General features: G+C 61.5%; 46 protein-coding genes and 1 pseudogene (2 of these 47 only partly in view). 18 read left to right on the forward strand and 29 right to left on the reverse strand.

Annotation, left to right across the window (positions count from 1 at the left end):
- Positions 1–402: the start of a glycogen/starch/alpha-glucan phosphorylase gene (locus tag LVS58_RS01515; RefSeq protein ID WP_233689604.1), read on the reverse strand. It extends 2,049 nt beyond the left edge of the window; only the first 402 of its 2,451 coding nucleotides appear in the window; it begins with the start codon at positions 400–402; its stop codon lies off the left edge, out of view.
- A 184-nt stretch (positions 403–586) separates the two neighbouring features.
- Here LVS58_RS01515 and LVS58_RS01520 point away from each other — a divergent pair, with 184 nt between their 5' ends.
- The gene (locus LVS58_RS01520; RefSeq protein ID WP_003249225.1) at positions 587–991 is read left to right on the forward strand and encodes a YkgJ family cysteine cluster protein; all 405 of its coding nucleotides are present in this window, start codon (positions 587–589) and stop codon (positions 989–991) included.
- A 122-nt stretch (positions 992–1,113) separates the two neighbouring features.
- Here LVS58_RS01520 and typA read toward each other — a convergent pair whose 3' ends face one another.
- Positions 1,114–2,937, reverse strand: a complete 1,824-nt coding sequence (gene typA / locus LVS58_RS01525; protein WP_016502013.1) for a translational GTPase TypA — start codon at positions 2,935–2,937, stop codon at positions 1,114–1,116.
- A gap of 128 nt (positions 2,938–3,065) precedes the next feature.
- Positions 3,066–4,520: a tRNA uracil 4-sulfurtransferase ThiI gene (gene thiI, locus LVS58_RS01530; RefSeq protein WP_233689605.1), complete on the reverse strand. Its 1,455-nt coding sequence runs from the start codon at positions 4,518–4,520 to the stop codon at positions 3,066–3,068.
- Between the two features lie 614 nt (positions 4,521–5,134).
- Here thiI and glnA point away from each other — a divergent pair.
- The 4 genes from glnA (at position 5,135) to ntrC (ending at position 10,019) form a co-directional block, all read left to right on the forward strand.
- Positions 5,135–6,541, forward strand: a complete 1,407-nt coding sequence (gene glnA, locus LVS58_RS01535) for a type I glutamate--ammonia ligase (protein ID WP_003249219.1) — start codon at positions 5,135–5,137, stop codon at positions 6,539–6,541.
- Between the two features lie 148 nt (positions 6,542–6,689).
- Positions 6,690–7,232, forward strand: a complete 543-nt coding sequence (gene aroQ, locus LVS58_RS01540; protein ID WP_233689606.1) for a gamma subclass chorismate mutase AroQ — start codon at positions 6,690–6,692, stop codon at positions 7,230–7,232.
- Positions 7,233–7,500: 268 nt separating this feature from the next.
- On the forward strand, positions 7,501–8,586 hold the full coding sequence (gene glnL / locus LVS58_RS01545) for a nitrogen regulation protein NR(II) (RefSeq protein ID WP_025340937.1): 1,086 nt from the start codon (positions 7,501–7,503) through the stop codon (positions 8,584–8,586).
- Complete coding sequence (ntrC, locus tag LVS58_RS01550) at positions 8,583–10,019, forward strand: nitrogen regulation protein NR(I) (RefSeq protein ID WP_233689607.1); 1,437 nt, start codon at positions 8,583–8,585, stop codon at positions 10,017–10,019. Before glnL ends, ntrC begins: the two co-directional genes overlap by 4 nt.
- A 459-nt stretch (positions 10,020–10,478) precedes the next feature.
- Here the strand turns inward: ntrC and LVS58_RS01555 are convergent, their stop codons facing one another.
- The gene (locus tag LVS58_RS01555; RefSeq protein WP_233689608.1) at positions 10,479–10,916 is read right to left on the reverse strand and encodes a hypothetical protein; all 438 of its coding nucleotides are present in this window, start codon (positions 10,914–10,916) and stop codon (positions 10,479–10,481) included.
- On the opposite strand from LVS58_RS01555, the gene LVS58_RS01560 reads away from it, so the two are divergent.
- Positions 10,915–11,376, forward strand: coding sequence for a tRNA (cytidine(34)-2'-O)-methyltransferase (locus LVS58_RS01560; RefSeq protein ID WP_233689609.1), 462 nt, complete (start codon positions 10,915–10,917; stop codon positions 11,374–11,376). The two genes, LVS58_RS01555 and LVS58_RS01560, sit on opposite strands and share 2 nt — an antisense overlap.
- Positions 11,377–11,525: 149 nt before the next feature.
- On the opposite strand, the gene secB is transcribed toward LVS58_RS01560, so the two are convergent.
- From secB to LVS58_RS01575, 3 genes are read right to left on the reverse strand one after another with little or no spacing between them, the layout of a single operon-like run.
- Positions 11,526–12,011, reverse strand: coding sequence for a protein-export chaperone SecB (gene secB, locus LVS58_RS01565; RefSeq protein ID WP_014592692.1), 486 nt, complete (start codon positions 12,009–12,011; stop codon positions 11,526–11,528).
- A gap of 39 nt (positions 12,012–12,050) precedes the next feature.
- Complete coding sequence (grxC, locus tag LVS58_RS01570; protein ID WP_003249204.1) at positions 12,051–12,305, reverse strand: glutaredoxin 3; 255 nt, start codon at positions 12,303–12,305, stop codon at positions 12,051–12,053.
- Between the two features lies 1 nt (position 12,306).
- On the reverse strand, positions 12,307–12,720 hold the full coding sequence (locus LVS58_RS01575) for a rhodanese-like domain-containing protein (protein WP_012053935.1): 414 nt from the start codon (positions 12,718–12,720) through the stop codon (positions 12,307–12,309).
- 207 nt (positions 12,721–12,927) lie between these two features.
- Here LVS58_RS01575 and gpmI point away from each other — a divergent pair, with 207 nt between their 5' ends.
- The 4 genes from gpmI (at position 12,928) to LVS58_RS01595 (ending at position 18,096) form a co-directional block, all read left to right on the forward strand.
- Positions 12,928–14,463 carry a 2,3-bisphosphoglycerate-independent phosphoglycerate mutase gene (gpmI, locus tag LVS58_RS01580; RefSeq protein ID WP_233689610.1) on the forward strand — a complete coding sequence of 512 codons (1,536 nt, stop codon included), beginning with the start codon at positions 12,928–12,930 and terminating at the stop codon, positions 14,461–14,463.
- A 142-nt stretch (positions 14,464–14,605) separates the two neighbouring features.
- The gene (locus tag LVS58_RS01585) at positions 14,606–15,922 is read left to right on the forward strand and encodes a murein hydrolase activator EnvC family protein (protein WP_233689611.1); all 1,317 of its coding nucleotides are present in this window, start codon (positions 14,606–14,608) and stop codon (positions 15,920–15,922) included.
- A 78-nt stretch (positions 15,923–16,000) separates the two neighbouring features.
- Positions 16,001–17,320 carry a S41 family peptidase gene (locus LVS58_RS01590; RefSeq protein WP_233689612.1) on the forward strand — a complete coding sequence of 440 codons (1,320 nt, stop codon included), beginning with the start codon at positions 16,001–16,003 and terminating at the stop codon, positions 17,318–17,320.
- Positions 17,321–17,328: 8 nt separating this feature from the next.
- Positions 17,329–18,096, forward strand: coding sequence for a divergent polysaccharide deacetylase family protein (locus LVS58_RS01595; RefSeq protein ID WP_233689613.1), 768 nt, complete (start codon positions 17,329–17,331; stop codon positions 18,094–18,096).
- 29 nt (positions 18,097–18,125) lie between these two features.
- On the opposite strand, the gene LVS58_RS01600 is transcribed toward LVS58_RS01595, so the two are convergent.
- The 3 genes and pseudogenes from LVS58_RS01600 to LVS58_RS01605 form a co-directional block, all read right to left on the reverse strand.
- Positions 18,126–22,775 carry a dermonecrotic toxin domain-containing protein gene (locus tag LVS58_RS01600; RefSeq protein WP_233689614.1) on the reverse strand — a complete coding sequence of 1,550 codons (4,650 nt, stop codon included), beginning with the start codon at positions 22,773–22,775 and terminating at the stop codon, positions 18,126–18,128.
- Between the two features lie 123 nt (positions 22,776–22,898).
- Complete coding sequence (locus LVS58_RS25200; RefSeq protein ID WP_173881252.1) at positions 22,899–23,363, reverse strand: hypothetical protein; 465 nt, start codon at positions 23,361–23,363, stop codon at positions 22,899–22,901.
- Positions 23,311–24,845, reverse strand: a pseudogene (locus LVS58_RS01605) (BCCT family transporter). Before LVS58_RS01605 ends, LVS58_RS25200 begins: the two are co-directional and overlap by 53 nt.
- 531 nt (positions 24,846–25,376) lie before the next feature.
- Between LVS58_RS01605 and betI the strand changes: the two are divergent.
- The 3 genes from betI (at position 25,377) to betA (ending at position 29,320) form a co-directional block, all read left to right on the forward strand.
- A complete protein-coding gene (gene betI, locus LVS58_RS01610; RefSeq protein WP_233689615.1) occupies positions 25,377–26,033 on the forward strand; it encodes a transcriptional regulator BetI in 657 nt (218 codons plus the stop codon).
- Between the two features lie 39 nt (positions 26,034–26,072).
- Complete coding sequence (betB, locus tag LVS58_RS01615) at positions 26,073–27,545, forward strand: betaine-aldehyde dehydrogenase (protein ID WP_003249182.1); 1,473 nt, start codon at positions 26,073–26,075, stop codon at positions 27,543–27,545.
- Positions 27,546–27,622: 77 nt separating this feature from the next.
- Complete coding sequence (betA, locus tag LVS58_RS01620; RefSeq protein WP_233689616.1) at positions 27,623–29,320, forward strand: choline dehydrogenase; 1,698 nt, start codon at positions 27,623–27,625, stop codon at positions 29,318–29,320.
- 42 nt (positions 29,321–29,362) lie between these two features.
- Here the strand turns inward: betA and LVS58_RS01625 are convergent, their stop codons facing one another.
- Complete coding sequence (locus LVS58_RS01625; RefSeq protein ID WP_233689617.1) at positions 29,363–31,513, reverse strand: dermonecrotic toxin domain-containing protein; 2,151 nt, start codon at positions 31,511–31,513, stop codon at positions 29,363–29,365.
- 177 nt (positions 31,514–31,690) lie between these two features.
- Between LVS58_RS01625 and LVS58_RS01630 the strand changes: the two genes are divergently transcribed.
- The 4 genes from LVS58_RS01630 to trxC all read left to right on the forward strand — a co-directional run bounded on the left by LVS58_RS01630 (position 31,691) and on the right by trxC (position 38,971).
- Complete coding sequence (locus LVS58_RS01630; protein ID WP_233689618.1) at positions 31,691–33,433, forward strand: potassium/proton antiporter; 1,743 nt, start codon at positions 31,691–31,693, stop codon at positions 33,431–33,433.
- 35 nt (positions 33,434–33,468) lie between these two features.
- Complete coding sequence (gene mscK, locus LVS58_RS01635) at positions 33,469–36,777, forward strand: mechanosensitive channel MscK (RefSeq protein ID WP_233689619.1); 3,309 nt, start codon at positions 33,469–33,471, stop codon at positions 36,775–36,777.
- A gap of 183 nt (positions 36,778–36,960) precedes the next feature.
- Entirely contained in the window at positions 36,961–38,421 is a 1,461-nt protein-coding gene (selO, locus tag LVS58_RS01640; protein ID WP_233689620.1) for a protein adenylyltransferase SelO, read from the forward strand.
- 115 nt (positions 38,422–38,536) lie between these two features.
- Positions 38,537–38,971, forward strand: a complete 435-nt coding sequence (gene trxC / locus LVS58_RS01645) for a thioredoxin TrxC (protein ID WP_233689621.1) — start codon at positions 38,537–38,539, stop codon at positions 38,969–38,971.
- On the opposite strand, the gene LVS58_RS01650 is transcribed toward trxC, so the two are convergent.
- Positions 38,968–39,741 (reverse strand): ParA family protein, encoded by a 774-nt coding sequence (locus tag LVS58_RS01650; RefSeq protein WP_233689622.1) that lies wholly within the window; start codon positions 39,739–39,741, stop codon positions 38,968–38,970. The genes trxC and LVS58_RS01650 overlap by 4 nt on opposite strands.
- A gap of 76 nt (positions 39,742–39,817) precedes the next feature.
- Positions 39,818–40,717 (reverse strand): LysR family transcriptional regulator, encoded by a 900-nt coding sequence (locus tag LVS58_RS01655; protein WP_003249165.1) that lies wholly within the window; start codon positions 40,715–40,717, stop codon positions 39,818–39,820.
- 166 nt (positions 40,718–40,883) lie between these two features.
- Here LVS58_RS01655 and LVS58_RS01660 point away from each other — a divergent pair, with 166 nt between their 5' ends.
- The gene (locus tag LVS58_RS01660) at positions 40,884–42,071 is read left to right on the forward strand and encodes an MFS transporter (RefSeq protein WP_233689860.1); all 1,188 of its coding nucleotides are present in this window, start codon (positions 40,884–40,886) and stop codon (positions 42,069–42,071) included.
- 19 nt (positions 42,072–42,090) lie between these two features.
- Here the strand turns inward: LVS58_RS01660 and gspM are convergent, their stop codons facing one another.
- The 16 genes from gspM to LVS58_RS01740 all read right to left on the reverse strand — a co-directional run.
- Positions 42,091–42,561, reverse strand: a complete 471-nt coding sequence (gspM, locus tag LVS58_RS01665; RefSeq protein WP_233689623.1) for a type II secretion system protein GspM — start codon at positions 42,559–42,561, stop codon at positions 42,091–42,093.
- Positions 42,558–43,673 (reverse strand): type II secretion system protein GspL, encoded by a 1,116-nt coding sequence (gene gspL / locus LVS58_RS01670; RefSeq protein ID WP_233689624.1) that lies wholly within the window; start codon positions 43,671–43,673, stop codon positions 42,558–42,560. The genes gspM and gspL overlap by 4 nt, the downstream gene beginning before the upstream one ends.
- On the reverse strand, positions 43,666–44,523 hold the full coding sequence (locus LVS58_RS01675) for a general secretion pathway protein GspK (RefSeq protein WP_233689625.1): 858 nt from the start codon (positions 44,521–44,523) through the stop codon (positions 43,666–43,668). Before LVS58_RS01675 ends, gspL begins: the two co-directional genes overlap by 8 nt.
- Positions 44,520–45,113 carry a type II secretion system minor pseudopilin GspJ gene (gene gspJ, locus LVS58_RS01680; RefSeq protein ID WP_233689626.1) on the reverse strand — a complete coding sequence of 198 codons (594 nt, stop codon included), beginning with the start codon at positions 45,111–45,113 and terminating at the stop codon, positions 44,520–44,522. The genes LVS58_RS01675 and gspJ overlap by 4 nt, the downstream gene beginning before the upstream one ends.
- The gene (gene gspI / locus LVS58_RS01685; RefSeq protein WP_233689627.1) at positions 45,100–45,483 is read right to left on the reverse strand and encodes a type II secretion system minor pseudopilin GspI; all 384 of its coding nucleotides are present in this window, start codon (positions 45,481–45,483) and stop codon (positions 45,100–45,102) included. The genes gspJ and gspI overlap by 14 nt, the downstream gene beginning before the upstream one ends.
- Positions 45,461–45,925: a type II secretion system minor pseudopilin GspH gene (gene gspH / locus LVS58_RS01690; RefSeq protein WP_233689628.1), complete on the reverse strand. Its 465-nt coding sequence runs from the start codon at positions 45,923–45,925 to the stop codon at positions 45,461–45,463. Before gspH ends, gspI begins: the two co-directional genes overlap by 23 nt.
- A complete protein-coding gene (gene gspG / locus LVS58_RS01695) occupies positions 45,922–46,368 on the reverse strand; it encodes a type II secretion system major pseudopilin GspG (RefSeq protein WP_233689629.1) in 447 nt (148 codons plus the stop codon). The genes gspH and gspG overlap by 4 nt, the downstream gene beginning before the upstream one ends.
- A gap of 1 nt (position 46,369) precedes the next feature.
- Complete coding sequence (gspF, locus tag LVS58_RS01700; RefSeq protein WP_233689630.1) at positions 46,370–47,575, reverse strand: type II secretion system inner membrane protein GspF; 1,206 nt, start codon at positions 47,573–47,575, stop codon at positions 46,370–46,372.
- Between the two features lie 2 nt (positions 47,576–47,577).
- The gene (gene gspE, locus LVS58_RS01705) at positions 47,578–49,041 is read right to left on the reverse strand and encodes a type II secretion system ATPase GspE (protein ID WP_233689631.1); all 1,464 of its coding nucleotides are present in this window, start codon (positions 49,039–49,041) and stop codon (positions 47,578–47,580) included.
- A complete protein-coding gene (gspD, locus tag LVS58_RS01710) occupies positions 49,038–50,876 on the reverse strand; it encodes a type II secretion system secretin GspD (RefSeq protein ID WP_233689632.1) in 1,839 nt (612 codons plus the stop codon). Before gspD ends, gspE begins: the two co-directional genes overlap by 4 nt.
- Positions 50,873–51,325: a hypothetical protein gene (locus tag LVS58_RS01715; protein ID WP_233689633.1), complete on the reverse strand. Its 453-nt coding sequence runs from the start codon at positions 51,323–51,325 to the stop codon at positions 50,873–50,875. The genes gspD and LVS58_RS01715 overlap by 4 nt, the downstream gene beginning before the upstream one ends.
- A 46-nt stretch (positions 51,326–51,371) precedes the next feature.
- A complete protein-coding gene (locus LVS58_RS01720; protein ID WP_233689634.1) occupies positions 51,372–51,884 on the reverse strand; it encodes a cytochrome b in 513 nt (170 codons plus the stop codon).
- A gap of 56 nt (positions 51,885–51,940) precedes the next feature.
- Entirely contained in the window at positions 51,941–53,410 is a 1,470-nt protein-coding gene (gbpA, locus tag LVS58_RS01725; protein WP_233689635.1) for an N-acetylglucosamine-binding protein GbpA, read from the reverse strand.
- 207 nt (positions 53,411–53,617) lie between these two features.
- Positions 53,618–54,682 carry a uroporphyrinogen decarboxylase gene (hemE, locus tag LVS58_RS01730; RefSeq protein ID WP_233689636.1) on the reverse strand — a complete coding sequence of 355 codons (1,065 nt, stop codon included), beginning with the start codon at positions 54,680–54,682 and terminating at the stop codon, positions 53,618–53,620.
- A 140-nt stretch (positions 54,683–54,822) separates the two neighbouring features.
- Positions 54,823–56,340 (reverse strand): amidase family protein, encoded by a 1,518-nt coding sequence (locus tag LVS58_RS01735; protein WP_233689637.1) that lies wholly within the window; start codon positions 56,338–56,340, stop codon positions 54,823–54,825.
- A gap of 130 nt (positions 56,341–56,470) precedes the next feature.
- Positions 56,471–57,671: the 3' portion of an FAD-dependent oxidoreductase gene (locus LVS58_RS01740; RefSeq protein ID WP_003249156.1), read on the reverse strand. It continues 218 nt past the right edge of the window; 1,201 of the gene's 1,419 nt are visible here — the last part of the coding sequence; its start codon lies off the right edge, out of view — the gene reads right to left on this strand; the stop codon is at positions 56,471–56,473.

The following is a 57,671-nucleotide window of genomic DNA, read 5'->3' on the forward strand; positions in this document are numbered from 1 at the left end:
GCTCTCCATGAAACACGCCGCCAGACGGCCAAGGCCGCCATTGCCCAGCGCGGCATCCGGCTCGAGCAGGCGAATGCGTTCGAGGTCCACATCCAGCCCTTCCAGCGCATCGCGGGCGACGTCCAGCAGGCCCAGGTTGCTCAGGCTGTCGTACAGCAAGCGGCCGATGAGAAACTCCAGGGAAAGGTAGTAGACCCGCTTCTGGCTGCGCCGATAGGCCTGCCGGGTGTGATCCATCCAGTGGTCGACCATGTGATCGCGCGCGGCCAGGGCAATGGCTTCGAACCAGTCATGGTCGAAGGCGTGCTCGGGGTCCTTGCCGACCGCATAGGTCAGCTTGTTCAGTACGGCAGCGCGAAAATCCGCGACTTCGGCGTCACGTGCTTTGGGTTCCTGGGACATGCGGCATCCTCGGGCAAGTTGACGAAAGCGGAGGGGGAGTGTTGAGACTAGACCCTTCGACAGAGAGCGACAGTTACGGTTCGCAGTTTTCATGCCCATTCTGCGATTCCGGCAAAAGGTTGTTCATAAATTGAACAATTCCGGTATCATCGCGCGCCCCAAGACCGTGATCCACCCTATAAAGATGAAAACGACCCTGATCGCCGCGGCCGAAGTCGACCGCCTGGAGACCTGGCAGCGCTATACCAGCAACATGTGCCATGGCTGCCATTCGACCTGCTGCACCCTGCCGGTGGAGGTGAAGATCAAGGATCTGATCCGTATCGGCGTGGTCGACGAGTTCGAAAAAGACGAACCACCCAAGAACGTGGCCAAGCGCCTGCAAAAAGAAGGCATCATCGAGCGCTTCAACCAGAAGTCCGGGATCTTCACCCTGACCCGGATGAGCAACGACGACTGCATGTACCTGGATCGTAAAAGCCGGCTGTGCACCATTTATGACAAGCGCCCGGATACCTGCCGCAACCACCCCAAGGTTGGGCCGCGGCCGGGGTATTGTGCCTATAAGCCCAAGGTAGTCGGGCGCTGATCGTCAGCCTTCAAGGGCCTCTTCGCGGGCAAACCCGCGAAGAGGCCAGCGCAAATCCTGAAGGCATAAAAAAACGCCCTCGGCCTTTCGACCGGGGGCGTTTTCATTCAGCCTGAACTAACTTAGCTGTTCTTGGCTTTCTTGGCGGCGCGGGTACGCTCGCTTTCGTCCAGGATCTTCTTGCGAAGACGGATGGACTTCGGCGTTACTTCGCACAGCTCGTCTTCCTGGATGTATTCCAGAGCCTGTTCCAAGGTGAAGCGAACTGGCGGAACCAGAGCGATGACTTCGTCTTTACCCGAAGCACGCATGTTGTCGAGCTTCTTGCCCTTGGTAGGGTTGACGCCCAGGTCGTTGTCGCGGCTGTTCTGGCCGATGATCTGACCGTTGTAGATCTCTTGACCGTGCTCGACAAACAGCTTGCCACGCGCCTGCAGGGTTTCCAGCGAGTAGGTCAGCGCCTTGCCGGTTTCGACCGAAACCAGTACGCCGTTCTGACGGCCGGACATGTGGCCGGACTTCACCGCGTCGTAGCGGTCGAAGATCGAGGTCAGGATGCCTGCACCGTTGGTCAGGGTCAGGAACTGGTTACGGAAACCGATCAGACCACGCGCCGGGATGTTGTATTCCAGGCGTACACGGCCCTTGCCATCCGGGACCATGTTGGTCAGGTCGCCTTTACGCAGACCCATTTCTTCCATCACCTTGCCCTGGGCTTCTTCAGGGATGTCGATGGTGACGTTTTCGAACGGCTCTTGCTTGACGCCGTCTACTTCACGAATGATTACTTCCGGGCGGCCCAGGGCCAGCTCGAAGCCTTCGCGACGCATGGTTTCGATCAGTACCGACAGGTGCAGCTCGCCACGACCCGAGACTTTGAACTTGTCTGGGGAATCGGTTTCTTCAACGCGCAGGGCAACGTTGTACAGCAGCTCTTTGTCCAGACGGTCCTTGATGTTACGGCTGGTGACGAACTTGCCTTCCTTGCCGCAGAACGGCGAGTCGTTGACCTGGAAGGTCATCGAAACGGTTGGCTCGTCAACGGTCAGCGGCTTCATCGCCTCAACGGCAGTCGGGTCGCACAGGGTGTCAGAGATGAACAGCTCGTCGAAACCGCTGATGCAGACGATGTCGCCAGCCTGGGCTTCTTCAACGTCAACGCGGTGCAGACCGTGGTGGCCCATCAGCTTGAGGATACGGCCGTTACGCTTCTTGCCGTCGGCGTCGATGGCAACAACCGGGGTGTTCGGCTTGATGCGACCACGGGCAATACGGCCAACGCCGATAACACCCAGGAAGCTGTTGTAGTCCAGTGCGGAGATCTGCATCTGGAACGGGCCGTCACGGTCAACAGCTGGCGCTGGAACGTGGTCGATGACAGCCTGGTACAGGGCAGTCATGTCTTCGCCCATTTCGGTGTGGTCCAGACCGGCAATGCCGTTCAGGGCCGAGGCGTAGACCACTTTGAAGTCCAGCTGTTCGTCGGTGGCACCGAGGTTGTCGAACAGGTCGAAGATCTGGTCCAGAACCCAGTCAGGACGCGCGCCCGGGCGGTCAACCTTGTTGATCACGACGATTGGCTTCAGGCCGGCTTCGAAAGCCTTCTTGGTCACGAAGCGGGTTTGCGGCATCGGGCCGTCCTGGGCGTCGACCAGCAGCAGCACGGAGTCAACCATCGACATTACACGCTCAACCTCGCCACCGAAGTCGGCGTGGCCGGGGGTGTCGACGATGTTGATGTGGTAGCCGTTCCAGTTGATGGCGGTGTTCTTCGCCAGAATGGTAATACCGCGCTCTTTTTCCTGGTCGTTGGAGTCCATGACGCGCTCGTCGTTGAGCTCGTTACGCTCCAGAGTGCCGGACTGACGCAGGAGTTTGTCGACCAGAGTGGTTTTACCATGGTCAACGTGGGCGATGATGGCGATGTTACGCAGATTTTCGATCACAAGTGTATCTCGATCAGAGGATTCGGTTGCCGCCCAGTGTAGGCGGCCAATATGTACTGTTTACGGCTCAGCGGTCCCGGCGGTCGGGAGGGCGATGGCGAATACTGCCGCCATACAGCCCCGGCGTCTTATGTCGGACGATAAACACGCACATTGGCATGTCCCTCACTGAGCAGGTGGTGTGCGTGCAAACGGCTCATCACACCCTTGTCGCAATACAGCAAGTACTGGCGCGTGGGGTCCAGGTGCTTGAACTTGCTGTTGATGGCGTAGAACGGCATGGCCTGGACTTCGATGCCTTCGAGTACCAGAGGTTCGTCTTCCTGGGCATCGGGGTGACGAATGTCGATGACGATCTGGCCTGGCAGCGCCTCGGCCACTTCCTCGATTTCGATGTCCTTGCCCAGCTCATCGATCACATGATCGATGGAAATGAACTTGGCGCGCTCAAGAGCGCGCTCCAGCACGGCCATGTCGAACTGCTTTTCTTCGTGCTCCATGCGGTGACGCTTGGCATGGGTGGTCGGGTTTACCGATATCACGCCGCAATATTCCGGCATGTGCTTGGCAAAGTCCGCGGTGCCGATTTCGGTGGCCTGGTCGATGATGTCCTGCTTGTGGCTGGCCAGCAGCGGGCGCAGCACCAGCTTGTCGGTGGCCGAGTCGATGATCGACAGGTTCGGCAGGGTCTGGCTGGACACCTGGGAAATCGCTTCGCCGGTCACCAGCGCGTCAATCTGCAGGCGGTCGGCCATATGGGCGGCGCCGCGCAGCATCATGCGCTTGAGGGTCACACCCATGTAGCTGTTGTCGACCTTGTTGAGGATTTCGCCAACCACTTCTTCGAACGGCACGCTGATGAACAGTACGCGCTGGCTGCTGCCGTATTTTTTCCACAGGTAGTGGGCCACTTCCATCACGCCCAGTTCATGGGCACGGCCGCCAAGGTTGAAGAAGCAGAAGTGGGTCATCAAGCCGCGGCGCATCATCTGGTAGGCCGCAACGGTGGAGTCGAAACCACCGGACATCAGCACCAGGGTCTGCTCCAGGGCGCCCAGCGGATAACCGCCGATGCCGTTGTGCTGGCTGTGGATCACGTACAGGCGCTGGTCGCGGATTTCGATACGCACCACCACTTCAGGCTTTTTCAGCTCGATACCGGCAGCCCCACACTGCTGGCGCAGCTGGCTGCCGACATAACGGTCAACGTCCATCGAGGTGAAGTCATGGTGACCACCGCGTTTGCAGCGTACGGCGAAGTGCTTGCCGGCCAGCAGGTGGCCGAAGTGGTGCTTGCACTTGGCGACGATGTCATCGAAGTCACCCAGCGGGTATTCCTCGACCTGCAGGAAATGGGTGATACCCGGGGTGCAGGTGAGGCGTTCGATCATCTCGCGCTGGACTTTTTCGTCTTCGATGCGGGTGACCACTTCGAGATTGTCCCAGACACCATCCACCGCGAGCTCAGGGTCGAGATCCTTGAGCACGTTGCGGATGTTCTTGCCAAGCTGGCGGATGAAGCGCTTGCGCACCGGCCGGCTTTTGATGGTGATTTCTGGGAAGACTTTGACGATAAGTTTCATTGGTTAACAGCGCGCGCAGGGCCTGCCGAAAATGAGGGGCGCGAATTATATCGGAAATTGCTCAGGATTTGACCAACTTTTGATCAGAAGCTTGCAGATAAATGTCACAGGCGGGTTTTGTGGTGGCCGTGAGATCGAGCGCCGCCCGCGCGGCGCATCGCGAGCAAGCTCGCTCCTACATCTGTTTCGGGCCAATTATGCCTGTGGTATTTGTGCGCGAACGCCTAGCGCATGACACGATATCGCGTAATACCAACAACGCGGTCGCGCGCGCCTGTCACAGGCGTAACTGGCCCGAAACAAATGTAGGAGCGAGCTTGCTCGCGATGCGCCGCGCGGGCGGCGCTCGATCTCACAGACACCACAAAAACCAAGCCATGCACACTATTGGTGCGCCACCTCAAAAACCCGCATCTTAAAGGTGCACTTTTCCCGCCTACCCCAGCGCCAAATGCCCGCAAACGCCCCCTTTTATCCCACCCTCGCCATTTTCGGGCACTGGCATGCAATTTGCTCCCTTGTGAGGCAGGTAAGCTTGGCCGACTATCCGCGCCCGGCAACACCCTTTTTCCAGGGCAGCGGCCCACCGCGCTCTAGACCATCCGGAGGACAACATGTCGAAGTCGGTTCAACTCATCAAAGATCATGACGTCAAGTGGATTGATCTGCGTTTCACGGACACCAAAGGCATTCAGCACCACGTGACCATGCCGTCGCGTGATGCGCTGGACGAAGACTTCTTCGAAGTCGGCAAGATGTTCGACGGTTCCTCCATCGCTGGCTGGAAAGGCATCGAAGCATCCGACATGATCCTGATGCCGGTCGACGAAACCGCCGTTCTGGACCCGTTCACCGAAGAGCCAACCCTGATCATCACCTGCGACATCGTCGACCCGTCGAGCATGCAGGGTTACGATCGCGACCCACGCGCCATCGCCAAGCGCGCTGAAGAGTACCTGAAGAGCACCGGCATCGGTGACACCGTATTCGCCGGCCCAGAGCCTGAGTTCTTCATCTTCGACGAAGTGAAGTTCCACTCGGACATCTCCGGCTCGATGTTCAAGATCTTCTCCGAGCAGGGCTCGTGGATGACCGGCGCTGACGTGGAAGGCGGCAACAAAGGCCACCGCCCAGGCGTGAAAGGCGGCTACTTCCCGGTTCCGCCGTTCGACCACGACCACGAAATCCGTACGGCCATGTGCAACGCCCTGGAAGAAATGGGCCAGACCGTTGAAGTTCACCACCACGAAGTGGCGACTGCCGGCCAGAACGAAATCGGCGTCAAGTTCAACACCCTGGTGAAGAAGGCTGACGAAGTACAGGCGCTGAAATACGTCGTGCACAACGTTGCCGACGCTTATGGCCGTACCGCCACCTTCATGCCGAAGCCACTGTACGGCGACAACGGCTCGGGTATGCACGTGCATATGTCGATCTGGAAAGACGGCAAGAACACCTTCTCGGGTGAAGGCTATGCCGGCCTGTCCGACACTGCCCTGTACTTCATCGGCGGTATCATCAAGCACGGTAAGGCCCTGAACGGCTTCACCAACCCGTCGACCAACTCGTACAAGCGTCTGGTCCCAGGCTTCGAAGCCCCGGTAATGCTGGCCTACTCGGCTCGCAACCGTTCCGCATCGATCCGTATTCCTTACGTTGGCAGCCCGAAAGCCCGCCGTATCGAAGCACGCTTCCCAGACCCATCGGCCAACCCGTACCTGGCCTTCGCGGCCCTGCTGATGGCTGGCCTGGACGGTATCCAGAACAAGATCCACCCAGGCGACGCGGCCGACAAGAACCTGTACGACCTGCCGCCAGAAGAAGCCAAGAACATCCCGCAAGTGTGCGGCAGCCTGAAAGAAGCTCTGGAAGAGCTGGATAAAGGCCGTGCGTTCCTGACCAAGGGCGGCGTGTTCTCCGACGACTTCATCGATGCCTTCATCGAGCTGAAGAGCGAAGAAGAAATCAAGGTCCGTACCTTCGTACACCCGCTGGAATACGAGCTGTACTACAGCTGCTGATCTGATCGGCGCCTGGCGCCGATGACAGGATCAAAACGGCCTCCCCCGGGAGGCCGTTTTTGTTTTCATACATGCGAATCAGAACGCCCCTACAAGTAGCCGTTGGTCAACTGCGCACAATCCATTCTCCTTCTGTATGGAGAACACCATGCGCCCGGCCATCACGTTACTTTGCTTGCCGTTCGCCTTGATCGGCTGCACCGCTCCTGAAGCCTCCCATCCTGAATTCAACCCACTCCTATCCAACATCGAGTACCGACTGAACCTGGCCAGCTCGGTCGCATTGCACAAGTGGGAACACAACCTTGCCGTGGCAGCGCCCGACCGCGAGCGCGAAGTCCTTGCCCTGGTGCGCCAGCAGGCCGCCGACCATGACCTCAGCCCTGAACGCGCCACAGCTTTCTTCAGCGACCAGATCGAGGCCAACAAACTGATGCAGTACACCTTGCTCGATCGCTGGATCACGCTGAGGCAGAGGCCATCAACAACAGTCCTTGATCTGGTTGACCAACTGCGACCTCGTCTGGACAAGCTTCAAACAACGCTTCTATTCGAGTTGGGGCGCTTCGACCAGCAACCTCCAGAGGACTGCGCGCGTAAACTCGCCAACGCCCTGCACGCCCGCACCAATGACCCGATACGCCACCTTGCCCTCGTCCGCGCAACCGCACAGCTATGCCCGAAACACTAGACGCGTCAATGCTCTATATTGGTGCATAAAAACGCCGAACGCTCCGCCATGTACCCCAAAAGAGGTCGCGCGGAGCGCCCGCTCAGCAAATTTTGATCCGATTGAGAGCAAATACAGGCCTTTCTCAGCTTTTTCCGCTTCTTTTCGGAGCCTTGGTTTGTTTCTTGCATTTTTTGCAGGAAGAGAGTCTCGCATCAGCGGATCCACAGCACGCCCGGCTCTGGCCCCAAAGTGCCAGGCAAGCGCCAAACGAGGTCAACGACGCCTTATGACCATCAGCGATGCACAGCACCGTCTGCTTCTGGACAACCTGACCACCGCCACGTTGCTGCTCAACGCCGAGCTGCGCCTGGAGTACATGAACCCGGCCGCAGAAATGCTACTGGCCGTCAGTGGCCAGCGCAGCCATGGGCAGTTCATCAGCGAGCTGTTCACCGAATCGACCGAGGCGCTCAGCTCGCTGCGCCAGGCGGTCGAGCAAGCGCACCCGTTCACCAAGCGTGAAGCGCAGCTTACATCGCTGACCGGGCAGACCATCACCGTCGACTACGCGGTAACGCCGATACTGCATCAAGGCCAGACCCTGCTGTTGCTCGAAGTGCACCCGCGGGACCGGCTGCTGCGCATCACCAAGGAAGAGGCTCAACTGAGCAAGCAGGAAACCACCAAGATGCTGGTGCGCGGCCTGGCCCACGAAATCAAGAACCCCCTTGGCGGCATCCGCGGTGCGGCCCAGCTACTGGCCCGCGAACTGCCCGAGGAAGGGCTGCGCGACTACACCAATGTGATCATCGAAGAGGCCGACCGCTTGCGAAACCTGGTCGACCGCATGCTCGGCTCGAACAAGCTGCCGTCGCTCGCCATGACCAATATTCACGAAGTGCTGGAGCGGGTGTGCAGCCTGGTCGAGGCCGAAAGCCAGGGGTGCATCACTTTGGTGCGCGATTACGACCCAAGCCTGCCGGACGTGCTGATCGACCGAGAACAGATGATTCAGGCCGTACTCAATATCGTGCGCAACGCCATGCAGGCGATCAGCTCGCAGAATGAACTGCGCCTGGGTCGCATCACCTTGCGCAGCCGCGCCCTGCGCCAGTTCACCATCGGCCACGTGCGTCACCGCCTGGTAGCGCGGGTAGAGATCATCGACAACGGCCCGGGCATCCCGCCAGAACTGCAGGACACCCTCTTCTATCCCATGGTCAGTGGTCGCCCGGACGGTACCGGGCTGGGCCTGGCCATTACCCAGAACATCATCAGCCAGCACCAGGGCCTGATCGAGTGTGAAAGCCACGCAGGCCATACCGCCTTCTCGATTTACCTGCCTCTGGAACAAGGAGCCACCGCCTCATGAGCCGAAGTGAAACCGTATGGATCGTCGACGATGATCGCTCCATCCGCTGGGTCCTGGAAAAAGCCCTGCAACAGGAAGGCATGACCACCCAGAGCTTCGACAGCGCAGACGGTGTCATGGGGCGCCTGGCACGCCAGCAACCCGACGTGATCATCTCCGACATTCGCATGCCTGGCACCAGCGGCCTCGACCTGCTGGCGCAGATCCGCGAGCAGCACCCGCGCCTGCCGGTCATCATCATGACCGCCCACTCCGACCTGGACAGCGCCGTGGCCTCGTACCAAGGCGGTGCCTTCGAGTACCTGCCCAAGCCATTCGACGTCGACGAAGCGGTCTCGCTGGTCAAGCGCGCCAACCAGCACGCCCAGGAGCAGCAAGGCCTGGATGTACCACAGAATCTGGCACGCACCCCGGAAATCATTGGTGAAGCCCCGGCGATGCAGGAGGTGTTCCGCGCCATTGGCCGCCTCAGCCACTCCAACATCACCGTGCTGATCAATGGCGAGTCCGGCACCGGCAAAGAACTGGTGGCCCACGCCCTGCACCGGCACAGCCCGCGCGCAGCATCGCCGTTCATTGCCCTGAACATGGCCGCCATCCCCAAGGACCTGATGGAGTCGGAGCTGTTCGGCCATGAGAAAGGCGCCTTCACAGGTGCTGCCAACTTGCGTCGGGGCCGTTTCGAGCAGGCCGATGGTGGCACGCTGTTCCTCGACGAAATCGGGGACATGCCTGCCGACACCCAGACCCGCCTGCTGCGTGTGCTGGCCGATGGCGAGTTCTACCGCGTGGGCGGCCATGTGCCGGTCAAGGTCGACGTGCGCATCATCGCCGCCACCCACCAGAACCTGGAGTCACTGGTGCAGGCCGGCAAGTTCCGTGAGGACTTGTTCCACCGCCTGAACGTGATCCGTATCCACATTCCGCGCCTGGCTGACCGCCGCGAAGATATCCCCGCCCTCGCCCGCCACTTCCTTGCCCGGGCCGCCCAGGAGCTGGCAGTCGAGCCGAAGATCCTCAAGCCGGAGACTGAAGAGTTCATCCGCAACCTGCCTTGGCCGGGCAACGTGCGGCAGATGGAAAACACCTGCCGCTGGATCACCGTGATGGCCTCCAGCCGCGAAGTGCTGATCGGCGACCTGCCGCCAGAACTGCTGAACCTGCCACAAGACGCTGCGCCGGTAACCAACTGGGAGCAGGCCCTGCGCCAGTGGGCCGATCAGGCATTGGCGCGCGGGCAGACCAACCTGCTGGACAGTGCAGTGCCGAGCTTTGAACGGATCATGATCGAGACGGCACTCAAGCACACCGCCGGCCGCCGTCGCGATGCGGCGTTGTTGCTGGGTTGGGGGCGCAACACCCTGACACGCAAGATCAAGGAGCTGGGGATGAATGTAGCGGGTGGGGATGATGAGGAAGGTGATGAGCACTGAGCTCTGACTTAGCCTTTTAGATGGCTGGGGCTGCTTTGCAGCCATCGCGACACAAGGCCGCTCCCACTGGATCACCCGCTGCCTCCAGGCTGACGCAGCCCTGTGGGAGCGGCCTTGTGTCGCGATGGGCCGCTAAGCGGCCCCAGCCATTTCAGCCTTCTGAATGCACCGTTCCTGTGCCGACTGCACCTCCCCAAGGCACAAATCCCCTCAAAATCCGGCCAAATCACCCGCAAAGCCCAGTATTCATGGGTTTTGCAAAACTGGCACGTCCCCTGCAATAAGTAATACATCTCCAGTTTCGGGGGCCCTGGTACAGGCAGGCCGGGTGAACCCCTCTTTTATTTGCAGCACCGCCGCTTTTGGGGACCTCGGTACAGGCAGGCCGGGCCATCCCCCCTTTCTACGCAGTACCCCTTTTGGGGACCCTGGTACAGGCAGGCCGGGATATCCCCTCTTTTATTCGTGCAGTTTCACTTGCACCCGCCAGCGCCCAGCGTCCTCTGCACCGGCCCATTCGCCGTGCAGGGGGCGCGCGGCCACCACCGTCAGCAACAAACCTTCCTTGCTGTGCTGTACCCGCCAGCTCACCGGCCTGCCCTGCAGGCTGAGCTGCCCTTGCTGCGCCTTGCCCTGGGCCTGGAACAGCAACGCCACCGTCCCTTCCACGTTCTCGCCGTGCAGCTTAGGCTCTTCGTTGAACCACAGCGCCAGGCCATCCTGCATCACTTGCACCTGCTGCAGCTCACGCTCGTCCGGCGTAGTCAGGCGACCGATCATCAGCCCCACCATCAAGCCGACGATCGCCAACGACAGCATCACCCGTGGGAAGGCCTTCGAACGCACGTCCGGTTCAGGGGTAGAATGCCCGTCATCTTCACGCTTGGAGCCGTGCATGTTTCACGTCATCCTTTTTCAACCAGAAATTCCGCCGAATACCGGCAACATCATTCGTCTATGCGCCAACAGCGGCTGCGCCCTGCACCTGATCGAACCCATCAGCTTCGAATTGGATGACAAGCGCCTGCGCCGCGCAGGGCTGGACTACCACGAGTATGCCACGCTCAAGCGCCACGAGAGCTTGGCCGGATGCCTGGAAAGCCTTGGCAACCCACGGTTGTTCGCCTTTACCACCAAGGGCTCGCACCCGTTCCACGAAGTGGCCTTCCAGCCGGGCGACGCCTTCCTGTTCGGGCCAGAGAGTCGCGGGCTGCCGGCCGAGGTGCTGGACAGCCTGCCTGCCGAGCACCGCCTGCGCCTGCCGATGAGGCCGGGGTGCCGTAGCCTGAACCTGTCCAATACCGTGGCGGTGACGGTGTATGAGGCGTGGCGGCAGAACGGGTTTGTCGGGGGCTGATGTGTCGTCTGTGCGGGCCTTTTCGCGGGTAAACCCGCTCCTACGGGCGCCGTTCCCTCGGCATGTGTAGGAGCGGGTTTACCCGCGAAGAGGTCCGCACAGGCAACAAAAAAGCGCCCCGAGAGGCGCTTTCTTGCTACCGGCAGTTATTACTGCACAGTCGGCGCTTCACCCGCTTCCTGCATACGCTGCATTTCTTGCGCGTACAGGGCGTCGAAGTTGACCGGCGACAGCATCAGCGCCGGGAACGAACCGCGGGTCACCAGGCTGTCCAGGGCCTCACGGGCGTAAGGGAACAGGATGTTCGGGCAGAACGCACCCAGGGTGTGGCTCATCGAAGCCGCATCGAGGTTGGCGATCAGGAAGATACCGGCCTGCTGCACTTCAGCAATGAAGGCCACTTCGTCACCGTTCTTGACGGTAACCGACAGGGTCAGCACGACCTCGTGGAAGTCGCCTTCCAGGGATTTCTGCTTGGTGTTCAGGTCCAGGGCAACGCTCGGTTCCCAGGTCTGACGGAAGATCTGCGGGCTTTTCGGGGCCTCGAACGACAGGTCGCGCACGTAGATGCGTTGCAGGGAGAACTGGGGGCTGTTGTCTTCTGCAGCAGCGCCGTTGGTCTGTTGGTCAGTCATGTCAGATCCTTATCCTAATGTTTTTGAATGCAGTGCAAATCAGGCCGCCAGCAGCGCGTCGAGCTTGCCGGCGCGCTCCAGGGCATAAAGGTCATCGCATCCACCGACATGGGTGCTGCCGATCCAGATCTGCGGCACCGACGTACGACCGGCTTTCTGACTCATCTCGGCGCGAACCTGCGGCTTGCCGTCGACCTTGATTTCCTCGAAGGCCACGCCCTTGCTCTCGAGCAGGTACTTGGCGCGCATGCAGTAGGGGCAGTAGTCGCTGGAGTAGACGATGACAGGCTTCATATCACTTCACCAGGGGCAGGTTATCGGCTTTCCAGCTGGAAACGCCACCGCTCAGTTTGGCTGCGTTGTAACCAGCTTTGAGCAGCTCGCGGCAAATGGTGCCGGACTGCTGGCCCATCGCGTCGACGACGATCAAGGTCTTTTCTTTATGCTTGCCCAGCTCGGTCATGCGGTTGGCCAGCTTGTCCTGCGGGATGTTCACCGCACCGACGATGTGACCGGCGGAGTATTCCTTGGCTGGACGAATGTCGATCACCAGGGCCTTCTCGGCATTGACCAGGGCTGTCAGTTGGCCGTTAGTCAGGCTCTGGCCACCACGACGGATCTCATTGACGAGCAGCAGGACCAGCAGAATGAGGAAGATCGCAACCAGGATGTAGTGATCTGTCGCGAATTGAATCAGGTGAGCAACCATCAGCGGTGTTCCAGGCGATTGAAAATGCCGGCCAGTATACACAGCCCCTTGGTGCCACCAAAGCCCGACGGGCCGGCCACGAAACCACGTTCATGTTGCTACCCCAGATGCGCCGGTCGGGGGAGTGGGACGAATTTTAGCCGCAGGTGGCGTATTTGCCCTAAAATGCGTGTCTTTATCATCTTTGAACAACCGTGAGTTTGATTGATGACGAGCACGCCCAAACCCCTGGTCCTGATTATCCTGGATGGCTTCGGCCATAGCGATATCCCTGAACACAACGCCATCTTTGCCGCCAATAAACCGGTCTATGACCGCCTGCGCGCCACCCAGCCGCATGGCCTCATTTCCGGCTCGGGCATGGATGTCGGCCTGCCGGACGGGCAGATGGGCAACTCCGAAGTCGGTCATATGAACCTCGGCGCAGGTCGTGTCGTCTACCAGGACTTCACACGGGTGACCAAGGCCATCCGCGACGGCGAGTTCTTCGAAAACCCGGTACTGACCGGTGCGGTGGATAAGGCAGTCGGTGCTGGCAAGGCCGTGCACATTCTCGGCCTGCTGTCCGATGGTGGCGTACACAGCCACCAGGACCACTTGGTGGCCATGGCCGAACTGGCCGCCCAGCGTGGCGCCGAAAAAATCTACCTGCACGCCTTCCTCGATGGCCGCGACACCCCGCCACGCAGTGCGAAGTCGTCCATCGAACTGCTCGACGGCACCTTCGCCAAACTGGGCAAGGGCCGCATCGCCAGCCTGATCGGCCGCTACTACGCCATGGACCGCGACAACCGCTGGGACCGCGTCAGCGCCGCCTACAACCTCATCGTCGACAGCGCTGCCGAGTACACCGCTGACACGGCCCTGGCAGGCCTGGAAGCCGCTTACGCCCGCGACGAGAGCGACGAGTTCGTCAAGGCCACGCGCATTGGCGAAGCGGTCAAGGTCGAAGATGGCGATGCCGTGATTTTCATGAACTTCCGCGCCGACCGCGCTCGCGAACTGTCGCGTGCATTTGTCGAGCCAGACTTCACGGAATTCGCCCGTGCACGCCTGCCGAAGATGGCGGCCTACATCGGCCTGACCCAGTACTCGGCGAAGATCCCGGCACCAGCAGCCTTTGCCCCGTCCAGCCTGAACAACGTACTGGGCGAATACCTGGCGAAAAACGGCAAGACCCAGCTGCGCATCGCCGAAACCGAGAAATACGCCCACGTCACCTTCTTCTTCTCTGGTGGCCGCGAAGAGCCGTTCGAAGGCGAAGAACGCATCCTGATCCCGTCGCCGAAGGTCGCCACCTATGACCTGCAACCGGAAATGAGCGCACCGGAAGTGACCGATCGCATCGTCGAAGCCATCGAACAGCAGCGCTTCGACGTCATCGTGGTCAACTACGCCAACGGCGACATGGTCGGCCACACCGGCGTGTTCAAAGCGGCGGTCAAGGCAGTCGAAGCACTGGATACCTGTGTAGGGCGCATTGTCGATGCCCTGGACAAGGTCGGCGGCGAGGCGCTGATCACCGCTGACCACGGCAACGTCGAGCAGATGGAAGACGAGTGCACCGGCCAGGCGCACACCGCACACACTACCGAGCCGGTACCGTTCATCTATGTTGGCAAGCGCAAGGTGAAAGTGCGCGACGGCGGCGTGCTGGCCGACGTGGCGCCAACCATGCTGAAGCTGCTGGGGCTGGAGAAGCCGGTGGAAATGACCGGTACTTCGATTCTTGTCGACGCCTGATTCGGTGTACTGGGGCCGCGAAGCAGCCCCAATTGCACATGAATTCCAGACAAACGCCCCTCTGTACCCGCAGTGAGGCGTTTTTTTTGCCCGCCCGCGCGGGCATACTAGGCCAGTCTCCATCCTTGGTACGCCAAACCCCATGCTTCGCGCCCTGATCCTCCTAGCCCTGTCTTGCCTGCTCAGCCCGGCCTTCGCCGATGAGCGCGCACAGACCCAGCAGCAACTGGACGCCACCCGCCAGGACATTGCCGAGCTCAAGAAGACGCTGGGCAAGCTCCAGGAAGAAAAAGCCGGTGTGCAAAAGGACCTAAAAGCCACCGAGACCGACATCGGCAACCTCGAAAAGCAGGTGGAGGCCCTGCAGCAAGAACTAAAAAAGACCGAGGGCGAGCTGGAGCGCCTTGATACCGAGAAAAAAAAACTCCAGAGCGCCCGCGTTGAACAACAGCGACTGATCGCCATCCAGGCCCGTTCGGCCTACCAGAACAACGGTCGCGAGGAATACCTCAAGCTGCTGCTCAACCAGCAGAACCCTGAGAAATTCGCCCGCACCCTCACCTATTACGACTACCTGAGCAAGGCGCGCCTTGAGCAACTGCGCACCTTCAACGAGACCTTGCGCCAACTGGCCAACGTCGAACAGGACATTGCCAGCCAGCAGCAACAACTGCTGGCCCAGCGCACCGACCTCGACAGCCGCCGCCAGGCCCTGGAAACCGAGCGCGCCAAGCGCCAGCAGGTACTGGCAAAGCTCAACAGCGATGTAAAGGACCGCGGTCAGAAGCTGCAAGCGCGCGAACAGGACCAAGCCGACCTGGCCAAGGTCCTGAAGACCATCGAGGAAACCCTCGCCCGCCAGGCACGTGAAGCTGAAGAGGCACGCAAGAAGGCCCTGTTGGCGCAGCAGGAAGCGGAAAAACTCCGCCAGCAGGAAGCGCTGGCCGCCGCCGCAGCCCGCGACCGGGCCCGTGAGCCTGCAGAACCAGTGGAACCGCCGAAAAAGGCCCGCACCACCCTCGGGCCGATGGTTTCCAGCGATGGCGCGAACTACGGCGGCGCTTTTTCTGCTGCGCGGGGCAAACTTCCATGGCCAGTCAATGGTCGATTGCTGGCACGCTTCGGTGATGCCCGCGGTAGCGACGCCCGGGCCAAGTGGGACGGGGTGATGATCAGCGCCAACCCGGGCACCCAGGTACGTGCCGTACACGGCGGGCGAGTGGTGTTTGCCGACTGGTTGCGCGGCGCCGGTCTTCTGGTCATTCTCGACCATGGCAACGGTTACCTGAGCCTGTACGGCCACAACCAGAGCCTGCTCAAGAACGCCGGTGATATCGTCAAGGCCGGCGAAGCCATTTCCACTGTTGGCGACAGCGGTGGTCAGGATGCAGCAGGCTTGTACTTCGCCATTCGCCAGCAGGGCCGGCCGACCGACCCGTCACAGTGGTGCCGAGGCTAATCAAATTTCTACGGCGCAGCCTGAGTGCTGCGCCGATGCTCCCCAGGGAGCGCTTACAGGATCAGGAGTTCGTTCGACATGCTGCACTCGCCTCGTCTCACCCAGCTGGCCCTGTCCATCGCCCTGGCGGTCGGCGCGCCCCTGGCCACCGCCGCAGAGCCGGCCAAGGCCGCCGCAGTGCCAGCCACCGAGGTGACCGCCAAGGCGCCGCTGCCGCTGGAAGAGCTACGCACCTTCGCCGAGGTCATGGACCGCATCAAGGCGGCCTATGTCGAGCCGGTGGATGACAAGACCCTGCTGGAAAACGCTATCAAGGGCATGCTCAGCAACCTGGACCCGCACTCGGCCTACCTCGGCCCCGAGGACTTCCAGGAGCTGCAGGAAAGCACCAGCGGTGAGTTCGGCGGGCTGGGCATCGAGGTGGGCCAGGAAGACGGCTTCATCAAGGTGGTATCGCCGATCGACGATACCCCGGCATCGCGTGCCGGCGTGCAGGCCGGCGACCTGATCGTCAAGATCAACGGCGCCCCGACCCGTGGCCAGACGATGACCGAAGCGGTCGACAAGATGCGCGGCAAGGTCGGCGAGAAAATTACCCTGACCCTGGTGCGCGACGGCGGCAGCCCGTTTGACGTGACCCTGGCCCGCGCGGTCATCCAGGTCAAGAGCGTGAAGAGCCAGTTGCTGGAGAACGACTACGGCTACATCCGCGTCACCCAGTTCCAGGTCAAGACCGGCGAAGAAGTGGGCAAGGCCCTGGCCAAGTTGCGCAAGGACAACGGCAAGAAGTTGCGTGGGATAGTGCTCGATCTGCGCAACAACCCCGGCGGTGTGCTGCAGTCGGCGGTAGAAGTGGCCGACCACTTCCTGACCAAGGGCCTGATCGTCTATACCAAAGGCCGTATCGCCAACTCCGAGCTGCGTTTCTCGGCCGACCCGGCCGATGCCAGCGAAGGCGTGCCACTGGTGGTGCTGATCAACGGCGGCAGCGCCTCGGCCTCGGAGATCGTCGCCGGCGCCTTGCAGGACCAGAAACGCGCCGTGCTGATGGGTACCGACAGTTTCGGCAAAGGTTCGGTACAGACGGTGCTACCGCTGGCCAACGACCGTGCGCTGAAGCTGACCACCGCGCTGTATTTCACCCCCAATGGCCGTTCGATCCAAGCCCAGGGCATCGTCCCCGACATCGAAGTGCGCCAGGCCAAGCTCACTGCCGATGCCAGCGATACCGACAGCTTCAAGGAAGCCGACCTGCAGGGCCACCTGGGCAACGGCAACGGCGGCGCCGACCGCCCGACCGGCAGCAGCAAACGCAAGGAGCGGCCACAGGATGACGACTTCCAGCTGAGCCAGGCACTGAGCTTGCTCAAAGGCCTGAACATCACCAAGGGCAACTGATACTCCCCATGCGTTCTCTGCTGTTTCTGCTGTTTTGCCTAACGGCCGGGGTTGCGCAAGCGGCGCCGGCCAGCAAGGCCTACATGAGCATCATCATCGACGACCTGGGCCAGAGTACCGAGCGGGACAACCGCACCCTTGCCCTGCCTGGGCCGGTGACCATGGCGATCATGCCCGATACCCCGCACGCCAGCGACTTCGCCCGGCAAGCCCACAAGGCCGGCAAGACGGTGATCCTGCACATGCCAATGGACCCGGCCACCGGGCCCTACGCCTGGCACCCGGGCACTGCCATCGAGGAACTGGCCCGGCGCCTGGATGCAGCCTTGGCCAAGGTGCCTTACGCTGCCGGCCTCAACAACCACATGGGTAGCCGCATGACCGCCCAGCGTGAACCCATGACCTGGTTGATGGGCGAGTTGCAGCGGCGTCATCTGTTCTTTGTCGACAGCCGCACCAGTGCCGCCACCGTCGCCGCAGCCGAGGCGCAGGCACAAGGCCTGGCACATGTCTCGCGGGATGTGTTTCTCGATGATGTGCGTACCACCGAGGCGATTACCAGGCAGCTTCAGCAAGGTATCGCCCTGGCCAGCAAGCAAGGGTCGGCAGTGTTGATTGGGCACCCTTACCCGCAAACGCTCGAGGTGCTGGAGCGCGAACTGCCAGGCCTGAAGAGCCAGGGCATTACGCTGGTCGAGCTGGCGCAGATGATCGCCGAGCGGAGCAACCAGGCCATGCCCGCACATGGCAAGCATGGCCGCTACAGCAACCGCTGAACGCGAAGTTCCTGCCTTGTATCGCCAGGTCAGTGGAAGGGAATGATCCCCCTGGCTTCCTCCAGCGTCAGCTTGCCACGATGAAGCCGTTGCCCCGCGATGGCTGCGAGACGGCTACTCAAGCGACGCTGACTCCAGGTTTTCAGGTGGCCGACTACAAAATTTTCACCATGGTCGCTCTGCGATTGGAAATGAAAATGTACAGCCCAGAGATTACGTCTGGTCGGCAGGCGTAGCACACGATACTCGTCAAAGGCACCGCCGTCTTGCATGATCCGGCGCTCGCTATATTCGACGGCGATCAAGCCTTCACCGTGCAAGAAGCGCAGGGCTTCGGCAGATGGGTAGCTGGTGTCGGTGTAGAGGGTAATGAGCTGGAGCTTTTTCTCCCCGCGCAACGCATCCGCATCCCGCTCCAAGGCCCTTATCAGTGAGTCGTTGCCACCCGCGGCGCGTACGGTACTCGCCGCCTGCGCCAGCTTGTCCAGATGCAGGTCGAATAACTGAGCGAGCAAGGTACCTTTGATATCGTTCTCGACATACGATTTGGCCTTCATCCGCACCGTACTGGTTTCATCCAGCAATGATTGCACCCACATGGCCAAATCGTCTGGGGGCGTTTCATCTGGCAACGAGGGCCGTACTACCTCACGCTGACGCCACTCTCCTTCAACATATTCAAATGTCGCAAGCACCGCTCCGCTGATTCCCTCACGCACCTCAAGCAGGCGCTGCCCCTGCACTTGCACCTCGGTTCCGATCTGCAACTGGCCATGTGCATTGCGCACCAGCCGCTGCGGCACGCTGGACACAGGATAAGGCGTACGCCTGGTGGGCACGCTGGCATCATCCTGCTCGCGAACAGCCTCGACCAGACGGCGGCCGGCATCGAGCTTGAGCTTGCCGACATGCTCCCGATATCGTTCGAGCATCGCCGGTTCGATCAAACTTCCTTCCTCCTTGCGAATGCGGTCGCTGTTGAGCATTGCAGCACTGTACTCATCCCAGGCTTCCTGCAGGATGACAATCCTGTCCTGCGCCGACAGGTTGGCGAAATCCAGTTCGCCGTGAGCTTCAGCCGCATTGCGCAGGCTCAGGCCCGCCAGTTCATCACGGTAGCCAACAAGGATGTATCGCCCGGCTTCATTATCAAGGTGCAAGGCTAGGTCCGTCAGGTTCAATACCTGATGGAATCGCAGCTGAACCGTGTTGAAGGTGCGCAGGGCGATTAACTGCGCAACCGTCCGCGCAGGTTCACCCGCGGCTCCGGGAATTGTGAAGTCGTCGGGTGTATCGGTCAGGAATTGATCTAGATTCTCGTAGCCCGTCAGTATGCGATCCTGCAGGTCGACAGCGGTTTGCAGCTTGAGACGGAACGCCTGGTACAAGTCGGACACTTGAGCGATTGGCTTCCCCTCCAGCGCCTGCTGCATTTCGGCTAACCCGGGGACATCCACAAGGTTCCAGAGCTCGTTGACGATGAAGTCGCTATTGCGGATGAGCCCCTCGCGAACGGTCGTCTCATGCCCCAGGAGCGCTTCATCCCACCCGCCTTTCTGCCGCTCGCTGGCATACTTGGGCTCTTTCATGCTTGCGAGTATCGGGAGTAATGCCTTTTCGGCACTGACAGCGGCTTCCAACTGCTTTATTGACTGGTCTCTGTGCTGGGAAGCTTCGCGCTCCAACTTGGTTATACGTTCATCGCATTGCTGGAGCAGCGCACGCAACTGGGCATCTTCACTCCCCTCCGGCAGGCCCGCAAGACTTGCGGCTGTCCTGCTCCTGAGGTCCTTCAGGTTTTGCAGTGTTTTCTTCGACGCCAGCGAATCCTTGGCCATCTGGCCGAATTGCTCTCTCGCGCGTTCGATCTGCTGGTCCAACTGGTTGACGCTCTCATGCAACTCTTGGAATCGCTTTGCCAGCCGAGCGCGGGTGGTGTCCCGGGGCATGCCGCCCTCCAGACGCAGTGACGCGTCCAGTCGCCAGACGCCATCGGCAAAGCTCAGCCAAGGCCCCCCTGCCCCTTGGGCGTCGACTACCCGCACACCCTCAGGTAATTGCTGTACGCGGTAGGCATCCCCGGCCAAGACGACGTATAGCGCGTCGTCGATACGGTACAAGCCCGCCGTGTCTCCACTACTCAACGGCACCCTGCCATTGAGCGACACCCCTGAACGCATTGCCTGAAGTGCTTGCCGCTGTGCAGGCGGTAACCAGTTGAAACCATTCTGGCCGCGCCAGGAAAAATCGAGCCAGCGCCCAGGAAGGCCTTCGTTGGCGAGCGCTTCCTCAGCCGGGGCGAGGGTTAGCTCGGCATAGGCTCCTCGCTGAGGCTCGGGCCCTTCAACGGCTACTGCGCCGGGCAGTTCATGGTTTGGAACTTCCCGTAGCGGTTGCCTGCCATGCAGCAACGCCATACCCAGGTTGAGCACCAGGTCGGCAACTGCAGATGTTCGGTCAAACTCGTCACCGCGCTCAAGGGCGTCAAGGTCGTGCTGCAGGGAAGCCAGCAGCTGCACCAGCCAAGCGACAGAGGCCACCGGCCCACGGATCGCCAAAGTCACCACATTGAACAGTAGCCAGGCGCCCTCACACAGTGTCTGCCAACGGTTCTCGGCGTTGGATACGGATTGCTCGTCGGCGAGCCTGAGCAGCAGGTCACGGTTGGCCCTGTAGAGCTGCTCGTCAATGTCGCTGGGCCAGTATGTGATCGCCAACTGGGCGGGCTTTGGACGCTCGGGATTGATATAGGGATCGATACCTATGGAGGTGATATGAGGTTCACTGAACCCTCCATGGTCGTATATTGGCCTGACGTTCGGCTCCATCCAGTCGAGAATACTGTCCTGCAGGATCTTCGACTCGCGTACATGACCCAATAAAGCCGGCAGATTGGGGTATTCACGTAACGTGTCACGGGCGAACAGCGGGCGATAGAGCAGTACCAGCGAAGGCTCTGCGCAATACAGTAGGTACATGCCCTGTACCTTGTCTGTATTCGCCGACGTTGCGCTGCGCTTGAACGCCAACGGAATCAATACCATTCGCGGCGTGACAGGATCGACGTGCCCGGCGCAGAAGTCGACCACACATTGCAGTCCGGCCTCTCTGATCTTTCCCCCAAGCTTGGCAGTTATCGCACTGGCGAGCAGCGCAGCACGCCATTCACCGCCCAATCGCCTGACCCGCTCCGCGCGCATGGCCGGGTCGTCCAGCTGCGTGGCGACGTAGGCAGGGTAATGGCTGCCAATATCCACCTTGTTGATGAGTGCCCTGGCAACGTCGGCATCCAGCCATTGCGGGGCATCACCGCCGCCACGCAGGTAAATGCGCTCGATGCTCGCCCCTTTGAGGGAGGCGAGGTTACCGATGGCAAATTCGGTGAGCGTCTTGCTGCCTGCGTACTCTAACGGCTCCCCGCCACCCGTGCCCGTTGCCGAGCCTCCCGGTAGCCCACGAGCCAGATAAAGGTCGAACATCAAATCGTCCGGCGAGACGTCAACCCCATGGTCGTCGTGGATCTGCTCCTCCAGCCGCTGGCGAGCGTAGTCGGTCAACGACTGGATACCCTCCAGTGCCGCCACGCCGCCCGAATCGAGCTGATGCAGCGCGATCTGCAGCAATGCGGCGCTGCAGGCAAAACTGTCCTGGGCAGCACTGGCGCGCAACCCTGGAGGCGGCACGACTGCCGGCGTGTCATTCTGGTATACCTCGAACCAGGATGAAGGATCACTGAGCTGGGCAAAACGCCGCTCCAGGGCCGGAACATCCTTGATAGCCAAATAGCGGGCTCGCTCAACCCGGTCAAGCAGCGCGTCGAGCAAGAGCGAAACTTGCTGGGCAAACACATTGCCTTCGGCCGGATAGCGTTGCCAGCGCATCTGCTCGAACGCATAGTCCTGTGCCAGTTCGTCACGCAGCGCGAGACCAAACGCGGTCAACGAGTCGAAGCTGCGCACGGTCCCCGAAGGCGCGCACCAAAGTACTACCTCGCGCTCATCCCACTCGCCGCAAACCAGCATCAGGCACTGCAACTGATCATGCTGCAGCGAGGCACTGATGAGCTGAGTCTGGACAAAATATACAGCTGGCTGGTCGTCACCGCCGTGCAGCACGCCACGGATACACGCCTGCTCCTGTGCGTCCAGACCTTGCAGCGGCAGGCCGCGCAGCAACGCTATCCTTAACAGCAACTGCAACCAGCTGTCGCGCCGGACACCGCCTTTGTCATTAGCCCTCCAGTATTCGAGCTGGGCCTCGCAGAAATGCTGGGGGAGCTGCTGCACGAGTTTATTGAGCGCAGGCGACAAGCCTGACAGCTGGCGGGTGTCGAATTCACTAATGGAGCCAGGAAAACGATAGGCCTCGGTCAGGCCGAGGTTGTAATGGCGGCCATCATCCAATGGCTCGAGGCTAAGCGGCTGCGAATCGAGCAGGGCGGCCAGTACCCGGTCCACCAAGGGGCCGTTGGTCCAGTAAGGGTTGGAGGGGGCCGGGCTGTCCAGCATTAGTGGGTCCGCCGTTGTCAAAACGGGGCTGACATCGGCCAACCAGGGCAGTTCTGAGAGCAACACGCGCAACAGCTGTTCACTGGCGACCTTGCGCAGCGTCGGGCGATCGTCGAACTGCCTGGCAACCGCCTGCCTGAAATCGAAGATTGGAACCTGGGGACTGGTCATGCTGGGTGCCTCCACCGTGAAAAACGGTAGGTTGCGGCAAACATGCCCGACACCCGCACTACATACTGCTCACTAAAGAAAAGCCCTGCACATTCGGCAGGGCCTTCACTTTAGTACACCACGTCAGCTGTAGACACGCCCCAGCACCTGGCGATGGCTCTCGAACTGATCGAGCACATCACGCACGATCTGGTCTGGGGCAAAGCCCATCAGGTCGTACTCCTGACTGCCGTCATGCAGGTAGACCTCGGCGCGGTAGAAGCGCTGGCGCAGTTCAGGCTCACCTTCGACCGGCGCCTCGCTCGACGCGGCCATATAGCCGTCAAGGCTCACTTCGTAAACGAACGGGTTGCCTTCTTCCATCATCACCCGCAAGCCCATCAGGTTGCGCGACTGGCCAACGCGGGTTTCCACCTCGAAGCCCTGCGTCTGCAGCTGTGCAGCGGCTTCTTTCAACGCCGGGCTGACCTGCTTGTCCATGAAGCGCTGCACCACGGCCTGGGTCGGCTGCAGTTCCAGCTGGGTCAGGCGTTCGCTAAAGCCGCGACGGCCACGGGCCGCCAGTTCGGCGCGCTCCTGCTCGATCACCACGTCCTGCTTCATGGCCTTGTACAGGCCGAACATGAACAGCACCAGCACCACCGAGAACGGCAGGCCCGCCAGCACGACCATGGTCTGCATGGCTTCGAAGTTACCGGCAAACAGCAGGCCGATGGTGACCAGGGTGATCACCACGGACCAGAACACCACCATCCAGTGCGGGGCGTCTTCGTCGACCTTGCCGCCGGTGCACGACAGGTTGGCCATCATCACCGCGCCGGAGTCGGCCGGCGTGAGGAACAGCACGAACCCGACGAACACTGCCACACCAATGACGATCTTGGCTGCCGGGAAGTATTCCAACAGCTGGTAGATCGACATCGAGGGCTGTTCCAGCGCGGTCTTGCCCAGTTCCACGGCACCCTGGTTGATCACCAGGTCCAGCGCGGTGTTGCCGAAGATCGAAAGCCAGGCCAGGGTAAAGCCCAGCGGGATCAGCAGCACACCCATCACCAGTTGGCGCACGGTGCGGCCCTTGGAAATACGCGCAATGAACATGCCGACGAACGGGCCCCAGGAGATCCACCAGGCCCAGTAGAACACGGTCCACAGGCCCAGCCAGCGCTCTGACTTGCCGGCTTCGCCTTCATACACATAGAGGTCGAAGGTTTTCAGCACGATGCCGTTGAGGTAGTCGCCAACGTTTTGCACGAAGCCGTTGAGCAGGTGCAGGGTTTCGCCGCCCAGCAGCACGAAGATCAACAAGCCACTGAACAGCATGATGTTCAGGTTGGACAGGCGGCGGATGCCGTTTTCCACACCCGACACCGCTGCCACGGTCGCCACGCCGGCCATGACCAGGATCACCATCAGCAGGTTGGTCTTGCTGTGGTCCATGCCGAACAGGTATTCCAGGCCGGACGATACCTGCATCGCGCCGATGCCCAGGTTGGTCACCAGGCCCAGCAGGGTGACGAACATGCCGAAGATGTCCACGGCGTTGCCTGCTGCCCCTTTTACCCAACGCTCACCGACCAATGGGTAAAGCGCCGAACGCAGTGCCAGCGGCTGGTTGTGGCGGTAGGCAAAGTAACCCACGGCCAAGCCCACCAGGGCATAGATCGCCCAGCCGTGCAGGCCCCAGTGCAGGAAGGTCAGCTGCAGGCCCTGGCGCGCGGCCTCGAGGCTGGCAGGTGTGCCTTCCGGTGGGTTGAAATAGTGGTCCAGCGGCTCGGAAGCGCCGAAGTACAGCAGCGAAATACCGATACCGGACGAGAACAGCATGCCGGCCCAGGCGCCGTAGCTGAAGTCAGGCTGGTCGTCCTTGCCACCGAGTTTGAGGCTGCCGTAGTCGGAGAAAGCCAGGTAGACGACGAACAGCAGATATCCGCAAATGACCAGCATGTAGTACCAGCCAAAGGTGCGCGTCAGCCACTTCTGGGCCACGCCCAGCACCTGGCCGGCGGTTTCGGGTACAGCGATCAGCAAGGCAGTCAGAACAAGGATCATCAGCGCAGAGGTGAAGAACACCACGCGGTTGACCCGAACCCTCTCGGCGGGGGGCTTGGTAAGTGAGGCAGAACTCATTGCACGAATGCTCCGGGCAGTGCGGCTGTGGAGGCTAATCAGTCTTCCCGAGCAATTGGTGGAATATCCCCACTGCATCAGGTGTTATAAAAGAACCCTGGAAACCGTGATCCCGAATCGATACGTTGCCAAAAACAGACAGATGGCCTGCTTAAAATGCCACGCCTCAACGGAGGTGCGCGCATTCGTCACAGGTCACCCCGCCCGCTCCAAGGGCCTGTCGCAGGGCCAATGGCCGTACGGCAGAATCTGCATTTCGCATCGCTCATGCCCGTCAACACCTTGTATTCCGGGGGTTACGCGATTTCCTGGGGTGTCAATCCGTGCCTTCTCGACCGCCTGAAAAACTGTCAATGGCACAAATTGTCGCAGAGCTTATTCTTTATTGATTGAACGTTCAATCAAAACAAAATAGACTGGCCTTCGCCGAGTCAGCCGCCTGTCGTCTGCTCGCAGGCCTGAGGAGATAGCAAGATGCCCAAGGTCGGTATGCAACCCATCCGGCGCCAGCAGTTGATCGAAGCCACATTGCAGGCGGTCGATCAGGTCGGACTGGGGGACGCCAGCATTGCGCTGATTGCCCGTCTGGCCGGTGTGTCAAACGGCATCATCAGTCACTACTTTCGGGACAAGAACGGCCTGATCGCAGCGACGATGGGTTACATCATGAGCATGCTCAACGATGGCGTCAGAGCACGTCGCCAGGCCCTGGAAGACGACAGCCCGCGCGCTCACCTGAAAGTGATCATCGAAGGCAACTTCGATGCCAGCCAGGTAAACGGCCCGGCAATGAAAACCTGGTTGGCCTTCTGGGCTTCCAGCATGCACCAGCCCGATTTGCACAGGTTGCAGCGGATCAACGACCACCGCTTGTATTCCAACCTGTGCTGCCAGTTCCGCCGCGCCCTGCCGCTTTACCATGCGCGCAAGGCAGCCCGCGGGCTGGCAGCCCTGATCGACGGTTTGTGGCTGCGTGGCGCCCTGTCGGGTGATGCATTCGACACCGACCAGGCGATACGGATTGCTTACGAATACATGGAACTACAACTGGCCAAGCAGCACACCCTGGGCACAAACGACCAGGCTGCTGACAATGCGCGCAGGGCCCTTGCCAACCCGGCAGGAGCGTGACGCGCAAGCCAAACCACACACTGCACTTGCGAGGACACTATGGCCCGTTTCGGAACGCAAAAACTCTACATTGATGGCGCTTACGTCGACGCTGGCAGCGATGCCACTTTCGAAGCCATCAACCCGGCCACCGGCGAAGTCCTCGCCCACGTACAACGTGCTACCGAGGCTGACGTCGAGAAAGCCGTCGAAAGCGCCGAGCGTGGCCAGAAAGTCTGGGCTGCGATGACTGCCATGCAGCGTTCGCGCATCCTGCGCCGTGCCGTCGACATCCTGCGCGAACGCAACGACGAACTGGCCATGCTGGAAACCCTGGACACCGGCAAGTCGTACTCCGAAACCCGCTACGTCGACATCGTCACCGGCGCCGACGTGCTGGAATACTACGCAGGCCTGGTACCGGCCATCGAAGGCGAGCAGATCCCGCTGCGCGAATCGTCCTTCGTCTACACCCGCCGCGAGCCGCTGGGCGTGACCGTGGGTATCGGTGCCTGGAACTACCCGATCCAGATCGCTCTGTGGAAATCTGCCCCGGCCCTGGCCGCTGGCAACGCGATGATCTTCAAACCGTCGGAAGTCACCTCGCTGACCACCCTGAAACTGGCCGAGATCTACACCGAAGCCGGCCTGCCAAACGGCGTGTTCAACGTTCTGACCGGCAGCGGCCGCGAAGTCGGCACCTGGCTGACCGAGCACCCGCGCATCGAAAAAGTGTCGTTCACCGGCGGTACCACCACCGGCAAGAAAGTCATGGCCAGCGCCTCCAGCTCTTCGCTGAAGGAAGTGACCATGGAACTGGGCGGCAAGTCGCCTCTGATCATCTGTGCCGATGCCGATCTGGACAAGGCCGCTGACATCGCCATGATGGCCAACTTCTACAGCTCGGGCCAGGTGTGCACCAACGGCACCCGCGTGTTCATCCCGGCTGAAATGAAGGCGGCCTTCGAAGCCAAGATCGCCGAGCGCGTTGCCCGCATCCGCGTTGGCAACCCGGAAGACGAAAACACCAACTTCGGCCCGCTGGTCAGCTTCCAGCACATGGAAAGCGTGCTGGGCTACATCGCCAAAGGCAAGGAAGAAGGTGCCCGTGTCCTGTGCGGCGGCGAGCGTCTGACTGCCGGTGACTTCGCCAAAGGTGCCTTCGTTGCCCCGACGGTGTTCACCGACTGCACCGACGACATGACCATCGTCAAGGAAGAGATCTTCGGCCCGGTGATGAGCATCCTCACCTACGAAACCGAAGAAGAAGTGATCCGCCGTGCCAACGACACCGACTACGGCCTGGCCGCCGGTGTCTGCACCAACGACATCACCCGCGCCCACCGCATCATCCACAAGCTCGAAGCCGGTATCTGCTGGATCAACGCCTGGGGTGAATCGCCGGCCGAAATGCCGGTAGGTGGCTACAAGCAGTCGGGCGTCGGCCGTGAAAACGGCGTCAGCTCGCTGGCTCAATACACTCGCATCAAGTCGGTCCAGGTCGAGCTGGGCGGCTACAACTCGGTTTTCTGAACCCTGTCTAGCTCCGCCCGTGCCACCGCGCACGGGCGTTCCCGCTCCCCGATCACCGCCAACACGAGGGTACTTTCATGTCCCAAGAATTCGATTACATCATCGTCGGTGCCGGCTCGGCCGGTAACACCCTGGCGACCCGCCTGACCGAAGACGCCGGCGTCACCGTCTTGCTGCTGGAAGCCGGTGGCCCCGACTACCGCTTCGACTTCCGCACCCAGATGCCAGCCGCCCTGGCCTTCCCGCTGCAAGGCCGCCGCTACAACTGGGCCTACGAGACCGACCCGGAACCTTATATGAACGGCCGCCGCATGGAGTGTGGCCGTGGCAAGGGCCTGGGTGGCTCGTCGCTGATCAACGGCATGTGCTACATCCGCGGCAACGCCCTGGACTTCGACGGTTGGGCAGAACTGCCAGGCCTGGAAGACTGGACCTACCTCGACTGCCTGCCGTACTTCCGCAAAGCCGAAACCCGTGATATCGGCCCTAACGACTACCACGGTGGTGACGGCCCGGTCAGTGTCGCCACGCCAAAGGCTGGCAACAACCCGCTGTTCCACGCCATGGTTGAAGCAGGTGTGCAAGCCGGTTACCCGCGCACCGAAGACCTCAACGGCTACCAACAGGAAGGCTTCGGCCCGATGGACCGTTCGGTGACCAAGAACGGCCGCCGCTCCAGCACCGCCCGTGGCTACCTGGACCAAGCAAAGAAACGCCCGAACCTGACCATCGTCACCCACGCCCTGACCGACCGCGTGCTGTTCGACGGCAAGCGCGCCGTAGGCGTAACCTACCTGGTCGGCGACAGCGAAGAACGCGTTGAAGCCCGCGCCCGCAAGGAAGTGATCGTCAGCTCTGGCGCCATCGCCTCGCCGCAACTGCTGCAGCGCTCCGGCGTCGGCCCGCGCGCCCTGCTGGAAAGCCTCGACATCCCGGTTGTGCACGACCTTCCGGGCGTTGGTGAAAACCTGCAGGACCACCTGGAGTTGTACCTGCAGTACGCCTGCACCCAGCCGGTATCGCTGTACCCATCGCTGCTGTGGTGGAACCAGCCGGCCATCGGTGCCGAGTGGTTGTTCAATGGCACCGGCATCGGCGCCAGCAACCAGTTCGAGGCCGGTGGTTTCATTCGTACCCGCCCTGAGTTCAAGTGGCCGAACATCCAGTACCACTTCCTGCCGGTGGCCATTAACTACAACGGCTCCAACGGCGTGAAGGAGCACGGCTTCCAGGCGCACATGGGTTCCATGCGCTCGCCTGCCCGCGGCCGCATCCAGGTCAAGTCGAAAGACCCGCGCCAGCACCCGAGCATCCTGTTCAACTACATGTCCACCGAGCAGGACTGGCAGGAATTCCGTGACGGCATTCGTCTGACCCGTGAAATCATGGCCCAGCCGGCGCTGGACCCGTACCGTGGCCGCGAAATCAGCCCGGGCGCCCACGTGCAAACCGACGAAGAACTGGACAAGTTCATCCGCGAGCACGCCGAAACCGCCTTCCACCCCTCCTGCTCGTGCAAGATGGGCACCGACGACATGGCAGTGGTCGATGGCGAAGGCCGCGTGCATGGCATGCAGGGCCTGCGCGTGGTGGATGCGTCGATCATGCCGCTGATCATCACCGGTAACCTCAACGCCACCACGATCATGATTGCCGAAAAGATTTCGGACAGGATCCGTGGTCGCAAGCCACTGCCGCGCAGCACCGCCAAATACTACGTGGCAGGGGATGCTCCAGTGAAAGGCAAACCGATGCGTGAAGTGAAGCAGGGCTGAGGCCTTGATCAGGGGCCGCGCAGCGGCCCCTTTCACGTTTGCTCAGGTGGGCAGCGCAAAGAACGTGCGCATCAACGAATCATCCTCGGCGCCCAGTCGCCCCGCCAGTGCCTGGCGATCGAACAGCTTTCCTGTGCGCATGTCACGCACGGCCTTCCCGCTTGGCGCCTGCGCCAGTGCCTTCAGGTACACCTCCGTAAAGCGATAATTGTGCCCTTGAACGGCCGTCACCTTTTCCACTTGCAGGTAGCGCCCGGGCATCATCAAAGACTCCGCTTCATCCGGTCGCCTTGAGAAGGGTCCGATAGGCGTCGCCTGCATGTCCTCGCCCGGTTCCAATACATACACCAACGCATTTTCATCAAAAGCCCCCCTGCCGCTGACCTGGGTCTGCGGGTCGTTGAAAACTTCCCAGAGGGCATAGGGGTTTTCCGTGAATGACGTGAAGTCGGTGGTCACCAGCACGTCACCCACTTCAATGGCACCCTCGCCAACTGCCTGAAAACCCGTACCCCGCAGGCTGGAGGCAGCCCGATACAGCCTCACCTGATTACTGACGCCAATTTGCCCGAGCGCGCGGGCAAGGTCGTGGCTGCGCTGGATATTCCCCGCGCGAGTGCCCTCCAGCGGCATACCCCGCCACAGGTTGTTGTAACGCTCCGGCGAGCTGGTGTACTCGGCAATGGCGGGCGAACCAAAACCATGCTCATCGCGATACACGGGGTAAGGCTCACTGAATGCATCCAGATACTCGCCATGGGGCCCCACGGCATCGAGATCAGTCCACGGAACCGCGCCCAACAGGGCTTCCTGGCGGGCCAGCGCCTGATCCGACACCGCCAGCAGGTCGTCTGCCGCCGGCGCCATGTAAAGCCCCCAATCGACCTTGGCAGCGGAGGCTTGCGCCTGACCAGTCACGCGCGGTGGGACGTGGCCATCAGTGAACAGCTCGCTGGCACGCATCATGGCTATATCGAGCAGGATGAACAGGATATCTGTCAGTACTGACCACCAGGCTGCCGTGCGCCAGGCCTGCTTGCCATTGATTGCCCGGTCCAGGTGCAGAGCCAGGCTTGCAGTGCCCAGACCGAGCGATGCCAATACCACTGGCCAGCCAAGCGGCGCCATCGGCGCAACGATGAAACTCGCAGCTTGCAAGCCTGCCAACCAATCGGCCTTGCGCAGCTGTGCGTTGGTGGTCAGCCGTTCGTGGGCGTCGCTGGTCAGGTCATCCATGACCGAATCGCGCAGACGAACGAACAGGTCACCTTCAACGGCCTGCCCGGAAATCGCGGTATTACCCCGCGATTGTACGAGCAACTTGAAGTAATGGCGTAAACGCGGGCGTAGCGCCTGCGCCAGCATCCCGTCCCCGACGAACAGCCTGGCCAGCCGCTCTCTCCCCGCAGTTGTGGTGGCCTGGTCAGCCATCCACTCCTGAAATGCATGGCGGTCGTCAAATACCTGCACCACCGCCTGTGCATCGACAAGATACAGGCACAACCTGCCACTCTTCAGCTTGTACAAAAACATCAGTTTGGCGCTGATACTGCCGATGACGAGTGTGCTCCATCCAGACGAGACATTTGCCTGCCTGGCCAATCGCAAGCCTTGCACGGTAGCTGGCAGTGCGGCTACAGCGACTGTCCTGCCCATCAGTTCCTGACGCTCAGGTTGGCTCAACACGGATTGGCCCACAGCAGCAATGAAGCGGGCGCGGGCCAACACACAGTAGTCTTCGCCATGGCGTGACCGAAATGTGCCCAGCAACTGGGTATAGCGCCCCGCAAAGTCCAGCTGCCAGAACGCGTTCAGTACCTGCTGTGGATCGAGCCGCACTTCGTTGCGCTCGTCATACGCGGTGTGGCTGGCATCTACCCGGTAGAAGCCACCATAGAGGCTCAACTCGTCAGCACTGGCCTGCTGCTGTGGGCTGAATCGCTGGATGACCAGTTCGGTAAGGCTAAGAGACCGCCGTGGCGGCCCATTGTGGCGCCAGCCGGTGAAGCTCAACGCACTACTGGTCGCCGACTGGAACTCGTGCCAGTAAATCCCGTCCGGATCCAGCCAATAGCCCAGCTGGCGTCGAAGCACATGGCCCGCCGCCTGGCGTGCCAGCCCATGCAAGTCGGGAAACTGACCCAGCAGGCGCTGGGCCACCTTGGCGAGAGAAAGCGTTTCATGATCGTTCATCGTATCGGGCTGCCTGAAAGTGGGTGCACCACTACAACGACAAGCCGTAGCAGGGATGCGGTATCGCTTTACAGCCCGCATCGGCCTCAGGTTAGAATCGATTGGCACGCGACCTGCTAGCTTTTGCTGAAAAATGCGCTACCACGTCCCTTCCCCGCTGTCTCGGAGTACCTGCCTTTGGATGCAAGCACCATCAACAGCCTGTTCCTGATCGGCGCATTGCTGGTGGGTGCAAGTATCCTGGTCAGCTCGCTGTCGTCGCGCCTGGGTATTCCTATTCTGGTCATCATCCTCGCCGTCGGTATGGTCGCCGGTGTCGATGGTGGCGGCATCATCTTCAACAATTACCCAACCGCCTATCTGGTGGGCAACCTGGCACTGGCCGTCATCCTGCTTGACGGTGGCCTGCGTACGCGGGTGGCAAGCTTCCGCGTAGCGCTGTGGCCGGCGCTGTCACTGGCCACGGTCGGGGTGATGATCACCACCGCCCTCACCGGCTTGGTTGCCGCCTGGCTGTTCAACCTGAGCCTGATTCAGGGCCTGCTGATCGGTGCGATCGTCGGCTCTACCGACGCCGCTGCAGTGTTCTCGCTGCTCGGCGGCAAAGGCCTGAACGAGCGGGTTACGGCTACCCTGGAGATCGAGTCGGGCAGCAACGACCCGATGGCGGTGTTTCTCACTGTCACCTTGATCGACATGATCGCCAGCGGCCAGACAGGGCTGCATTGGGGCCTGCTGGGTCACTTGCTGCGTGAGTTCGGTATCGGCGGGTTGCTGGGCCTGGGCGGCGGCTGGCTGATGCTGCAACTGGTCAACCGCATCAATCTTGCCGGCGGCCTGTACCCCATTCTGGTGGTGGCCGGCGGCCTGGTAGTGTTCTCGCTGACCAACGCCCTGCATGGTAGCGGCTTCCTCGCCGTTTACCTGTGCGGCCTGGTGCTGGGCAACAGGCCGATCCGTAGCCGCCATGGCATCCTGCATATGCTCGACGGCATGGCCTGGCTGGCCCAGATCGGCATGTTCCTGGTGCTGGGGTTGCTGGTCACGCCGCACGACCTGCTGCCCATCGCCCTGCCGGCACTGGGCCTGGCGCTGTGGATGATCCTGGTGGCGCGGCCACTGTCGGTGGTCGCGGCCCTGCTGCCGTTCAAGGCTTTTCACGGCCGCGAAAAGGGCTTCATTTCGTGGGTCGGCCTGCGCGGTGCGGTACCGATCATTCTGGCGGTGTTTCCGCTGATGGCGGGCCTGCCAGACGCCCAGCTGTTCTTCAACCTGGCGTTCTTCATCGTGCTGGTGTCACTGCTGGTGCAAGGCACCAGCCTGCCGTGGATGGCCAAGCTGCTGAAAGTGACCGTACCGCCAGACCCGGCGCCGATTTCCCGCTCAGCCCTGGAGGTGCACATCACCAGCGAGTGGGAAATGTTCGTCTATCGCCTGGGCGCCGAAAAGTGGTGCATCGGTGCGGCCCTGCGCGAGCTGAAGATGCCCGAAGGCACGCGGATTGCCGCGCTGTTCCGTGGCGAGCAACTGCTTCACCCCTCGGGCAGCACCGTGCTGGAAGTGGGCGACATGCTCTGCGTGATCGGCCACGAGCACAACCTGCCGGCCCTCGGCAAGTTGTTCAGCCAGGCGCCACAGCGTGGCCTGGACCTGCGTTTCTTCGGCGACTTCGTGCTCGAAGGCGATGCCGAGCTGGGGGCGGTTGCTGCGTTGTACGGCCTGAAGCTCGATGGCCTCGACGCGAAAATGCCGCTGGCGCAGTTCATCCGACAGAAGGTCGGAGGCGCTCCAGTAGTAGGGGACCAGGTCGAATGGCATGGCACGATCTGGACCGTGGCAACCATGGACGGGAACAAGATCCAGAAAGTAGGCGTCAGATTCCCCGAAGGAACGCGACCCGGACCAGGATTGTTCCTCTAAACTTCGTTTCAGCCGGATCCACAAGTAGTCTGCCTATGTCCCTGCGCGTGTACCTTTGCACAGCCCTGCTCGGGTTGTGCCTGTCCCTTTCTTTTGCGGCTAGCGCGGCAGAAGCCCCGACCACCGCCAGTATCCAGAACAGCCTCGACAAGATCGCCGAGCGCAAGCTGCCCGAGGCAGACCAGAAGGCGCTGCAGCAGGTGCTCGAACAAACGTTGAGCCTGCTTGCTGCCAAGGAAGACAACGAAAAGAAACTGGCTGCACTCAAGCAGCAACTGAGCAGTGCCCCCAAGGAGACCAGCGACAGCCAGAAGGAGTTGGCCAGGCTCAAGGAAACCAAGGCGCAACCGGTGGCACAGCGCTACGCCAACCTCACTGTGCCACAGCTTGAACAGATGCTCAGCGAACGCAACACGCTGCAGGGCGAGCTGCAAAAGGCGCTGTCTGAAGCCAACAGCCTGATCATCAACTCGCAAACCCGCCCCGAGCGCGCCCAGGCCGAAATCAGCAGCAGCCAGACGCGTACCCAGCAGATCAACAACATCCTCAAGACCGGCAAGGACGGTGGTAAAGCCATCAATGCCGACCAGCGCAACCAGCTCAACGCCGAGCTGGCTTCGCTCAACGCGCTGACCCTGCTGCGCCGCCAGGAACTGGCCGGCAACAGCCTGCTGCAAGACCTTGGCAATGCGCGTCACGACCTGCTGGTCGAGCGCGCTGCGCGCCTGGAGCAGGAAATCCAGGACCTGCAGACGCTGATCAACGCCAAACGCCTGGCCCAGTCCCAGGAAGCTGTCACCCAGCAATCGATCGAGGCTCAGAAGGCCGGCGGCAGCAGCCTGCTGGCCACTGAAAGCGCGATCAACCTCAAGCTTTCCGACTACCTGCTCAAAAGCACCGATCGCCTTAACGAACTGACCCAGCAGAACCTGCGCACCAAGCAGCAACTCGACAGCCTGACCCAGGCCGACCAGGCGCTTGACGAGCAGATCAACGTGCTCAAGGGAAGCCTGCTGCTGTCGAAGATTCTCTATAAGCAGAAGCAGACCCTGCCGCACCTGAAGGTCGACCGCGACCTGGCCGACCAGATCGCCGACACCCGCCTGTACCAGTTCGAAGTCAACCAGCAGCGCGAGCAGATGAGCAGCCCGGTCACCTACGTCGACAAGCTGCTGGCGGCGCAACCACAGGAAGATGTGACCCCGCAGCTGCGCAAGGCCCTGCTGGAAGTGGCCATCACCCGCAGCGACCTGTTGGAGCGGCTGAACCGCGAGCTGTCGGCGCTGCTCAACGAGTCTATCACCCTGCAGCTCAACCAGAAGCAGCTGCTGGGCACCGCGCAGAGCCTGCGCACCACCCTTGACGAGCAAATGTTCTGGATCCCCAGCAACAAGCCGCTGGACTGGGACTGGCTGCAATACGTGCCAGAGCGCCTGGCCGACCAGGTCGCCAACCTGCCATGGGGCTCCAGCCTGAAAGAGCTGGCCGATGGCCTGAGCCAGCGGCCGTTGTTGTTCCTGCCGCTGCTTTTGGTGATCGGCGCGCTGTTGTGGCGGCGCAAATACCTTTACCAACGGTTAGGCAAAGTGCACCAGGATATCGGCCACTTCCGCCGTGACAGCCAATGGCACACGCCCCAGGCAATCCTTATCAACATTCTGCTGGCGATGCCGGTCAGCCTTGGCCTGGCGCTGTGCAGCTACGCCCTGCAGATCGACGCCCGCGGGCAGAACGCCAACCTGGGCGCCGCACTCTGGCAACTGGCCCAGGCCTGGCTGGTGTTCTACACCGCCTACCGTATTCTCGCTCCCGGTGGCGTGGCGGAAGTCCACTTCCGCTGGCACAAACCGCAGGTCGAATTCCTGCGCGGCTGGGTTCGCCGCCTGGGCACCGTGGTGCTGGCACTGGTCGGCGTGGTGGCGGTGGCCGAGCACCAGCCTTCGGCACTGGCAGACGACGTATTGGGCATCGGCGTGGTGCTGGCCTGCTATGCGCTGATGGCCTGGCTGCTCAGCCGTCTGCTGCTCAGCAGCCCGGCACACCGTGACACCTCGCTGTTCCGCAGGGCGGTGGGGGTAGCATTCACTGCCCTGCCCATCGCCCTGTTCGTCGCCGTATGCTTCGGCTACTACTATACCGCACTGAAGCTTACCGACCGACTCATCTACACCCTGTACCTGCTGCTGTTCTGGCTGGTGATCGAGGCCGCCTTCGTGCGCGGTCTGTCGGTAGCTGCACGACGCCTGGCCTACCAGCGTGCGTTGACCAAGCGTGCGGCGGCCAAGGAAGGGCTGGATGGCGAAGTCATCACCGAAGAGCCAACGCTGGATATCGAACAGGTCAACCAGCAGTCGCTGCGCCTGATCCGCTTGGCCCTGCTCGGTGGCTTCATCGCCGGCCTGTACTGGGTATGGGCCGACCTGATCTCGGTGTTCGCCTACCTCAACAACTTCGTCCTCTACGAATACACCAGCGGCACCGGCGCCGCCGCCAGCATGGTACCGATCAGCCTCGGCGACCTGCTCGGCGCGCTGGTGATCGTCGGCATCACCTTCGCCCTGGCCGGCAACTTGCCAGGCCTGCTGGAAGTACTGGTGCTGTCTCGCCTGAACCTGGCCCAGGGCAGTGCCTACGCCACCACCACGCTGCTGTCGTACACCATCGTCGGCATCGGCATCGTCAGCACCCTGTCGACCCTGGGGGTGAGCTGGGACAAGCTACAATGGCTGGTGGCCGCGCTGTCAGTAGGGCTGGGCTTCGGCATGCAGGAAATCTTCGCCAACTTCATCTCCGGCATCATGATCCTGTTCGAGCGCCCGGTACGGATTGGCGACACCATCACCATCGGCAACCTGTCGGGCACGGTGAGCAAGATCCGCATCCGTGCCACCACCATCACCGACTTCGACCGCAAGGACATCATCGTCCCCAACAAGACCTTCATCACGGGCCAACTGATCAACTGGTCGCTGACCGATACGGTCACCCGGGTAACGCTGAAGCTGGGCATCGACTATGGCTCAGACCTCGACCTGGTGCGCGACCTGCTGCTCAAGGGCGCGCATGAGAACCCGCGCGTGCTCAAGGATCCGGAACCGATCGTGTACTTCCTCAACTTCGGCGAAAGCTCGCTGGACCACGAGCTGCGCATGCACGTACGTGACCTGGGCGACCGCAACCCGACGCTGGACGAGATCAACCGCTACATCAACCGCGAGTTCAAGGCCCACAACATCAAGATCTCGGTACGCCAGGTAGAGGTGTTCCTAATGGACGCGAAGGGCAGCAAACAGCAACTGATTCCGATGGAACAGCCCAAATCGGATGGCACTGCTTCGGCCTGAATGGGCTCGAATACTTTATTCTGTGCAAGATTGCTGCGAGGGCTTTGCCCTCGTTCGCGGGTGAACCCGCTCCTACAAAGAACATGCAGCGCCTGAAAGCAGTGCGGTCCCTGTGTAGGAGCGGGTTTACCCACGAAGGGCCCCCAAGCGGCCCCATTGGCACCGATTCCAAGGAGCAGTCCCGTGAAAGCCCTCGACCAACTCATCTTCGACAACCGCTTCGCCCGCCTGGGCGATGCGTTCTCCACCCAGGTGCTGCCCGAGCCCATTGCAGACCCGCGCCTGGTGGTAGCGAGCGAGTCGGCCATGGCGCTGCTCGACCTCGACCCCACCCAAGCCGAACTGCCGGTGTTCGCCGAACTGTTCAGCGGCCACAAGCTGTGGGAAGAGGCCGACCCTCGGGCGATGGTTTATTCCGGCCACCAGTTCGGCTCGTACAACCCACGTCTGGGCGACGGACGTGGCCTGCTGCTGGCCGAAGTGCTCAACGACGCAGGCGAACACTGGGACCTGCACCTCAAGGGCGCCGGCCAGACCCCCTACTCCCGCATGGGTGACGGCCGCGCCGTGTTGCGCTCGTCGATTCGCGAGTTTCTTGCCTCCGAAGCCCTGCACGCCCTGGGCATCGCTACCAGCCGGGCACTGTGCGTCATCGGTTCCAGCACCCCGGTGTGGCGCGAAACCCGTGAAAGCGCGGCCATGCTGACGCGTTTGGCGCAGAGCCATGTGCGTTTCGGTCATTTCGAGTACTTCTACTACACCAAGCAGCCCGAGCAGCAGCGCGTGCTGATCGACCATGTGCTGGAACAGCACTATCCCGAATGCCGTGACGCCGAGCAGCCCTACCTCGCCATGTTCCGCACCATCGTCGAGCGCAATGCCGAACTGATCGCCCGCTGGCAGGCCTATGGCTTCTGCCACGGTGTGATGAACACCGATAACATGTCGATCCTCGGCATCACCTTCGATTTTGGCCCCTACGCGTTCCTGGATGACTTCGACGCCAACTTCATCTGCAACCACTCCGACGATCGAGGCCGCTACAGCTACGCCAACCAAGTGCCCATCGCCCACTGGAACCTCAGCGCACTGGCCCAGGCACTGACCACCGTGATCGAAGTTGAGCCACTGAAGGAAGCGCTGGGTCTGTTCCTGCCGCTGTACCAGGCCCATTACCTGGACCTGATGCGCCGGCGCCTGGGGCTGACCACTGCCGAAGATGACGACATGGCGCTGGTCGAGCGCCTGCTACAGTGCATGCAACGCGGTGGCGTGGACTACAGCCTGTTCTTCCGCAAATTGGGTGAGCAGCCGGTGGCCGAGGCGCTGAAGGTGGCGCGCGATGACTTTATCGACCTGGCCGGCTTCGATGTCTGGGCCGCGGACTACCTGGCCCGCTGTGGGCGTGAACCCGGCAATGCCGAAGGCCGCCGTGAGCGGATGCATGCGGTGAACCCGCTGTACGTGTTGCGCAACTACCTGGCACAGAAAGCCATCGAAGCGGCCGAGGCGGGGGACTACAGTGAAGTTCGACGGCTGCACCAAGTCCTGACTAGGCCTTTCGAGGAACAGCCCGGGATGCAAGCCTATGCCGAGCGACCGCCGGAGTGGGGCAAGCACCTGGAAATCACCTGCTCTTCCTGATTAGCGCCGCACCCTGAGCGGTTTTACCGGTGAAGCCGATGCCACGCACCGCGTCGCATTCTTCGCGGGTGAACCCGCTCCTACAGGGAACCGCGATAGAACTACTGGAGATGAAATGACCGCCCCACTGGTAATACCCTGCCCCCACTGCAACGGCCTCAACCGCCTGCCCGCCGAGCGCCTGGGCGATGCGCCCAAATGCGGTCGCTGCAAACAGGACGTGCTGTTGAGCACCCCTTTCACGCTTACCGAAGCCAGCTATGCCAGCCAGATCAAAGGCGACCTGCCGCTGCTGGTCGACATCTGGGCCGACTGGTGCGGCCCGTGCAAGTCATTCGCGCCCACCTTTGAGGAGGCCGCCCGAAAGCTCGCTGGCCGCTGCCGCCTGGCCAAGCTCGACAGCGAAGCCAACCGTAACCTCGCAGGGCAACTGGGCATACGCTCGATCCCCAGCCTGCTGCTGTTCAAGAACGGCCGCGAAATCAGCCGCCAGGCCGGGGCGTTCCCACTCCAGTCGCTGCTGGAGTGGCTGCGTAGCCAAGGGGTTTAAGCGTTTTCTTCAAGCAGCGAATGCAGCTCGACAAACTGCTGAGTCAGCTTGTGCCGCGGCTCCAGGTGAATCAGCGGCAGGCTGGCGTGGTGCGATTCGCGCATTTTCACCGAGCTGCCCAAGTACACCGGCAGCACAGGCAACCCCTCGGCCAGCAGCTCGTCGAGCATCTGCTGCGGCAGGCTGGCACGTGACTGGAACTGGTTGACCACGATGCCTTCGACCAGCAGGTCTTCGTTGTGGTCTTCCTTGAGGTCTTCGATCTCGGCCAGTAGGCCATACAGGGCCTGGCGCGAAAAACTGTCGCAGTCGAACGGAATCAGCACGCGATTGGCGGCGATCAGCGCAGAAACCGCATAGAAATTAAGCGCCGGCGGGGTATCGATGTAGATACGATCGTAATCCTCGTCCAGCTCGTCGAGCAACTTGCGCAGCTTGTTGATCTTGTGTTTTGCCTCCAGCTTTGGCTGCAGGTCGGCCAGCTCGGCCGTGGCGGTGACAACATGCAGGTTGTCGAACGGGGTTTCGTAGATATCGACCTTGTTCTTCTTGCTGAATGGCCCGCTGGAAAGGCTTTGCTTGAAGAAGTCGGCGATGCCCATCGGGATGTCCTCACCGGTCAGGCCGGTAAGGTATTGGGTCGAGTTCGCCTGGGCATCCAGGTCGATCAACAAGGTCCGGTAGCCTTCATTGGCACTGACCGCCGCCAGGTTGCAGGCAATGCTCGACTTGCCCACGCCACCTTTCTGATTGAACACCACGCGCCGCATGATTGACCTCCGTGTATCAACGAATGCCCGAGTATGTGGCGGCAGTGGGGCAATGACCAGTACCATTTGACCGGCATCACGCCTGACCGACCACCTGCCCTGTCAACAACTCGGCAAATGCCTTGGCCATCACCGAATGGCCGCGCTCACGCTGCACCAGCCACACCGCCGACATCGCCTCTTCATCGAGCAAGGTGCGGTACACCACCCCTTCTATGCGCATGCGCTGGAACGACGCCGGCAGCACCGATACCCCCAGCCCCGCCGAGACCAGGCCGATGATGGTCATCGCTTCCCCTGCCTCTTGCGCAAAATGGGGGCTGAAACCCGCATGCCGCGCCAGGCTCAGCAATTGTGCATGCAAGCCGCTGCCATAACTGCGCGGGAAGAACACGAAGGGCTCAGGGGCCAACGCCGCCATGTAGACGCCTTGCTCAGTGCCCTCAGCCAGCGGATGCGAGGCATTGATCACCGCCACCAACGGTTCTCGGAACAACTCGGTGGCCACCAACCCCTCCGGCAGCGGCATCGGCCGCATCAACCCCACCTCGATGGACTCGTCGAACACCCCTTCGGCAACATCACGGCTGCTCATTTCCTTGAGGTTCAGGTGCACTGCCGGAAAGCGCTGACGGAAGGCATGAATGGCCTTGGGGATTTTCGAAGTGAACGGAGCCGAGGAGGTGAAACCGATTTTCATCTCGCCCAGCTCGCCCAACTGCGCACGCCGTGCGACATCCGCGGCCTTCTCCACCTGCGCCAATACCTGGCGCGCTTCCTCGAGGAACAAGCGCCCGGCCTCGCTCAATTCGACGCGACGGTTGGTACGATCGAATAACCGAGCCCCCAACTCCTGCTCCAGGGCCTGGATCTGCTGACTCAAGGGCGGCTGGGAAATACCCAGTTGCTGGGCGGCGCGGCCGAAGTGCAGCTCTTCGGCCACAGCAATGAAGTAACGCAGATGACGCAGTTCCATGACCCACTCCAAACAAGTCGCCAGACATCTCAAATAGGTCGAACAATATATTGGATCTAATCGTTAGCCAACTATATGCTTTTTTTCATTGCGCCAGAGGTACCCGCCCGTGAAAACTGCAGTAGCCCCCCTCCTCCTTGTGCCAGAGCCTGCCATCCTGACCGACATGTGGATAGAGAAAGGCACACCCGCCTTCATGAAAACCGTGCTGGCCTTGTTCAGCGGCGGTTTTGCCACCTTCGCCTTGCTGTACTGCGTACAGCCGATGATGCCTCTGCTGTCCAGGGAGTTTGCCATCAACGCGGCGCAGAGCAGCCTGGTGCTGTCGGTGTCCACCGCCATGCTGGCGTTCGGCCTGCTGATTACCGGCCCTATTTCTGACCGCATCGGGCGTAAACCCGTGATGGTGTTCGCGCTGGTCTGTGCCGCCCTGTCCACCTTGGCCAGCGCAGTGATGCCCAGCTGGGAGCTGGTACTGGCCACCCGCGCATTGGTCGGCCTGTCACTGAGTGGCCTGGCGGCAGTGGCGATGACCTACCTGAGCGAAGAGATCCACCCGCAACACATTGGCCTGGCCATGGGCCTGTACATCGGCGGCAACGCGATTGGCGGCATGAGCGGGCGGCTCATCACGGGCGTATTGATCGACTTCGTCAGCTGGCACACGGCGATGCTGACCATTGGCGGCCTGGCCCTGGTGGCCGCGCTGGTGTTCTGGAAGGTGCTGCCGGAGTCACGCAATTTCCGCGCACAGGCGATGAACCCACGCAGCCTGCTGGACGGTTTTGTCATGCACTTCAAGGATGCAGGCCTGCCCTGGCTGTTCCTTGAGGCCTTCCTGCTGATGGGTGCCTTCGTCACCCTGTTCAACTACATCGGCTACCGCCTGCTGGCCGAGCCCTACCACATGAACCAGGCACTGGTCGGCTTGCTGTCGGTGGTCTACCTGTCGGGCATCTACAGTTCGGCGCAGGTCGGTGCCTTGGCGGACAAGCTGGGCCGGCGCAAGGTGTTCTGGGCCAGTATCGTGGTAATGGCGGGTGGCTTGCTGATGACACTGGCAGGTCCGCTGGTGATGGTGATCGTGGGCATGCTGGTGTTCACCTTTGGCTTCTTTGGTGCGCACTCGGTGGCCAGCAGCTGGATCGGCCGCCGGGCGCTGAAGGCCAAGGGCCAGGCGTCGTCGCTGTACCTGTTCAGCTATTACGCCGGGTCCAGCGTGGCCGGCACGGCAGGCGGGATGTTCTGGCACCAGTGGGGCTGGAACGGGATCGGGCTGTTCATTGGCAGCTTGCTGGCGGTGGCATTGCTGGTGGCGTTGCACCTGAGCCGCCTGCCAGCCAAAGCAGCCTGAAGCCCCCGCGATGCGGGCTTCAACCTTCAGTCAGCGCCATGACCAGGTACACCTGCAGCTGTTCATCCACAACCTGCAACTGCAGGCGCTGAACCTGCCCGCCGTCCCGCTCCAGACCATGCAACCAGCCCAGCACAGCAGCTGGCGGGCCTTGCAGGTTGACATCCAACTGCCCATCCCTGGCCTCCAGGCCCGCAACCTGCAGGCCGGCAAGCCGGGCACGCTCGCTCAGGCTGGCAGGCGTGAACGGCTCTGAAGTGCCTGCCGATTGAGGCTGGCGTTGTGTAACACGTTTCAGTAGCGCAGCCAGCTCGTGTTCTTGCGCAAGGCGAGTGTCTGCATTTCTCAAACGGGTCTGGCTCGGTAACCAGGCCAGTTGCCAGACGACCACAAGGCCCACGGCCCAAAGTACCAGCGTCAGAATCGTGCGCCTGTGAGCTGGTAACTGCTGCCACTGGTGTACCAGCGCTTTTCCGTTCAAGCGTTTCATTGCACCTCCAGCCAGGAAAGGGTTGCCCGTACGCCCTCACCGACCTGCCGCGCGTGGCCCATCCGCACCCCAGGGGCACGCTGGCGAAGGCGCTCCAGGTCATCGAAACCTTGGGCGACGACGTCGATGCTCCAGCCATCTGGCGTACTGTCCTCAGCGCGCTCGATCGTAACGTTGCCAACACCTGCCAATTGGTCTGCAAACGTCGCCAGGCGCTCGACAGCAGTCGGTGGTCCGGGCTGTTGCTCCAGCGCCCTTACCTGAGCGACCAGATTAGCGCCAGGTGCCTGCCCGGGAGCCCAGCGTCCGAACACCAGCACATTGTCGGCATGCTGCAGTGAAGCTTGCTGCAGCAGCCAGCCGGCACGCAGGTAATCAGCCAGACATACCAGCAGCAGTGCTGCCAGCATGCTACCGGCCAAGGCCTGCCACGGCTGGCTACTGCGCTTTCGACGCATCGGGCCCTGACGCAGGTCCACCGCAGTGCCAACCCCTTCCATCAACCTGCCGACAGCACTGGCAACATGCTCGTCGCACAAAGCCTCGCCAGGCGACCCCGGCTCGGCCAGCCAGTGCCGGGGAGCCAAGCGGCGCGACAGCACCTGAGCCTGCTGGTCACTGACAGCCAGGCGTGTGCCGTGCGCCCCACCACCCAACAGCCAGCGGCCCTCGAACCATAGCGCGCAAGCCTCTTCAGTACCCAGCAGGTCGGCGTCTACATGCACGGCAACTGGGTCGATGCCCTGTGCCTGCAACATCGACATGAGGTGTCGACATTCCTCCAGCGCTACTGTCACGACTTGTCGGTAACCACCTGCGTCCGGGGGACCGAATGCCAAATGCAAGCTTTCCAGTGCCTCAGCCAACTGCTCCTCGGCGGCGTAAGCCAGCGACTCGCGCGTCGGGCGCCTGCCCGGCACCGGGTCGAGCTTGCTGCAACCGGCCATCTCCATCGGCAACACCAGTACCACGGCACTACCTGCCAGCCCCGCTGGGAGCGCCCCGAGAGTGGTTCGGCAGCGTTCGCCTTGCGCCGTGTGCAGCAGCACCGGCCACTGCAGCTCCGCTGCCGGCATGCCTTGCGCCAGTAAAAACAGGTAATGCCTACTCATCTGGCCTTAGCTCCGGTTGTGCAGAATAAGAACGTCGTATGACGCGCACCTGATGCGTGTTCAAATCGATTTCCAGGTCGCTGTAGAGGTACATCAGCCTGTTCGCCAGTACCGCCTGTACCTCCAGGCGGTACCATCGGCTCGTCACCGACAACCCATGGCTGTCGATGCCCAGACCGTCCAACGGGGGGAGTGCCAGGAAACGTTGCACAGTCGGGGTACCCTGCTCGGGGCGCTCGGCCACCAGCTGCCGCGCAACAGACAGTTCCACACCTTCGAGCGCAGCCAGCAACCGTGCCGAAGCCGTATTGATGTTCAGCCCCGCCGTGTGCGGCAGGACCGTCACCCAAGGCTGCAAACGCGCCAGGGCTTGAATGTCGATGCCTGGTAGCGCCCGCAGCTGGGAAGGGTCGAGCATGGGTTGCCCGAGCAGCGCATCGAGCGCTGGCGGCTCAATCTGCAGTGATCGGCAAAGGCGTTCCCAGCGCTCGAGCAAGATCGGGTTGGGTGGTCCGCCTGCCGTAAGGGCAGCAAGGTTGAATCGGCCTGAAAGGTCTTCCAGGCGATAGCGGAGCTGGCCTTCACCAAAATTCAGCTGACGGCTGCGCGCCCAAGGCTGGCCCAGGTGGGTCACCTGAAGCACAGTGGCAACCTGCTGCTTCACATGCCCCAGCGCATGACGCTCCCCGGCAAGTGCCAGCTTCAGCAACCGCGATGCTTCAATCTGCTGGCCCACACTGCCCAACATTCCCTGATGGCTGCGCAACATGCCGGCTACCAGGAACGACACCAGCGACATGGTCAGTAGTACGGTAATCAGCGCCAGGCCGCGCTGCTGCGAGCTTTTCACAGAGTGCCTCCGGCCAGCGGCAACACGCGGCGTATCGCCTGCAATCGTTTGGTCGACAACGTCACCTCAAGCGCCTGCGGCGGTTGCCGGGTGTGGACCGATGACCACTCGTGCTGCCAGCCCGCACCGACCGCATGCATGCGCCAACGCAACTCGACAACCCCCTCCAACAAACGCTGAGGCTGGCCCTGGCCATTCTCCAGCCCACGGCGCTGGCGCCACAGCACGCCTTCCGACAGCCAATATTCCACAACCTTCAGATCGCTTCGTGGTAATGGCTGGCTATCACGCTCCGCCCCCAGCAACCAGCTCACCCTGTGCTTTTCCAGCGCCACGCCATGACCGCTGTCCTTTGCCTTGCCCACATGCCAGTAGCCCTGCAAGGCATCACGCTGCATGACGCTCATGGCCCGGCCAAGGGCCCGCAATTCATCGGCCTGTGGCTGACGCACCGCGTCCGCCTGTAGCACTGCCGCCACCAGCTGGCTCGTGCCTGCGGCCAGCAGGGCAAATACAGCAATGGCCAGCAACAGTTCCAGCAGGGTGAAACCCCGCTGGCGGCAGGCCCGGTTGCCTTCATGGCAGAGCATTGCCGCCCTCCAGCCAACCCATGGCCTGGTGGAGCACCGTGCGATCTGCATCCAACCCCACGGTGATGGACACTTCGATCAACCCCACATCGATCAGGTGATGCCTCGACTCCCGCACGAACCAGGTGCGCTGGTCAAAAACAACTGTTTCGGCGCGCTGCCCCGCAACGGGCGGCGGGTTCAGGCCAAGCTCGGTCAAACGGTTATCAGCGATCCAGCTTGCGAACAACCGGTCGCGGGCACCCTGCGTTTGCGCCAGCACGTGCTGGCTGGCTGCAGTCACGGCCGCAGCCAATACGGCAAAAATCGCCAACGCCACCAGCACTTCTAACAAGGTGAAACCGCGTTCAGAGGTGAAGCCGGGGGTCATTCAGGCCATCGCTCGATACATAGGCAAGCAGCACGCCTGCCTCAAGGAAATACAACGAAAAAGGGGTGTACTCATCGCTACTGGCAAACGTGAGTTGCACTGTGTCCCCGTGCTTTGCAGGCCCTGCCGCCAGCCCGTCGACCTCCAGTCGCAGGCTCACGCCCAAGCTACGTCGCTGCCCTGTCGGCACCCAGGTTTGCCCCGTGCGTATCATCATCTGGTAGCCGTCAATATCGATGCGAATACCCAGGGTTTGCCCCCCGAGCACAGCTCGCTGCCTGGCCTGCTGAACCACCTGCAGGAACAACCCAGCCTCCTGACGCGCGATCCGCTGCGGATCGTGCCCGACCATCAAACCGCTCATACCCATGACAATGCCTGCCAGCACCAGTACCAACAGCAGTTCAAGGAGGGTAAAACCCTGTGAGCGGCGCCGGATCATTCGTCCCAGTTACCAATGTCTGCATCCAAGCCATCACCGCCCGCCTGGCCATCGGCGCCTAATGAGTACAGGTCGTAGCCCTGGCCCGAGCGAACTGCTGGGCTCGCGTACTGGTAAGGCGCCCCCCACGGGTCTGACGCGGCGCGCTTGAGATAGCCTTGGGCGTTCCAGTGGCGCGGCAGAGGCGCCACGCTCGGGCGCCGAACCAGCGCTTCCAGGCCTTGAGCTGTGGTTGGATAACGCCCGTTATCCAGCCGGTAGATCTCCAGCGCCGTGGAAATGGACTGGATATCGGTGCGCGCCGCCGTGACCTTGGCATGGTCCGGGCGGCTCATGACATTGGGCAGCACCAGCGCGCCGAGGACACCGAGGATGATGACCACGACCATGATTTCGATAAGGGTGAAGCCACGTTGCGAGTGACGTGCAGAGCCGTTGGGCATGTCAGTTGACCAGTTGGTTGAGGTTGAGAATAGGCAGCAGAATGGCCAGGACGATGAACAGCACGATGCAACCCATCACCAGCAGCATCAGGGGCTCGCACAGGCTGACCAGTAACGAGATACGGCCCGCCAGGTGCTTTTCCTGAAGGTCGGCGGCGCGCTCGAGCATGTTGTCCAGTTCCCCTGCCCGCTCACCACTGGCAATCATGTGCAGCATGAGCGCAGGCAGGGTTTTACTGCGCGCCAGGCTACTGGCCAGCGTTGCACCTTCGGCTACTTCGCGCACGGCAGCCTGCAAGCGTTCGCGCAGCACAAGATTGCCGACAACCCCGGCGCCGATACTCATCGCTTCCACGAGCACGACACCACTGCGGCCAAGTATTGCCAGGGTACTGACGAAGCGGGCGGCTTCACTGGTGCGGACGAACTCGGCGTAGCCAGGTAACCGCAACGCCAAGGCATGCCACTGCCGTTTGCGTGCCGGGTGACGAAATGCCAGGGCAATCGATGCGCTGAACGCAGCCAGCACCAGCACTGCCAGCGCCCCATAGCGCCCGACCGCGTCACTGAGTGCGATCAATACCCGCGTCGCCAGCGGAAGTTGAGCGTGGTCGCGGCTGAATGCCTGGACAACGTCCGGTACTACATAACCGAGCAAAAAACCGACAACCAGCAGCGATACCACCATCAGGATCACGGGGTAGACCATCGCCAGCTGTACTTTCTGGCGCAGCGCCTGCTGATGTTCGCCATGCTCGGCCAAGCGTTCGAGCACGGCAGCCAGGTACCCGGAGCGCTCCGCGGCAGCTACGGTTGCGCGGTAGACTACTGGGAATGCCAATGGGTAGTGCGCCAGTGCATCTGAAAACGTGTTGCCTTCCGCTACCCGCTCGCCGACGCCAAGCAATACCTGCCGGACCTGCCGTTGACCGTTCTGGGCAGCCACCGCCTGTAGCGCTTCGGTCAGCGGCACACCCGCCTGCAACAGGGTCGACAACTGACGCGTCAACAAGCACCGCCGGGCAAGCGTCAATCGCCTGCGCGCGGACACGATGGAAAAGGAAGACTGCCTGGCCGCTTCGATCTTGAGCACGAACAGGCCCTGCTCACGCAGTTGCTGCCGGGCCTGTTGCGCATTACTGGCCTCCACAGAGCCGCGCTGGCGAACGCCGCTGGTGTCCCGGGCCATGAAGCTGAATACAGCCATGGTCAGCCCTGGCCCGTCACGCGCAACAGTTCCGCGGCGCTGGTCTGCCCCATGCAGACCCTTTGCACACCATGCTGAAACAGGCTGGCCGTGCCGCGACGAACGATTTCGCGCAGGGTCGCTTGAGAGGCCCGAGCATGAATCGCCTGGGCCAACTGCGCATCGATGACCACCATTTCATGCAACGCCAGGCGACCGCTGTAGCCCTGCTGGCACTGTTCACACCCCACCGCCTGGTACAGATGCGTCGGCAGCTCCTCGGGATAGCCCAGGGCACCCGCCATGGCATCGTCGACCACGCAGGCGACCTTGCAGTGCGGGCACAGCACCCGTACCAGCCGCTGCGCCATGACGCCGGCGAGGGAGGAAGCCAGCAGGCAGGTATCGACGCCCATGTCCGCCAACCGCGTGATGGCCCCCAAAGCGCTGTTGGTATGCAAGGTCGAGAGCACCAGGTGGCCGGTCAGGGACGCCTGCACGGCAATATCGGCAGTTTCCCGGTCACGAATTTCACCCACCATCACCACGTCCGGATCCTGGCGAAGGATCGCCCGAAGGCCGCGGGCGAAGGTCATGTCCACCTTGGTGTTGACCTGGGTCTGGCCTATGCCGGGCAGGTGATACTCGATCGGATCCTCGACGGTAAGAATATTGCGAGACTCCTGGTTAAGCACCGAAAGCGCCGTATAAAGCGTCGTGGTCTTGCCGGAGCCGGTGGGTCCTGTGACCAGGAAGATGCCATGTGGCCTGTCCAGCATGTCGAGGAAGGCCTTGCTCACCGAAGCCTCCATTTGCATATGCTGGATGTCCAAGCGCACGGCCTGCTTGTCCAGCAACCGCAGCACCACGCGCTCGCCGTGAGCAGCAGGCAACGTCGACACCCGCACATCCACCTCATGACCGGCCAGGCGCAAGCTGATGCGGCCATCCTGGGGCACGCGCTTTTCGGCGATATCCAGCCGCGCCATGACCTTGATGCGCGACACCAGCAGCGCCGCCAGCGCCCGTGGCGGCGACAGCACCTCACGCATGACGCCATCGATACGCATGCGCACACGCAACTGTTGTTCGAAGGTTTCCAGGTGGATATCCGAGGCGCGTGACCTGACTGCTTCGCTGAGCAAGGCATTGAGCAAGCGGATAATCGGCGCGTCCCCTTGCTGGTCGAGCAGGTCGCACGCCTGTGGCACGGCTTGCGCCAGGCGCGACAGGTCGATCTGCTCGTCCAGCCCCTGGATGACGGTCTGCGCAGCATCCTGGGCGCCGCCATAGCAAGCGGCAAGGCGCTCGGCAAAATGCCCGTCATCGACCAGACGCAGCGGCCAATGACTGCCTGTCACGCGCAGCACCTCGGAAAGCACCTGCAGCGAGGCGCTGTCGCGCATCAACAAGGCAGGTTCTGCCGCCTGCCGGTCCAGCAAGATGCCGTGGCGCCGTGCAAAGCTGAATGAAAGTGCAGGGTTCAAGAGCCTGGCCCCCGGGTAGGGATGGGCCGGGTTTCGAACAGCTCGCGGGCGTCCTGTGGCACACGCTCCGGATCGGCTGCATGCACATCACGGTAAGCGCGGCGTCCCGATTCGATCAGCTCAGCCTGGCTACGTAACAGGGTAGGCCGCAGGAAGACCATCAGGTTGGTCTTCTCCTGAATGTCCCGGCTCCAGCGGAACAGCCCGCCAATCAGTGGTACGCGGCTCAGCAGCGGCACTCCTCGCTGCTCGGTTCGCACGCTGTCCCTGATCAAGCCACCGATCACGACGATCTCGCCATCTGCGGCCAGGATAGTGCTCTTGAGCGTTCGCTTGCTGGTGATCAGGTCGCCTTCGACGGTGCTGGGGGCAAGTTCGGAGCTTTCCTGCTCGACCTCCAGGCGCAGGCTCCGGCCCTCATTGATATGCGGGCGAACCTTGAGGCTGATACCGATATCCTTGCGTTCCACGGTAGTGAACGGGTTGTCCGCGCCGCTGCCGGAAGTGGTGTACGAGCCGGTCTTGAAGGGCACGTTCTGGCCCACCAGAATCTGCGCTTCCTGGTTATCGAGCGTAAGCAGGCTGGGTGTGGAAAGCAGGTTGCTTCGGCTGTTGCTGGCCAGGGCCGATACCAGCAGACCGAACCTGTCCGAGCCAATGGCCAAGGCTGCGCCACTGGGCAACACTTTGTCCGCGTCGAACAGATCAGCGAACGCAGCCCCGCTGTCGGGGAAGGTCACGCCACCTTTCAGGCTGCCGACATCGATCCCCCACTGCAGCCCCAGGGCTTCGCTGATATCCCCGCTGACCTCGACAATGGCTGCATGTATCAGCACCTGCGCACGGGGCTGGTCCAGTTGCTCGATCATCTGCACCACATTGTCGAGCATGCGTGCCTCCCCCAGCAGCAACAGCGCATTCTGGCTGGCATCGGCCTTGACCATTACCCCTGCCGCCAATGACGGGTCCGGGCCCTCGGTATACGCCTTGCCATCCAGTTGCTTGCCTACATCGCTCAGCACCTCGGCCAACTGCTCGGCATTGCCATGCTCAAGGCGAACCACCCGCCAATTTTGCGAAGAGGCCGGTGCCGCTACATCCAGGTCACGAGCCAGCTGCGCCATACGTTGCCGGGACTTTTCCGGCCCGAGAACAAGCAGGCGATTACCGCGCACATCTGCAAGCACCCGTACACCGCTATCCGGGCCACCGGCCGATGCTTCGACGACAGGCAGCACTTCAGCGGCCTGCGCTGTGCGCAAAGTCACCAGTTCATAATCATGCCGCTGCCCACTGTCCAGTTGTGCCACCAAGGCTTGCAAGCGGTCCAGGTTCGCAGCCGAGTCGGTGACCACAAGGGCGTTGGCAGAGCTGGACGGGCCAATGTAGCCATTGCTCGACACCAGTGGACGCAGCAAGCCAGCCAGATCAGCAGCAATGCTGCCCGACAGGCTGAACACTCGCGTGGTGAAGGCAGCAGGGATCGCATCGACTTGCTGGTTCGCCCAGGCCTTGGCTTCACTGGCTGGCAGCACCAGCAAGCGATCGCCATCGTTTACCGCTGCAAAACCTTGCGCATTCAATACAGAGTAAAACAGCCGGCGAACGCCCTCGCGATCATGCGGTTCATTGGACAGCACGGTGATACGACCCTGCACGCGAGGGTCGAGCACGATCGTCTGGTCCAGAATCGCCCCGACTTCCCGTACGACATCGCGCACATCGGCATCACTCATCGCCAACTGCCAGGTTGCGTTTTCAGCCAACGCCAGAGTACCGGCTACAGACAGGCAGGTGCCGACCAAGGCAGCCTGCAAATACCGTTGTAATGTCATTGCACCTCCCGCAACAAGCGGGGTGAATCTGCTGGAGCAGGGCCAGCCACAGCCGCGCTACCAAAGGGAAGGAAGACGCCAGGACGGTTGCCGGACATCGCCACGCTTTGCTCGACTCGGCCATCCCAGAGCGTGATGCTGCGCACCTCGATACGGCGCACAACGCTCCCGTCCGGTAACCGGTCGCCGACCCGATAGAGGGCGTCACCGTCGCGGCCACCCACAAGCGCACGGGCTTCGCCACGGCTGGGAATGAAGCATGCTTTGAGCACCAGATCAGCTCGGCCAGCTGGCTGCCCGTCAGGCGCACTGAAACCAAAGGCCACAATCAGGGCTGCCGTGGAGAGAGGCTTGTCCAAAGGCACGCTGTGGACGAAACCTTCGGGTTCGCCAGGCTCAAACGACCAGGGCCGTGCCGTTTCGCGGATGACCAAAGCCACCACTGTCATCACTGGTATCGCCGCCAAGGCCCAATGCGAAAACCGTTTCATCGACTCAAGGCAGCATCCGCCGAAGGATGCGTCGACCAGAAAGCTCGTGCAGTACCACCGCTGCGACGTGCAGCAACATGGCGCCAGCGAGCAGCGTACTTGTTGCAATGTGCAACTTGAGCCAGGCATCCAGCCATGACGGGTCAACCAGCAGGGGCGCTATGGCAAACCAGCCGAACACTTCGATCGGGCGGTCCATCATCAGCACGCCGGACAGCAGAACCACTGCCGTGAGCCAGTACAGACCTTCATGGACGAAATGAGCTATCCGGCGCCCAGCGACACTCTGATGCACCGTGCCTGGCCTGGGCATGAACACGCGAAGCAGCCAACGCATGAGAAAAATCGGGATGAACAGCGTGGTCAGCCCAACATTCACAAAGCCGATGAAGTCCGCTCTGGATGGCTGGACTCCAACCAGGGAAACGTAGAAACCACTCACCAGCGCCCAACCGATCACCAAGGCAGAGATCCAGTGCAACAAAACTTGTTGCCAAGCATATTTATCTTGCGACATCGAAAAGTCCCGAGCCTGACCCGGCACCCCAACTCAGGCTGCCAGGCGAGATTTCCCTAGCGTTTGATCCAGGCGTCTTGCCAGTGGCTGCCTACACCTGGCTCATACTGACTGGCACTTTCCGAATAGCTCTTGCACCAACCTTCATACGGGAATGGCTTGCACTCGAATACCTCGCCCGTTTTCGGTTGCAGGACGCGGGTTCCGGCCTTGTAGCTTGCGAGCGATTGCGGGAATTCGAAGTCGTAGCCGTCCCCCCCGGCGGCCTTCAACTGAACCTTGCGCTCTTCCTGAAGCAGGATGCGCCCGGTTTTGTTGACACCGACAACCTTGAGCAGGTGCTCGCCTTCGACACTGGCCACCTGCAAGGAGATCGGGCTGGTGGTGGCATCCACTTGCTGGCGGACGAAGCCGACCTGCTGGTTGGCTGAATCGTACAGCCGCGCACTCACCTGCAAGTTGCGGTTGGTCATAACCGTGAAGTCCAGCGCGGCCTTGCCATCAGTCAGGGCATATTCCGGCTTGAGGTCATGCAAGTGCAGATAGCTGTCATCCGCTGGCACGCCTTCGAAATCCAGCTGATAGCTGCTGATACCTGTCTCAGGCTTTGCATAGATATTGTTGGCGCCCTGTACTGGCGTGATGTTGCCCTCCTGATCGGGCTGCCCGGCCTGCACCAGCGACTGGCTTTCATTGATACGCTTGGCGAGCTTGTACGACCAGTTGGGTGCGAGGCCTTCTTCGGCGTTGTCGATGGCAATGCTCACGCTGTACGGCGCGCTCTCTGAGCCTGACACGAACGCACGGGCCTTGACCTTGTCACCAACGTGCAAGTCCCGATAGGGGTTGATGGCGCCAACTTGTGGCCATCCCGGTGCAGGGCCGCCATCGGTCTGGATGTCCACATCCATCACGCTGTAAAACGCGGCGGCCGTGTCATCGACGGTCCAGGCGCCAAGAATGATATGGTGCCCCGACCTGTCTGCCGGCAGCGTGCACTGATGCTTGACCGGAGCGGGCCCGCTGGTGGGCAGCCCTTCGCCGCGCGCCGGCTTACCGTGCCCATCGACCTTACAGAAGGGTGTCGATTCGAACGCATCGCGTGCCAAGGGGGCATTGGGATTCCAACCGGCCTTGGTGATGAAGTATTCCCAACCGGTTGTCTTGTGCCCTTCGGTGTAATGCCACTCGAAGGCAATGTCACGCTGTTTGATAGCGGTCAGGTGCCAGCGATTGGCAGACTGCTCGTCGAGCGGGGCAAAGTCGGCCCGTACTCCACCACTGGCGAGCTTGCCGTCGACCGGACCACGTGCAGGGAACCCTTTGTCGGCCTCACCGACTGACTGGGGCTCGTACGTCGCGGCCCCACAATCGGTATTTTGCCCCAAGCGACAGGCATAGGCGCGCGAAGGCGGCTCGCTGGTATAACCATGGGCATAGGCCAATTGGCCATGTATCCCCGTACCTGCCACTGCCAGCCAAACACTGCTGGCCACCAGCTTTCGCAAATTCTTTGTTGTACTCATGATGCACCCCGGCGTAATAGGCTTGCACCAGCAAGCCCGACTGAGTGGCCCAGTCTATTTACGCATCAGGGGTAAATATGTAGGAATTGACTCGTTACACACGCTGCTATCGCGTCCGTGGGAGCAGATTAACGACCTTCGCTGAATCAAAGCTTTATCCAGCAAAAAGCCCGGCACATGGCCGGGCTCTGCTAATCAGCGATCAGATCACTGATGGTACTGCGCTGACAGCTCATGCACGGCGTTGATGAACACGCCAGCATGCTCCGGGTCGACTTCCGGGGTAATGCCGTGGCCCAGGTTGAATACATGCCCGGTGCCATGGCCGTAGCTCGCAAGAATGCGCGCCACTTCCTGGCGGATGGCCTCGGGCTTGGCGTAAAGCACGGTCGGGTCCATGTTGCCCTGCAGCGCCACCTTGTCACCGACACGGCGACGGGCGTCGCCAATCTCGCAGGTCCAGTCCAGGCCCAATGCGTCGGCACCGGCTTCGGCAATGCTTTCCAACCACAGGCCGCCGTTCTTGGTGAACAGGATCACCGGCACCTTGCGCCCCTCGTGCTCGCGGATCAGGCCGCTGACGATCTTGCGCATGTAGGCCAGGGAGAACTCCTGGTAGGCCGCCGCCGACAGGTTGCCGCCCCAGGTGTCGAAAATCTGTACGGCCTGGGCACCCGCCAGGATCTGGCCGTTGAGGTAGCTGGTGACCGACTGGGCCAGCTTGTCCAGCAGCAAGTGCAGGGCTTGTGGGTTGTCGTAGGCCATGGCCTTGGTCTTACGAAAATCCTTCGACGAGCCGCCTTCGACCATGTAGGTGGCCAGGGTCCACGGGCTGCCGGAGAAGCCGATCAGCGGCACACGGCCGTTGAGCTCACGGCGAATGGTGCTGACCGCGTCCATCACGTAGCCGAGGTCTTTCTGTGGGTCCGGGACTGGCAGCGCTTCAATGTCAGCGGGGGTGCTGATGACCTTCCTGAAACGCGGGCCTTCGCCGGTTTCGAAGTACAGGCCCAGGCCCATGGCATCGGGGATGGTGAGGATGTCCGAGAACAGGATTGCTGCATCCAGCGGGTAGCGGTCCAGCGGCTGCAGGGTGACCTCGCAGGCGAACTGCGGGTTCATGCACAGGCTCATGAAGTCACCTGCCTTGGCGCGGCTGGCGCGGTACTCCGGCAGGTAGCGGCCGGCCTGGCGCATCATCCACACCGGGGTGACGTCTACAGGTTGCTTGAGCAGTGCACGCAGGAAACGATCGTTCTTCAGGGCAGTCATGTCGGCATCCGGAAAAATAGTGCGGGCATTTTCTCAGACGCACAAAGAAAAGGCACGGCTGATTGCCGTGCCTTTTATCCATCGGTATGTTCCAGGTCAATAGATTTTGTATACAAAATCATAAAACCCTATGTTTGATGTCAGTTCGCGCTCTGTTCGAAAGCAAAACCCATCGAAAGCAGCACTTCTTCACTCCAGGGCAAGCCCGAGAAATATAGCCCGACTGGCTGCCGCACAGTGTCCTGGCCTGCTGCAACCTGCAAGCCGGGGTAGCCTGCCTGAGCACCCACTCCTTGCAATTGGCCATCCGAGAGGTCTATCAGCGCATCCAACTGATGAGCGTGGTGGGCTACATCCAACACGTTGCGGCTCTCATCACGCAATTTGCTGGCGGTTTCCCAATACGCGGATTCGCCAATGTCCAACGCCTGGGCGTCCTCCAGCAGTTGTTGCCCATAACCGTCCTCGCCCGGATAGTTTCGATTGAAGGCAATGACGTCAGCAAGATTTCGCACCTCTATGCCCGGCCGCCCCTGCAGGTAAGCCGCAAGGTCCCGCTTTATGCCGTAGTTCAAGACAGTCATCTGCTCTGCAAAAAGCGCGGGTATTTCCATGTCCACGGGCAGCAAGGTAGCACCCGCCCGCTCTAGCCGGCCTGCCAGGATCTTGAAGTGTGGATGGTCGGTTGTCAGGGAACCATCGCCACGGTAAAGCGGATAACCCAGGCGCTTCCCGAGCAGAGCGCTGGCATTCAGTTTCTCGTGGTAATCCTTCACGCCCCCAGGCACGGGGGGCGCATCAGCGCCACGTTCATCATCTCCCTGCATGGCACCTAGCAACAACGCCACATCGCTGACCGTTCGCCCCATCGGCCCGGGCGTATCCTGCCAACTGGACAGCGGGACGATCCCGGCCTGGCTCAGCAGGCCAAGGGTTGGCCGCAAGCCCACGACCTGGTTGTAATACGCAGGGCAAATGATCGAACCATTGGTTTCCGTACCGACCGCAAGCGGGGCATAGCCTGCTGCCAGACCCGCCGCTGACCCGGCGCTGGACCCGCAAACTGGCAGCTCGGGCCCCCAGGGGTTGCCCACCTGGCCACCACGACCGCTCCAGCCTAATGGTATGCCCCAGTCCCGGAAACCGGCCAGTTCACTGGCGTTGGCCTTGCCAAGCACGATTGCACCTGCCTGGCGCAAGCGCTGTACGACAAATGCATCCTGAAGGGCAGGCCGCCCTACCAGCGCCAGGGAGCCGCTACTGGTCTGCATCGAGTCCCCGGTGTCGATATTGTCTTTGACCAGCACAGGCACGCCATGCAGAGGACCACGCAACCTCCCCTCGGCACGTTCGGCATCCAGATCGTTGGCAATGGCCAGTGCATCGGGGTTGATCTCGACCACCGCGTTGAGGGCTGGAGCATTGCGGTCGATCGCCCCTATTCGTGCCAAAGCCCGTTGCACCAATTGCACAGATGTCACAGAGCCATCAGCCATGCGCGACTGGAGCTCTGCAACAGTAGAAAAGTCGTTCACATCCGGAGGTATGAATGACTCGAAGCCTGGCCCATCAAAAGATGAGTCAGGCTGCGCCGCGATGCTGCCAGTACCGGCCAACACAAAACTGGAAATGAATACACAACTTATGAATCGGTTCATGATCCGCCCCTCGAAATGAGCACTTACGCAACAAAGGAGTTGCCCAGTGTCGAGAGTCGGTCATGCCTAATGCAGCAGGAGATAACTCCTCACCCTGAAGCACCGCGCACATTGTGCGCGGATCATCAGGTCACACTTCTAGATAGTCCAGGATGCCCTCGGCAGCGGTACGCCCTTCGAAGATCGCTGTCACCACCAGGTCCGAACCGCGCACCATGTCGCCACCGGCAAACACTTTCGGGTTGCTGGTCTGGTGCTTGAACTTGCCCTTCTCCGGGGCAACCACACGGCCCTGGCTGTCCAGTTGAATGCCATGCTGCTCAAACCACGGCGCCGGGCTCGGGCGGAAGCCGAAGGCAATTACCACGGCATCTGCCGGCAGGATCTCTTCGGAACCCGGGATTGGCTCAGGGCTGCGGCGGCCACGGGCATCCGGCTCGCCGAGACGGGTCTCGACCACTTTGACGCCTTCGACCTTGTCCTCACCCACAATGGCAATGGGCTGGCGGTTGTAGAGGAACTTCACACCCTCTTCCTTGGCGTTCTTCACCTCTTTGCGCGAACCCGGCATGTTGGCTTCGTCACGACGATAAGCACAGGTCACCGCCTTTGCACCCTGACGGATCGAGGTGCGGTTGCAGTCCATCGCGGTGTCACCACCGCCCAGCACCACCACTTTCTTGCCCTGCATGTCGACGAAGTCTTCCGGCGACTTCTCGAAACCCAGGTTGCGGTTGACGTTGGCGATCAGGAAGTCCAGTGCGTCATGCACGCCCGGCAGGTCCTCGCCCGGGAAGCCGCCCTTCATGTAGGTGTAGGTACCCATGCCCATGAACACCGCGTCGTACTCGGCGAGCAGCTGTTCCATGGTCACGTCCTTGCCCACCTCGGTGTTCAGGCGGAACTCGATGCCCATGCCGGTGAACACTTCACGGCGGTTGCTGAGCACCGTCTTTTCCAGCTTGAACTCGGGGATACCGAAAGTCAGCAGGCCGCCGATTTCGGGGTTCTTGTCGAACACCACCGGCGTTACCCCGGCGCGCACCAGCACGTCGGCGCAGCCCAGGCCCGCCGGGCCGGCGCCGATGATGGCGACGCGCTTGCCGGTTGGCTTGACCTTGGACATGTCCGGACGCCAGCCCATGGCGAAGGCAGTGTCGGTAATGTACTTCTCCACCGAGCCGATGGTCACCGCGCCGAAGCCATCGTTCAGGGTGCAGGCACCCTCGCAGAGACGGTCTTGCGGGCAAACACGGCCGCACACTTCCGGCAGGGTGTTGGTCTGGTGCGACAGTTCCGCCGCGGCCAGGATGTTGCCTTCGGAAACCAGC

This window comes from Pseudomonas sp. JR33AA (assembly GCF_021378985.1).
GTDB classification, from domain to species: Bacteria; Pseudomonadota; Gammaproteobacteria; order Pseudomonadales; family Pseudomonadaceae; genus Aquipseudomonas; species Aquipseudomonas alloputida.

Excerpts from the sequence above, each read along its gene's own strand:
- LVS58_RS01520 (WP_003249225.1), top strand. The coding sequence starts at position 587 with ATGAAAACGACCCTGATCGCCGCGGCCGAAGTCGACCGCCTGGAGACC.
- thiI (WP_233689605.1), bottom strand. The coding sequence starts at position 4,520 with ATGAAACTTATCGTCAAAGTCTTCCCAGAAATCACCATCAAAAGCCGG.
- glnA (WP_003249219.1), top strand. The coding sequence starts at position 5,135 with ATGTCGAAGTCGGTTCAACTCATCAAAGATCATGACGTCAAGTGGATT.
- aroQ (WP_233689606.1), top strand. The coding sequence starts at position 6,690 with ATGCGCCCGGCCATCACGTTACTTTGCTTGCCGTTCGCCTTGATCGGC.
- glnL (WP_025340937.1), top strand. The coding sequence starts at position 7,501 with ATGACCATCAGCGATGCACAGCACCGTCTGCTTCTGGACAACCTGACC.
- ntrC (WP_233689607.1), top strand. The coding sequence starts at position 8,583 with ATGAGCCGAAGTGAAACCGTATGGATCGTCGACGATGATCGCTCCATC.
- LVS58_RS01560 (WP_233689609.1), top strand. The coding sequence starts at position 10,915 with ATGTTTCACGTCATCCTTTTTCAACCAGAAATTCCGCCGAATACCGGC.
- LVS58_RS01555 (WP_233689608.1), bottom strand. The coding sequence starts at position 10,916 with ATGCACGGCTCCAAGCGTGAAGATGACGGGCATTCTACCCCTGAACCG.
- secB (WP_014592692.1), bottom strand. The coding sequence starts at position 12,011 with ATGACTGACCAACAGACCAACGGCGCTGCTGCAGAAGACAACAGCCCC.
- grxC (WP_003249204.1), bottom strand. The coding sequence starts at position 12,305 with ATGAAGCCTGTCATCGTCTACTCCAGCGACTACTGCCCCTACTGCATG.
- LVS58_RS01575 (WP_012053935.1), bottom strand. The coding sequence starts at position 12,720 with ATGGTTGCTCACCTGATTCAATTCGCGACAGATCACTACATCCTGGTT.
- gpmI (WP_233689610.1), top strand. The coding sequence starts at position 12,928 with ATGACGAGCACGCCCAAACCCCTGGTCCTGATTATCCTGGATGGCTTC.
- LVS58_RS01585 (WP_233689611.1), top strand. The coding sequence starts at position 14,606 with ATGCTTCGCGCCCTGATCCTCCTAGCCCTGTCTTGCCTGCTCAGCCCG.
- LVS58_RS01590 (WP_233689612.1), top strand. The coding sequence starts at position 16,001 with ATGCTGCACTCGCCTCGTCTCACCCAGCTGGCCCTGTCCATCGCCCTG.
- LVS58_RS01595 (WP_233689613.1), top strand. The coding sequence starts at position 17,329 with ATGCGTTCTCTGCTGTTTCTGCTGTTTTGCCTAACGGCCGGGGTTGCG.
- LVS58_RS01600 (WP_233689614.1), bottom strand. The coding sequence starts at position 22,775 with ATGACCAGTCCCCAGGTTCCAATCTTCGATTTCAGGCAGGCGGTTGCC.
- betI (WP_233689615.1), top strand. The coding sequence starts at position 25,377 with ATGCCCAAGGTCGGTATGCAACCCATCCGGCGCCAGCAGTTGATCGAA.
- betB (WP_003249182.1), top strand. The coding sequence starts at position 26,073 with ATGGCCCGTTTCGGAACGCAAAAACTCTACATTGATGGCGCTTACGTC.
- betA (WP_233689616.1), top strand. The coding sequence starts at position 27,623 with ATGTCCCAAGAATTCGATTACATCATCGTCGGTGCCGGCTCGGCCGGT.
- LVS58_RS01625 (WP_233689617.1), bottom strand. The coding sequence starts at position 31,513 with ATGAACGATCATGAAACGCTTTCTCTCGCCAAGGTGGCCCAGCGCCTG.
- mscK (WP_233689619.1), top strand. The coding sequence starts at position 33,469 with ATGTCCCTGCGCGTGTACCTTTGCACAGCCCTGCTCGGGTTGTGCCTG.
- trxC (WP_233689621.1), top strand. The coding sequence starts at position 38,537 with ATGACCGCCCCACTGGTAATACCCTGCCCCCACTGCAACGGCCTCAAC.
- LVS58_RS01650 (WP_233689622.1), bottom strand. The coding sequence starts at position 39,741 with ATGCGGCGCGTGGTGTTCAATCAGAAAGGTGGCGTGGGCAAGTCGAGC.
- LVS58_RS01655 (WP_003249165.1), bottom strand. The coding sequence starts at position 40,717 with ATGGAACTGCGTCATCTGCGTTACTTCATTGCTGTGGCCGAAGAGCTG.
- LVS58_RS01660 (WP_233689860.1), top strand. The coding sequence starts at position 40,884 with ATGTGGATAGAGAAAGGCACACCCGCCTTCATGAAAACCGTGCTGGCC.
- gspM (WP_233689623.1), bottom strand. The coding sequence starts at position 42,561 with ATGAAACGCTTGAACGGAAAAGCGCTGGTACACCAGTGGCAGCAGTTA.
- gspL (WP_233689624.1), bottom strand. The coding sequence starts at position 43,673 with ATGAGTAGGCATTACCTGTTTTTACTGGCGCAAGGCATGCCGGCAGCG.
- gspJ (WP_233689626.1), bottom strand. The coding sequence starts at position 45,113 with ATGCTCTGCCATGAAGGCAACCGGGCCTGCCGCCAGCGGGGTTTCACC.
- gspI (WP_233689627.1), bottom strand. The coding sequence starts at position 45,483 with ATGACCCCCGGCTTCACCTCTGAACGCGGTTTCACCTTGTTAGAAGTG.
- gspH (WP_233689628.1), bottom strand. The coding sequence starts at position 45,925 with ATGATCCGGCGCCGCTCACAGGGTTTTACCCTCCTTGAACTGCTGTTG.
- gspG (WP_233689629.1), bottom strand. The coding sequence starts at position 46,368 with ATGCCCAACGGCTCTGCACGTCACTCGCAACGTGGCTTCACCCTTATC.
- gspF (WP_233689630.1), bottom strand. The coding sequence starts at position 47,575 with ATGGCTGTATTCAGCTTCATGGCCCGGGACACCAGCGGCGTTCGCCAG.
- gspD (WP_233689632.1), bottom strand. The coding sequence starts at position 50,876 with ATGACATTACAACGGTATTTGCAGGCTGCCTTGGTCGGCACCTGCCTG.
- LVS58_RS01715 (WP_233689633.1), bottom strand. The coding sequence starts at position 51,325 with ATGACAGTGGTGGCTTTGGTCATCCGCGAAACGGCACGGCCCTGGTCG.
- LVS58_RS01720 (WP_233689634.1), bottom strand. The coding sequence starts at position 51,884 with ATGTCGCAAGATAAATATGCTTGGCAACAAGTTTTGTTGCACTGGATC.
- gbpA (WP_233689635.1), bottom strand. The coding sequence starts at position 53,410 with ATGAGTACAACAAAGAATTTGCGAAAGCTGGTGGCCAGCAGTGTTTGG.
- hemE (WP_233689636.1), bottom strand. The coding sequence starts at position 54,682 with ATGACTGCCCTGAAGAACGATCGTTTCCTGCGTGCACTGCTCAAGCAA.
- LVS58_RS01735 (WP_233689637.1), bottom strand. The coding sequence starts at position 56,340 with ATGAACCGATTCATAAGTTGTGTATTCATTTCCAGTTTTGTGTTGGCC.